Origin of the sequence: Dielma fastidiosa (genome assembly GCF_000313565.1) — a bacterium.
Taxonomy (GTDB): domain Bacteria; phylum Bacillota_I; class Bacilli_A; order Erysipelotrichales; family Erysipelotrichaceae; genus Dielma; species Dielma fastidiosa.
The window spans coordinates 104,243-161,913 of record NZ_HE578924.1 but is presented as its reverse complement, the minus strand read 5'-3'; the positions used below and the strand labels follow the sequence as shown (position 1 = coordinate 161,913).

Genomic DNA, 57,671 nt, shown 5'->3' with positions numbered 1-57,671 from the left:
AGAAGGTCTGATAGCTGGTTTTAAGGAATACAATGCGCAGGCTGATCGTGTTGATTACGCGGCAGTGCGAGCTTTTAAGGAACCGTATATCTATGAGGCATATCAGAACTTTGAGCCGGATGATGGATATCGTGAGTTTATTAAAAATGCGTGGGTGCATAATTACGCGGTATTCAAAGCATTGAAAAAACACAATGATGATAAGCTTTGGATTGATTGGCCAAGCAAGCAGAAAAATTGGATCAAAAATCATGAATTTGACTTAGAACCGTTTAAAGAGGATATCCGTCTGGAGATGTTTGCGCAATACAAGCTGTATCAGCAATGGATGAGCGTTAAGGCTTATGCCAACAAACAGGGGATTCAATGTATCGGTGATATTCCAATTTATGTGGGTCTTGACAGTGAGGATGTGTGGAGTCATCAAGACAGCTTTTTGCTTGATGATGACGGCCATCCATTGTTTATTGCCGGCGTACCGCCTGATTATTTTTCCAAGACGGGACAGCGGTGGGGAAATCCTATCTATGACTGGGACTATCTGAAAGCTCATGATTTTAAATTCTGGGAAAAGCGAATTGCTTATAATCTCAGCCTGTTTGATATTGTGCGTATCGATCATTTTAGGGCTTTTGATACGTATTGGAAAATCCCTGCGGACTGTCCGACCGCTGTTGTTGGCGAATGGATAGAAGCACCAGGCTATGAATTATTTGATCATTTACTGAAAACTCTGCCAAACTTTCATATTATTGCCGAGGATCTGGGCGATTTGCGTAAAGAAGTGCTGATTCTGCGTGACCACTACCATTTTCCTGGCATGAAGGTTATTGAGTTTACCTTTGATCCTTGGCATGAGGATCACAATGCACAAACAAATATGATTGTTTATCCAGGTACCCATGATAATCAGACACTGTGTTCATGGTATGAGGATCAAAACTGGCGCTTTAAGCTGCGCTGCCGCTGGTCACTAAGAAAATATCGGCATGCTTCTATGCTTGATCGGCTGCTTGAATATACATTCTGCGATGCTGCGGACACTGCCATCATTGCGATGCAGGATATTCTAAAGCTTGATGATGCGGCACGTATGAATACACCCGGTACCATTGGTTCACCAAACTGGGAATGGAAGATGATTGATTTCTCTGCTTTTGAACAGCGTATTCCCGAGCTGCGAGACATGCTTGAAAAAGGGAATCGCTTATGAAAATAATTGAGAAATACTTTAAAATTCTCTGTGTTTTCACCGCATTTCTAATTGTTTTAAGCGCTTTTAATCAGTATCCGATTAAGCTGCGTACTGATGTGAAACAGGGATTCAGACCTTTTGAAAGCGGCTGGACCTGTGAGATGAATAGCATTGAAAGCTTTCCATATATGATTGAAGGCAATGCAGATACCTTTTGGATATCCAATGAATTGCCTGACGTAACTGAAAATGATTCACTGATTATCCGTGATTCCTTTAAGGGGCTGCGTGTTTATGTTGATCAGCAGCTGATTTATGAATATATGCCGACCGTTACAACATTCAATAAAATCCGCGGTGATATATATCTTTATATCCCTTTGCAGACAGCTTACAGCCATCAGAAAGTCAGCTTTGAAATAATTGGTGACACACAAATACCAGGCGGTATTTCAATGATTGCCATAGGTGATGAAGCCGCTCATATGCTGGCACTGCTTCAGGAAAATGCCATTAATATCGTTATTTTATTGATGATGCTGCTGTTTGGCTTAGGCCTTATAGCTGTGGCAGCATATTTGGATTTCAGGAAAAAGACATATGATTACCGGGTCTTTTTGTACCTCGGTGTCTTTGCGCTGATTTCGGCGGTTTGGCTACGGATTCACCAGCCTACCATGTCAATGAAGCGGATGCCGCCGCGGTTTCACTGCTTTCTTTTATCAGCTTTATTGCAATTCCTTTGCCAATTGTCGCTTTTGTTAATGTGATCTGTGTCAAGCAAAAGCGCCTGCTTCAAGTGCTGATCAATATTCTTTATTTGAATTTACTGATTCAGCCAGTGCTGTATATTTTGAATCTGACTAATTTTATAACACTGCTGCCGCTGACTCACGCGCTGATTGTCGGCTCCGTAGTATGTATGGTCTATGCCTTGATTCAAGAAATTAAAACCAGCAATTCAATGATGGCCAAAGGTATATTAATTGCCTTATCGATTCTGATCGTCTTTTCACTGGTCTCCTTAGTTCAGTTTTATGTTAAACCGATCGTCACCGGCCGTACTTCATTCATGTTTGGTTTTATTGCCTTTATTATTTTACTGGTTTATTTTTGTATTAAACGAGTATGGCTGTTATATGAACAAAATACGAAGCTGGCACTTTATCATAAGCTGGCCTATAACGATATCATGACAAATGCGAAGAACCGCACCGCTTTTAATGAAAAGATGGCTCAGCTGATGAATCTGTCAACAGAATCAATGGCTTTAATGATTCTGGATATCAACAATCTAAAGCAGGTAAATGATCAGTATGGTCACCATGAAGGCGATGAAATGATAATTAATACTTGTCACTGTATTCTTAATGCCTTTAGTGAAATAGGTGAAGTATACCGTATCGGCGGTGATGAATTTGTGGTTTTAATGCTTAATAAGCCTGAAAACCTTGATATTTATCTCAGCCGTTTAGAAATGGTAATACAACGATTTAACGCTGATCATCAGCATCCAATTTCACTGGCATACGGATGTGCTGTGGGAAGTGATCAGACAGATATTGAAAATTTATTTAAGCAGGCTGATAAGAATATGTATCAGTGCAAATTTGATCAGAAAGCGCATAACGGTCAGTAAATAATCTAAAAGGGGAGTGTGTGTTCGCACTCCTTTTAATATAGAAAAAGCATCCCATAGGATGCTTAAAGTTTCCAGATATCTTGATTATACTGCGCAATAGTACGATCCGAAGAGAAGAATCCGGCTTTTGCGATATTAACAAGCATTTTCTTTGTCCATTCCTCATGCTTCTCATAATCAGCGAGGCAGCGGTCTTTTTCCGCAATATAGGCATTCAGATCAAGCAGTGTCATAAACCAGTCCTTATTGATTAATTCCTGCTGCAGCTGCCGTAAAATCTTTCTTGAACCGATGCTGCATAATTCTTTCGAAACGATAAAGTCTACGCACTGTTTAATATGCGGCTCCTGCTTGTAGATTTTCTTACTGATATAATCATGGTTCTGATAGTGAGCGATAACCTGTTCACTGCTTTCACCAAAGGTATAAATATTCTGTTCGCCAACCAGCTCAGCAATCTCTACATTCGCGCCATCCGCTGTACCTAAAGTAACCGCGCCGTTCAGCATGAATTTCATGTTGCCGGTACCGCTGGCTTCCTTGCTTGCCAGTGAGATCTGTTCAGAAATATCGCAGGCAGGAATCAGTTTTTCAGCCAGTGTCACATTGTAGTTTTCAACCATGACAACCTTGAGATATGGAGCAACATCAGGGTCTTTGGCAATGAATTCAGAAAGACAGAGAATCAGATGAATAATATCCTTGGCAATGATATAAGCAGGCGCTGCCTTAGCACCAAAGATCATCGTGATAGGCCGGGCTGGTAATTTACCTGCTTTAATTTCAAAATATTTATGAATGATATAAAGCGCGTTCATTTGCTGGCGTTTATATTCATGCAGACGCTTGATTTGAATACAGAAGACAGATTCTGGATCAAGATCAATATTTTGTGTGGCTTTAAGCATCTGTGCCAGTTGCTTCTTTTTTAACTGTTTGATAGCGGCCAGCTCATCGAGGCATTGTTTATTATCCTTGAATGCCAGCAATTGTTCCAGCTTAGCGGCATCTTTCTTATAATCACTGCCAATCCATTGATTCAGCCATTGATCCAATTCAGGGTTGCAGGCATAAAGCCAGCGTCTGAAGGTAATGCCGTTCGTCTTGTTATTGAACTTCTCAGGATAAATCTGATAGAAAGGCTTTAATTCAGTGTTCTTTAAGATTTCCGTATGAATGGCTGCTACCCCGTTGACTGAATACCCATAATGAATATCAATATGCGCCATATGCACTAAATCAGCATCATCAATAATAGCAACGCTTGGATTATCATAATGAGCCTTTACTCTTTGATCCAATGCTTCAATGATCGGCATGAGATGCGGTACCGCTTCTTCTAAAAAGCGGCGCGGCCATGTCTCTAAAGCTTCCGCAAGGATCGTATGATTTGTATAGGCGCATGTTTTAGAAGTAATCGCAATCGCTTCATCTAAGTCAATTCCCTCAAGCATCAGCAGGCGAATCAGTTCCGGAATAACCAGTGTCGGATGAGTATCATTAATCTGAATCGTCACAAATTCGTTGAGTTTATGAAGATCAAGACCTTCCTTCTTGGCATTCATTAAAATATATTGAGCGCCGTTGCTGACCATGAAATACTGCTGATAAATACGCAGCATCCGGCCTGCCTCATCAGAATCATCAGGATAGAGGAAAAGTGTCAGATTGCGTAAGAGATTCCCCTTATCAAAATCAATGCCGTCATGAACGATGCTTTCATCAACCTTTTGTATATCAAAAAGATGCAGCTGATTTTTGCCATTCTCATAACCGACAACATCAATGTCGTAAAGCTTGGAATCTAAAGAGAAGCCGCCAAAGGGTACAGTGAAAGTAACATCACGTTCACGCAGCCAACTGTCTTTTTCAATCCATGGATTAATTTCTTCTTTTTGCTGATGATTAACAAACTGTTGCTTAAATAAGCCAAAATGGTAACAGAGACCGATACCGTCACCCGCTAAGCCAAGGGTAGCGATAGAGTCTAAAAAACAAGCGGCAAGCCGTCCCAAACCGCCGTTGCCAAGCGATGGTTCTGGTTCAATTTCCTCGATTTCAGCTAATGAACGGCCATGGCTTTCTAACAATGTCTTTGCTTCATCATAGAGATTCAGATTAATTAAATTATTAGAGAGCAGCTTGCCGATCAAAAATTCAGCGGATATATAATAAAGCTTTTTCTTGCCTTGAATGATTGACGTGTCAGCTAATCGCTGTTTAAGCACACTCAGTAAGGCATAATAATATTGTTCATTACTGGCTTCTTCAAAGCTGGTAGAAGCCTTTTCAAATAGTTCATTTAATTGTTTTTCAAGTGTCATGTTCAACCCCTCTTACTGCAATCAGTATAACAAGAGCGGCTCTCTTTCGCAAGTAAATTAGCGGATAATCAGCCTTATCTCAATGCATGAGTACGCGTTTATCCCAGATGACACCAGCGGTAAGAATTAAAAGACCGCATAAGCGGAAAAAGGATAAGGATTGTAAAAGCAATAAATCCAGCAGGGCAGAACCAAAGAGCTGTCCGATCAGCAGCAGTGTTGTTGATTGAAACAGATTCATATGCTTGAGTGAGGTCACGTTGATGATCAGTGCCAGCAAACCGCAGACACCGCCCAGATAGAGCCAAAATGGGGCTGACAGAAAGCTTTCAGCATTCACATAAGCCGGATTTAAAAACAGAAAAAGCAGCAAGGAAAGCAGGGAGGCTGTGAGATAATTAATCAGCGACCCGCAGGCTGTCCCCAGATAGGTAGTTGCCTGATAATTGATTGTTTTCGATATGACATTGATACAGCCAAGCAGAAAAGCAAGTATGATATACATAAGGTACCTCCTAATTAATCAGCACAATTACCAGTCCGCAAAGAATCATCAGCAGGCATGGTATCCGTTTCTTATTGAAGCGCAGCTTCGGTAAATGAAAAGCACCGGTATGATCAATCACTATGGAACAGAAGATCTGCCCGGTAATTGACAGACAGGTTGTTAATGCGGCGCCGATGACACTCACACTGACACTGGTAAAAGCCACCAGAACCAAGCCGAAGATGCCGGCGCTGTACAGATACCAAGGCATTGGATAAAGACGAATCCTTTCCTTTTTAATAAGCAGATAAACAAGCAGCATAACAGCGCCGATACAGTGAACAATCAAGCTTGTTCCATAAGTTCCAATATAATTGCTTAACAAGCCGTTAAAGCTTTGCATACATGCCAGCATCAAGCCAGCGATAAATACTAAGAAATAAATCATGGCATAACCTCCCCTTTAATGAGTCTAATTTAACATAAGGGACTTGCAACTAACTATGACATATGACATAGTTAAAGAAAGAGGTGTTTTATGATAATTATAAATGATGAGAAATTGAAGCAGCAGCTGATTGAATCTGTGCATCTTGATCAAGCCTTGCCATTAGAAGTCTGTGCGCAAATGAAGCTTTGTAAGTTTGATGCCCATGAATATATCTGTGTTGAATTTGAACCCTTAGCAAATCTTTATTTTATGCTTAAGGGAAAATGCATGGTTACTAAGCTGCTCAGCAATGGCAAACGAAATTTAATCAGCTTTTATGAAGGCTTTACTTTGTTTGGGGAGATTGAATTAATTGAAAATACGAAGGCATCATGCAGTGTGGAAGTGCTTGAATCAGCGTTATGCCTGATGATACCCCATGAACCATGCCGTAAAATATTACTCGCGGATATTCAATTCATGAATCGTTTATGCAGCTTTTTTACACAGAAAATGCGGCATAACGATCATAATGCCTCGATTACTCAGCACTGTACCACCGAGGAAAAGCTGGCCAGTTATATCATTTCTACGCAAAGAAATCATCAATTCAGAGAAAATCATACTCAGCTGGCAGAATATCTTGGCTGCAGTCACCGTCAGCTTCTGCGTGCGCTGAAGCAATTTTGTTTGCGGGGCTGGCTGAAAAAAACAGAAACTGGTTATCAGCTGATCTGCTTAGATGAATTAAAAGCGGCGGCGAATGATATTTATATGCTGGATAATGAGATGGCTAGAATATTTATAGGACAATGAAGCAAAAACGGCGCTCAGTGATGAGCGTTTTATTATGTGCGATATTCATACTTTGATTAATGAATCATTATATTCAAAATATTCATCATAATTTGAATATTAATCGGCTTAAATCGGCATAAAAAGCATATTACAATTCAAATAATTCTATTTATTCAAAAATAAATAATAAAAAATGAATAAAATGGTTGACGTAACCATAAAACACGTTATAATGAAATTGTAAGTGATAACGCTTTCACAAAAGGAGGGCTGAGGACAAAGCGTTATGCCAGCAATCTATATTAAATAAAGAAAGGGGTTAATTTATGATAACTCATTATCGTGTTGACATGCGAGTGGTACATGGACAAACGACTACGATTTTAAAAAAATCTTTCCCATTGAATCGAATTATTGTAATCGATGATGAAATTGCGAAGGATAAATACATGGTCAGTCTTTATTCAAGTACCGTATCCAGTGATATTAAGGTGCATATTCTGGATCTTCAAAAGGGCTTTGACAATCTGAAGAAAGCTGAAGATTCACAGCTTAATTATTTCGTTATTTTTAAAACACCAATTACCGTTAAACGGCTGTTGGAAAAGGGGTATGTATTTAAGGGGCCAATTACGATTGGTCAGCAGTTTATCAGAGATAACGCACCAAAGTATTTGAATTCTGTAGGCAGTACGGAAGAAGAATGGGCAGCGATTCAATATGCTCATGATGCTGGTGCAGAAATAATTTTTGATCCTAGCTGTAAGTTTGAAAATATTTCATTTGATGAAGCCAAAAAGAAGTACGAAAGCGTACATCAGGGCTAGAAAGGGAGTTCAATCATGTTTGTCATTCAATGTATCCTTATCGGTATATTAACTACGTTTGCTTCATCCGGGTCGGCACCAATTGGCGGCTATCCGCTCAAATATTTATTCCAGCGTCCGTTTATCGGCGGTCTATTATGCGGTATTATTCTTGGTGATATTCAAAAGGGTGTTATTATCGGCTGTGCTATGCAGCTCGTTTATATCGGTTATTTCCAGGTCGGCGGTGTTGGTTCAATGGATATGGGTATTATCTCCTTCCCATGTGTAGCCATCGCTATTGCTTCAAATATTGATACGACAGCAGCTATCGCACTGGCAACTGGTCTGGCAACGGTTTTCACATCAATTGATTCAGTGGTACGGCTTGTCTGTGTACAGTTTGGTGAAATGATGAAAAATGCGGCTGCGGAAGGTAACTGGAAGAAGTTTACATGGGGTTATGTAGGTCTGCCGACTATTTTCTATCTGTTGGAACGCGGTGTGCCAAGCTTTCTGTTAGTTTACTTCGGTACGGCTGCTGTTGATGCTTTATTAGCATTCATGCCGGCATCGTTAATGACTGCCTTCGCGGCTGTCGCAACCGTCCTGCCTGCCATTGGTATGGCGGCTTTGATGGGCTATCTGGTAGAAGATATCTGGGGTATTGTTTTCTTCCTGTTTGGCTTTGCCTGCTACGTATATTTAGGTTTAAGCACAACGGCCATCATTTTCCCGGCCATTGTTGTGGCTTACTTATATTATCGAACGATGAATAAGGGCGCTAAGCCATCAGAAATCGATGAAAGCGAGGAAATCATATAATGGCAACAATCAGAAAAGAAGCGCTCAGTAAGAAAGAGCAGAATCAATTATATACACGTTATTTATTATATGGCTGCCCAGGTGTTGATGCGGTATACCTGCAAGGTAAGAGCTGGCCTTGGTGGCTGCTGCCGTTCTATAAAAAGTTTTATGATCAAGAGGGAATTACCGAGAATATCATGCGTCATTTCACATGGTACAACACTGAGCCAATTGCCGGATCACTGATCTTTGGTATCGTATTGGGGCTTGAAGAAGAAAAAGCAATCACCGGGGATGTTGATCCTGAAATGATTACCGCTATTAAATCTGGTTTGATGGGACCGGTTGCCGGTATTGGTGATTCATTGATTCAGGCGACGCTGATTCCGATTCTGATTACTTTGACGATTGCCATCAGCGGTGAAAGCGGCAGTCCATTGGGACCTATTTTCTATACCGTTGCGTTGCTGGCGATTATTCTGGTATTTGGTAAAGTGCTTTTCAATAATGGTTATCGATTAGGAAAAAAATCACTGGAATTCTTCGGCAATGCCGGTATCAGTGATATTACAAAGGCAGTCGGTGTATTTGGTTTAATTGTTGTTGGCTGTCTGTCAGCATCAAGAGTTAAATTCGCGCTGAAGCTGGCATTTGAAAATAATGGTGAACAAGTATTATTCTCTGATATGCTGAATCAGATATTCCCTAATTTGTTAAGTCTTTTGTTGATCCTGCTGTTCTATTATCTGCTTAAGATAAAGAAAGTTAAAATGCAGACACTTTTCTATGTGGTCATGGCAGCGGTGATTGCCCTTTCATTGCTGGGTATTGTCTAGGCTTAATTCGAGGGTGAGGAAATGAAAAAAATCTATCACGTCGAGCCTGTGCTGGAATCCTTTGTCTGGGCAGGTGATAAAATTACTGAATATTATGGCTATCAAACGACGATGACAAAGGTGGGGCAGGCATATCATGTCATTGCCCTGCCTGATCATCTTGACAATATAATCAGTGAAACTAAGGAGCATTTATCCGAGTTCTTTGAGCGTCACCCTGAACTGTTTGACTGCCAATACCCTATTTTCCCAATCCGTATGGCTACCTCATGCGGACAGGGACTGATGTCTTATCATCTGCATCCCAATGATGAATATGCGTGGCAGCATGAACATTGCCGCGGTAAGGTATCCGGCGGGGTTGCTATTTTAGATAAGCCAAATGAAACAGTCTATAAACGCATGGGGCATACTGCTAAAACAATTGAGGAATTTAAAGAGCTGTTTGAAAAGCGGGATTTTGATAATTTGCTTCAGCGTGTAGAAGTGAAACCAAATCAGTTTTTAAATACACCGGCTGGGGTAATTCACAGCGGCGGCGGCTCTGAAACGATGAGTGTGGTATTCTCAACCAATTCAGACATCACTTACCGCATGTATGATTATGAACGTGATGATCCCAAAAGACCCTTGCATCTGAAACAAGCTTTTGAATGCTTGAATATGCCGGAAACAGATTTAAAACCGCATGATATCATTGATGAAAAACAGCCGGGTATGATCATTCATCATTATTATTCCAAGCCCAATGAATATACTGCCAAAGGCTTTAGCATCAACGGTGAAGGGACTTATGAATGCGATCAATTCCTTTTTATCCTTTGTGTTAAAGGACAGGGGATGATTCATGATACAGCCATTCACAAAGGGGAAACCTTATTTATTCCTGCTCATTTTGGACCTTTTGTATTAAAAGGTGAAATGGAATGTATGAGTATTTCTTATATTGAGGAATAATATGGAACCAATCAATACCGTATTGGGATCACTTGCGTTAAAGGATTTAGGTTTTACTTTGATGCATGAGCATTTACTGCTGAGTGATTGGAATCTGAGAATGGCTGATCCACAATTTTTTGATCAAGAGCAGGCGATGCAGATGATTGAAGAAGTAATCGCTGATGCCAAGGCGCATGGTGTGGAAACGCTGGTTGATGTTACACCGATCAATTACGGCCGTGATGTCTTACTGATGCAGGCCATCGCTAAACGCACCGGCATGCAGATTATTGCGGCAACCGGTGTGCTGGGCTGTGAAGATGTCTGGCTTAGAGATATGCCTGAAGAACTTTTAGTAAAGCTGTTTGTTCGTGAATTGAGTGAGGGCTGTCAGGGCAGTGATATCAAGTGCGGTGTTATTAAATGCGGAACTACTGAACTAGGCTTTACTGCAAACACAATAAAGGTCTTGCGGGCTGCCGGCAAAGCGCAGCGGCTTACCGGTGCTCCCATCATTACTCACTGCCGGCCGGCCAATACGCGTCAGGGTCTATTTCAGCTGGATCTGTTTGAAGAACAGGGAGCGGATTTAAGTAAAGTAGTCATCGGTCATTTCCGCAAGGGTGATCCGCTTGATTACGCGTTTAATGTTATGCAGCGTGGCGCCTATATCGCTGTCGATCAGATGAATTTTAACGCTCATCAGTTGGCGCATAATTTAAAGGTGATTAAAACGATCTGCCAGCACGGCTGGGCTAAGCGGCTCATTCTCTCCCATGATGCCGTCATCTGTTTCAATTCAGCGCGCTTTGCGGATTATGATCATAAATCATACATTAATTATGCACCGGATTCTTTAAGCTATTTGATCAGAGAGGTGATTCCTCTCTTGCGTGAAGAGGGGCTTACGGAAACGGAGCTTCATCAGATTTTTATTGAGAATCCAAAACATATTTTTGAAGCATCAGGCATTTAAGCGCTCCCTAAATGCCTGTTTCCCTAACAGAAAAGAGGATGACTATGGATAAAAAAGGATGCGTGCTGATTATCGGCGCCGGCCGCAGCGGCCGTGGAATGCTTGGTGAATTGTTTGACCGCGATGGCTGGCAGCTGATTTTTGCGGATAATGACACACAGTTAGTTGAAGGATTGCGGAAACAGAACTATTACACGGTGCAGATGACTGACCTGTCAACCAATGAAAATCAGGAACGGCGAATCGAAAATTTTAAGGTGTTGGATACGGTCAACGATTATGATGAATATATCGATGCGATAATTAACGCTGATTATGTTGCGACCGCTTTAAAACCCGATGCCTTTAAACAAGTTGCCAAGGATCTGGCGGCAGCCGTGGCAAGGCTTGCGGATTTAAAACTGAATAAAAAGGTGTTAGTTACGCTGGGAGCCAATTATGTCGGTTTGTATCAAACCTTTGATACGCTGATCCGCAAGGCATTAGATACTGAATTAATTCCAGTTTATGAGGCATCCATGTGTTTGATTATGTCTATCGTAAACCGTAAGAATCTGCTGCCGGACACGGCTCATAAAACGGAAGATCAATATCGGATCATCGGCGATAATAAGCCGGTACTGCGTGTAGAGGATCTGCCTGTACTGCGTGAAAAAGCAGAACTGCCGGCGTTCTTCCGATTAGAAAAGAATCTCGATCTGGCGATGGTCTATAAGATTTGGACTGGTAATTTAGTACAATGTTCAATGGCCTTTGTAGCCTTAAAAGACGGCATTGAATATACCAATGAAGCGGCTCATCATCCCAAGGCATCACTTTATGCCTATTATGCCGCGGTAGAGGGATACAACGGTGTAGCTGCCGAGTACCATTTACCGCCGCGCAGTGATGAAGAAGCAAAGAAAACGGTCACGATTTTCAGAAATGAAGAATTTCAGGACAGCCTGCACCGCATCGCGCGTGAACCAATTCGTAAATTTGGCCGCAATGACCGCTTCTTAGGACCTGCCTTCTGCTGCATCAAGCATGGTATTGTGCCTTATTATATAACTAAATGTCTCGCTTATGGATTTTTCTATTATAATGAACATGATCCACAGAGTGTTGAATTACGCAGGCGGATTGAAAATGAGGGCATTGAACAGGTGATTCAGTCATGCTGCTCCCTGCATTTAGAGGCAGAATATGACGCAATTATTTATCAATTGATTCTCAATGCATATTATGAAATATTGGGTAAAAATCCCTTAGATGAATAGGAGCTATTATGGATAAGAAAAAAGTAATCTTAATTTCACATGGTAATCTGTCAGCGGGTATGATGAATTCAGTGGGTATGATTATCGGTGAAACAAAGGATTTAACCTGTTATGGCTTGCAGCCGGGTGAAATGCCTGAAACGATTGCCGAAGCTATTGAGGCTAAGATTGATGCACAACCTGATACACAGTTTATCATTTTGGCGGATTTATTAGGCGGCAGTGTGTCCAATGCGGTGAGCCGTCTGAGTCTACGTGAGAATGTGCATTTAGTAAATGGTATGAATATGGGACTGGTGATTGGTATTTTGCTGCATCAGGGCATTTTGTCACAGAGTGAATTGGATCAGTTGATTGACGAGGCTAAAAGCGGCATGATGGAGACCCATTTATGCTTTGATGAAAGTGATGATGAAATCATTTAGTTTACAATACTTTGCTTATTATGCTACACTAACCTTGATAAAAGCTTGATTTATAGGGAATGGAGGCAATTGCGATGTCCTCGTATACAAACAAATTAAAAATGGTTTTTGACGGTCTGACCTTCTCAGAGGAGAAGCTTTCAAACTACATTCAGGAACATAGGGAAGAAATCAGAAATCTTACCTCACAGGAGTTGGCTGATGCGGTAGGTGTCGGCCAGTCAACGGTGATTCGTTTTTCACAAAAGCTTGGCTATGGCAATTATAAAAAGATGATTGCCGATATCAGTATGGATAATCCAGATGCCTATGTAGATCTTGAAATTGATGATCAGGAAAGTACCGTTGAAACAATGGAAAAGCTGCGGGAACAGTATAATCTGATTCTCGACATGACCTTTGATATGAATAAGAGTGATGATGTTGATCTGGCGGTGGATTTCCTTTATAATGCGCGTAAGATTATCATCGCCGGTTTCTCTGTCCGTAATAATTGCTTTGCTGATTACTTTGCGCACCGGCTGAGTTATATTGGTTTGGATGCCTATCATCATGACCATACGACAATGATCTATTCAGCATTGAATCAGTGTAATGATCAGGATGTCATCATCGTATTGTCAGAATCCGGAGAAACCAGGGATATGGTAAACTTTGCGAAGCTGGCCAAAAAGCGGGGTATGAAGGTAATATCAATTACTAAAGTATCTGAAAATACAATTAAAGCACTCTCTGATATTAATTTCAAATTAGTAGAGTATGGCAATCGCACTTTCCTAAGAACTAATTTGATCCGTTCTTCCTTGCTGGCAGTTTTTGATATGATTTATCTGAATCTTTTGAAGAAGGATTTTGAGCGTTTTGAAATGCATTCTACAATGATGAAGATCCAGACAAAATTAAACTATAAGGCATAGGGTCGGTTAAAAGCTGACTGTATATTGCCAACATTTCTTAATGAATTTATTAAATGATTAGGAAGCTGAGTCACAATGATTCGGCTTCTTTTGTTTATGCATATTCAAAATATTAAATCTTCTAAAATATTATCGGCAGCAACGATCTTTATGTGGACATTCAATCAAATAAAAAATAAAATGATAGTAAAGGGGGCATCACAATGAGAAAAGCAAAATTAATCTTACTTGTGTTGATTTTATTTGGGTGTACCAAACAAAGTGAGCCAGAGCAGCCTGATGTAATCAAACCGGAAATATCCACCATGTTTATCAAAAATGGGTGTTCTAAACGTTTTGGTGATACGTATGCAATCCGCAATCGAATCGATAATCTGCGCGTTAATGAACTTGTCAGCCTGCGCTTTATTCTTAATGATGAACAAAATGAAACAGCGATGGAGTATTCGATTAGTGATGAATCCATCCTCAATGAGTTTAAACAGCTATTGGATACAATTAAGGTTGATGTGAATAAAGATCATATTGAAACCCTTCCTGATGGACAGCTTTTTGCCTTTGAGGTTACCGTGAAGGATAAAGAGCCTATTGTATTTAAAGGGAATGATTATGGCTTTTGTCTTACGAAGAACGCATGCGCACTCACCGAAGAAAAGATGGTTTTGCTTGATTTCTTTAAAAAGCATACCGATTCCGGGTTGCCGGTTTTACCCATCGATTTAGATGAAATTACGGTTGATATGGGCACATGGGCAGAAACACCAGCCGCTGAATTTGAAGATACTTATCAGGAAGAATACACTTTTGGAAATGAGGAATATCTTTCACCAACAGCTTACAATACATGGTACTTTGAGAATGATCCATGGCTGCAGGCACTAAAAATGGCATTCTACATTAATGATGAATTTACAGATTATCATGATATTCAAGATTGGAATAAGGTTGTGGCAGGCTTAGCGATGCAGCAGATTCAGAATGGTTATCGGCGAAATAATTATGGGTCTGATATGTATACTTATTATGGACCGCAGGGGGATAGTGTTACTATAAACATGGATGAAGATGTACTGCCTGTTCATTCCCTGCAGCCGGATCGCTTTGTGACTTATTCGATGATAGAAAAGGCAGGCAAAGTTTTATTCAGTCAGGATTTTACAATGCCGGTTATTACTGAAAAACATCTTGCTGATTATCCGATGTTTACCGTCAATCACAGTCCGCAATTAAAGCTCTGTGATATTCATACACCTTATGAGTATTTTTTCGCAACTTTGGAAACCGGCTGGATATTTGAAGAAGCGGTCAATGGTAATCAGCGTACTTATGATTTATTGATTTATACAGGCAGCATAGAGTCACCTGATGATGGTAAAAATTCTCATTCCTTTAATGAACTATTTTATGTTTATAAAAATGATTTAGGTGAAGCTTATGATAACGTTATAGGGAATGAAGAACATTTTAAACAAGTCAGAATTGTATTAGAGGAAACTGATGAGGGTATCCGCATCAATTCATTTAAATATTTAAACAAGTTGGCAGCGCCTGAAGAAGAGCCGGCAACGGATAGTGATGCTGCGAGTGAAGGGGATTCATCGCCAGCTGCGGATACGGATCTTGACTTAGAACCTGAATCATCGACAATGAGTGATGCTTCAACTAATACAGATGTCAGTACACCTGCGGATGCCAGTGAGGAGGGTGCAGAATGAAAAAGTTATGTCTTTGTATCCTATTAGTTATCGGCGGCTGTAAGGCAGAACCAAAGCTGGAAGAACCTGCGATTACCTATGATTATGATCATTCAACCCCTGATGAAATATTTGATTTCTATCAGACCTTAGCGTTGAGTGAAGTGGTTGCGGATGTGATGAATAGTGATGGTATTGTCGAATATAGACTCAACGATTCTGAGCATTTAAATATGGTTATGACAACTTTACAAGGGATGGATACTGGTTATTTTTATCAACGGCCGGAAGATAGTTTGTATATTATTTATCAGCTGACGGATAAGAATGGTGAAACATATATCATGGAAAGCTATATAGATGTTTCTGATGACGATGCTGTTTATTATAGTGTTAATGAGTACAACCTAGCCTTTAAGGTTGAGGAAGATACCCTTTATAATTATGTAATAGAAAATGCTGATGAAATTATTGATACAGGTTATAAGCTAACTAGCATGGAAGAATGGCATGGCAGAAGAGGTTTGATTGATGGCCCGATCGAAGAAGGATTAGTGAAATATGCGGATGCTGATCATTGGCTGAGCGAGGCTGAGTTATTAAAAAATACCCAGCAATATGATGAAACTTATACGGATGCTGAATTCCTTGAAAATGATTATTTCGCAGTTGCGGAAAAAAATGGCATTGTATGTTGTCTGCGGTTTAAATCAAATTCATTAGGCAATACCCAGCTGCTGCCGCAAATGTATAGAAAAAAAGATCGGCATCAATCTTTGCGGGGATTGGAAGTTTTATCCTTTATGCTTTATCATATGGATGAAGCCGAACTAGTTGAAGTAAATAAAAATGAAATGACGAGCAAGGTAATCAAAGAAGCTAATTCTAACTATGTAAAAACATCACCGATTACAGTGGATCAGTTTATTGAAGTACATGATGATCGGGCGTATCATTTGGCATTGGATGCAGAGCATGCTGCCGCTAAATTGTTTAATGAGGTTATGTTTTTTAAATTTAATTGGACAGATGTACACCGCGATTATCAGCTCAGAGAAAATAATCAATTGATTTCACTGGTGTTTCCATTTGTAGGCAGTAGACCAAAACAGTTTATCTTTGTCAAGGAAACGGGCCTTACCTTGTCTGATAATGATATTAATGCTGAGGCTTTTAGCGGCGATCCCAACCAAACCATCAGACAATATATGGCACAGAAAAATATTGGTGTTTGTTCTGGTGTCTATGAGGAAATGATGGATGAGGGTGACTGCTATGTGGAAATTGAATGGAGTATTGATTCATATATACAACCTGAATACAGGGTCACAACCACGCACTACACAATTAATGATCAAGGACAGCTGGTCTTGCCAATCCTGATTAAAAATCAAGGTGTGTTTGATCGCTATGATGAATTTGTTGTAGATTATTAAATTTCTTTTAAAATGAAAAGAGGCAGCTTATGGAAAAAAGTACAGAACGCAGACATGAGGAAATCAGAAAATATTTGCTGGCTTATGAGCGGGCAAGTGTGAATGAAATTGCCAGAGTATTAGATGTGACACCGGAAACGATTCGCAAAGATTTCAGCTTTTTGGAGAATAAAGGTTTTCTGTTTCGAACCCATGGCGGAGCCGTGCTCAGAAATTCTAATGTCGATATTCCGCTGAATATTAGAACTCAGGAGAAAATGGATATTAAACGATTGATCTGTTCCAAGGTAATCAATTATATTGATAACGATAATGTTGTCTTTATTGATCCAAGCTCCACCGCATTGCCATTAGGAAGGCTGATCTGCCTGAAGAAAAACCTGCTGCTGATTACAAATTGTTTCGATATGGTCAGTATTGCTGCTGAAAGCAAGCATGAAATCATCATGCTGGGCGGTTCCTATTCAAAAACAGGCAAACGAACTCAGGGTCATTTTGTAACGGATATGATCAGTAAATTCTCCTTTGATGTAGCTATTTTCGGCTTAGATGGCAGCGAGGGACTTGACGGGCCGGGAACCCAAACTGAGGATGCGGTGTTTACCAACATGGCGGTGATGAAGCGCAGCAAACGTAATATTTTGATAATGGATTCCAGTAAATTTACAAGGCCGGCTAGATTTCAGTATGCGCAATTTTCCGATTTTGATTTACTGGTTACGGATAAGGTGCCTGATCAGCTTAAAGGCAAGATCAATACTACGGTGATTGAAGTTGGCAGTGAGTAGATAAGAGTAGGATAGGATGTACAGCGAATGTACATTCTTTTTTTATGTTTTCGTTTTGGCAGCATCAGGCTGAAAGCTGGTTATCATTTATCAGTAATGGTGTTAATATTAACCATATTAATGTTCTGATAATATTTTTGAAACAAAACAAACAAAAGGATAAAACTGATTGAAATAGGATAAAAATGTTTTGAACTATCGATTTATAGGAGAAGTATTGCTTTAATAGTTTTGAAATGATATTACTAAGGCAGGAGGAAGTAAAGCGCTTACAGATGGGTGCTTAAAATAAGCTCATGAAACAAAAAATGCAAAGCCGTTTAACCAATATCGGACGTAATCTTTATAAGGATAATGCAGGTAAGGTTTATATCTATGATAAGCGTAAAAATCTGGCTTACACATTGGATAAAAATAATCAGCTTAAATTCCAGCTGGTTCGCTGCCGTTTCATTATTCCGATTACCGTTGGTTTTCTGATTTATTATTATTTGCCGAATTATCCATTGTCTGTCAGCATTGGGCTTATCTGCTTTGTGCTGCTGCAGTTTTATTATCATCAGCGTTTCCTGCCGGAACTGCCGATGACCAATCGGTTTGAATTGCCGGCAAAGGAATCAATGATGCACAAGCTCAGCAACAATGAGGCATCTGTATTGGTGAAGAGAATCATTGGCGCGATTCTTATTGGCTCTTTGTTCATTTGGAATTTATTTGAGATGCAAATCAGCATTGATGATTTCCGTATGATCACTGATTGGAACCGCACATTAATGCTTCTGCTTTCACTGGCAATGATTTTGGTTACCTTTACTTCATCAGTAATGGTTGGAACCATTTTGGTTCAAAAAAACAGAAAGGGAAATAACAAATGACACATTTAATACTGGCAACGCATGGAACACTCGCCGAAAGCTATAAGCAGACAATCGCAATGATCGCCGGACACAGCCCCGCGGAAAGTCTTGAAACATTATGCATGAGCGCGGAGAAGTCGATGGCAGAGTTTGTCGAGGAGGCCAAAGCGGTATTGGCAAAAGATCCTGACGGTGATTATCTGATTCTGGCGGATATGTACGGCGCGAGTCCATGCAATTCAAGCATTCTGGCATTCAGGGAAGCGCATTATCGGGTTGTGACAGGTTTGAATTTAGGGATGGTTTTAGAGTTATTGCTTACCATGGAGAACGCTTCGTTGGAAGAACTAAGCAAGAAAGCAGCGGAAATCGGGAAAAACGGGATACAGGAGGTATATATTCCAAACTGCTAGTTTAGTTAGTCAAATGAAGTTCTTATAGAATAGGTGTTATGAAAGGAGAGGAATAAAATGACACTAGTTCAAGCAATACTGATTGCGGCATTGTATTGGCTCGACGCAGGGGAAATATTTGTACCCTTTACGTACTGTTTCTGTGATCTGATGTTCGTATCAATGCTGACGGGTCTCATCTTGGGAGACATTACGACAGGCGTTATCGTCGGCGGTACGATTCAGCCATTATATCTGGCATTAACAGCAGTAGGCGGGGCATTACCGGTCGACAAGGTCGCGGCGGGGGTTGTGACGACCTCCATGGTTATTACACAGGGTATCAGTCTTGAAGAAGGTCTGGTTATCTCATCGGCTGCCGCTTTAATCTGTGCTCAGCTTCATACAGTAAAACGTGTTGCGATGCTGTGGACGGTTCACCATGCGGATAAATGTGCCGAACAAGGCGATATCAGCGGATTACAGCGCACATCATTAATTTACGGACCATTAATCAGAGCCGTTATCTTCTTAATTCCAATGACTTTAATTTTGAAATATGGAACGGTCAGCTTAGGTATTTTATTAAATGGTCTGCCGGCCTGGGCAGAAAATATGTTTACGGTTGCCGGCGGCATGATGCCGGCGCTGGGCTTTGCGATGACGATTATGGTTATCGGTAAGGGTAATTTGATTCCTTTCTTTATTGCCGGTTTCTTCTTCGCACAATATTCAGGATTGAGTTCAATTCCAGGCTGTCTGTTAGGTATTTTCCTGGCATGGCTGTATATGACATTCACGAAGGATGCCAATGATTCAGGCAATGTATTTGCGGATTTAATGAGTCTGAATAACACTGAATCACAGGGTGAACGGCTGTTAAGTAAGAAGACATTAAATAAGGTTTGGTTTAACTGGCGGATGCATATCTGTCATGTGGATAATGTTGAACGTCTTCAGGCATTAGGTATGTGCTTAACTATGGCACCGGCACTTGAGGAATTATATCCGAATGATAAGGACGCGCAGATTGATGGTTTAAAACGTCATATGCAGTTCTTTATTACTGAGAATATGATCGGCGGTATTATTCCAGGCGTAGTTGTATCAATGGAAGAAGAAAGAGCCCGTGCATTGCGTGAGGGTGATGATGAAACACAGGTAATCAGCGGTGAATTAATTAACTCAGTAAAAACCGGTATGATGGGGCCTTTTGCCGGTATCGGTGATACGCTGAATTACGCTACGATTAAACCGCTGATGGCAGCCTTCTTTATGGGCTTTGCGCAAAAGGGGTATATCTGGGCGCCGATCGTCTATGATTTACTGCTTTATATCATTTTAACTTCAGAAGGCAAGTTCATGTTTAATCTGGGCTATAAGCTGGGTACTAAATCAGCTACCAGCATCTTGCAGAACCGTGCCGTACAAAAGATTGTGACTTTCTTCAGTATTATTGGTTTATTTGTGATGGGTGTCATGGCTGCGGAGAACGTCAGTGTCGCGTTAGGCTTAAATGTTCCTTATGGCGGTGAATTCTTAAGTCTTCAGGAAACATTGATTGACGGCATCGCGCCGGGTCTGCTTTCATTATGCGCGGTATTTGGAATTTATAAATATCTGCAAAAAGGCGGCAATATCTTAAAGGCTACACTGATTCTGCTGGGACTTTCTATCGTATTAGGCGGTTTAGGTATTTTGGCATAGCAAATTGTTAAGGAGGTGTAAATGATGAAAAAGTTTATGAATAAGGCTGAGGATTTCATACCAGAAATGCTGGCGGGTTATTATGCGGCGCATCCTGATTATGTAAAACCGGTTGACAACAATCTGCGCTGTTTATGCGCGGTTCATAAAAAGCCGGGCAAGGTTGCATTAGCTACCGGCGGCGGCAGCGGTCATCTGCCATTGTTTCTCGGTTATGTGGGCAAGGGCATGCTTGACGGCTGTGCCATCGGCGGTGTTTTTCAATCACCAAGCGCTGATGAAATGCTGAATGTGACGAAGGCAATCGATCAAGGCAGCGGTGTGCTTTATATTTATGGAAATTATAACGGTGATATTTTTAATTTCACAATGGCTGCGGAAATGGCTGACATGGAAGCCGACATTGAGGTTCGATCAATCATTGCCGGTGAAGATGCAGCTTCCGGGCCTAGAGCGGCAGCGGGTGAAAAGAATGTGCGCCGCGGAGTAGCCGGTATCTTCTTTGTCTACAAAATCGCCGGGGCGGCAGCCGATCAGCTGCTGCCGTTGGATGAGGTTGAACGGCTGGCTAAAAAAGCCAGTGAGCGGGTATCTACTATGGGAGCGGCACTGACCCCCTGCACGGTACCGCGAATCGGTCATCCCAGCTTTACCATTGGTGATGATGAAATGGAAATCGGCATGGGTATCCATGGTGAAGCCGGTCTTCGCCGCGGACCTTTGCTGAGTGCGGATGCCATCGTTGAGGAAATTCTGCCGGCACTGATCGATGATTTAAAACTGAATGCTCAGGATGAGGCCGCGGTTTTGATCAACGGCTTGGGTGCTACACCTTTAGAAGAACAATATCTGATTAACCGCAAGGTAAATGAATTGTTAACGAAAGCAGGAATATCAGTATATAAAACATATGTCGGTGAATATGCCACATCATTGGAAATGGCGGGTATGTCGATCACACTGTTTAAACTGGATGATGAGCTCAAGCCGCTGCTTGATGCTCAGGCGGATACACCGCTGTTTAAACAATTTGGGCGGTGAGCTTATGCTGGATAAAACATTTATTGAAAAGCTGTTTACACAATGGGATGTGATTTTTCAGGCCAATATTGAAACGCTGACCGAGCTTGATTCGGTTGGCGGTGACGGTGATTTAGGGATTGTAATGGGTGACGGGTTTAAGGCTGCCGATCAATTTGTTCATGACAGCATGGAGACTGATTTAGGCAAGCTGTTTTATCAGGCAGGCAAATGCTTCAATAATGCGGCTTCTTCCTCGATGGGTACCTTGTTATCATCAGGATTTATGAATATAGGCAAAAAGCTTAAGGGCAAAACAGCTTTAGCTAATGAGGAACTGCTGCTATTGGTGCGTGAGATGGCGGCCGGAGTCAAACAGACAGGTAAAGCTGAAGAAGGTGAAAAAACCTTCCTCGACGCGATTTATCCGGCTGCTAGGAGTATCGAAGATAACTTAACATCAGCACCTATTGATTTTCTGACTGCCGGATACCAAGCAGCTTGTCAGGGAGTTGATGACGCGGCCAAGATGGAAGCGAAGCATGGCCGTCTGGCTTTTCGAAAAGCGGACAGCATCGGCATCATTGATCCGGGTACCGTCGTTGCCAAGCTCTATATTGAGGGGCTGTTGAAAACAATAGCCAGTGAACAGCAATGATCAGAAAGAAACAAATTATCTGGCTCATGAAGCTGGCAGGACTGACGCTAGCAATCTACTGGTTCATGACCCAAGGTTTAACCACAACGCTGGGACAGAGCGTCAGCTCATCTTCGCCGAATCAGAACGCATTTACGGAGAATGGCTTAATGCTTGGCAGTTTGCTGCTGTTCTTTGCCCTTCTGTTGATTCATGATATTAAAGAACACAGGGCTAAGCGGCCAAAAGCAAGCCGCTGATTCATAAGGAGGCAAGATCATGTTTAAAGAATATCGCTATCCAAGCGCTAATCAGACGGATACGGTTTATGGTCTTGTCTGCTATCCAGATTCATCGATCCGCGGCTATATACAGATTATTCATGATCGCTATGACCATATTTCTCGTTATTGTGATCTAATGAAACAGCTAGCCAATGATGGTTATCTATCATTTGGCTGCGATTTGCTCGGTCATGGGAAAACAGCAGCATCATTGGGTGTCATTGAGGTGAATCATTCATGGCAGCTTATTGAGGATATTCACCAACTCTTTCTCTATGTATTCAATGATTTCAAAAAAATACCGGCAACGATCGCGGTCAATCAGTCAGATAAAAAAGGCAGCCAGACGGTTACCCATGCCGTAGAACCGATTCTGCATGGCATGCTGGGCATTGGCTTTGGCTGTGTGCTGGCTAGGAATTACATGATGAAATACAAAGATGTCAATGCGCTGATTTTATGCAGTGATGAAGGTTTTCCCGCTCACCCGCGCAGATCAGCCATGGCATGTAGAAAAGCAATGAAGGAAAAGGGCAAGAACTCTTACGCATCAGAATTAAAAGCGCTGCTTGAAGAAAATAAGCAAATTTATCTTGAAGGTGAAAAGGACACACACGCCTACCGCAGCAGCAAACGTCAGGAATTAAGGAAAATCAATAACGACAGTGCTTGTAATTTTGAGTATACAGTACGGGCTTATACTGAACTGCTGAATCAGCAGATGCTGATTGATCTTGAAACATGGACGGCTGCTTTTCCTAAGTATCTGCCTTTGTATATCATGGCGGGTATGCTTGATCCTATTTCTAATTATACGAAGAATATTGATTCGATGCTGATCAAATTAAAAGCATCTTCGGCTCAGAATATTTTCTATAAATATTATGCCAACAGCCGTCATGATTTATTTTTTGACAAGGATTCATCGGCTGCTATTAAAGATCTGCTGCTGTTTTTGAATAACTGTGTCAGAGCGCAGCGGGAACCATTTGAACGATTAAAAAAGCTAAACAGCAATTAGGAGGAAATCAAAATGTTAGTATCAATGCTTGAGATTATGAAGAAAGCCAAAGAAGGCGGTTATGGGGTTCTAGCCCCGAATGTATTTAATGAAGATTCAGTCAGAGCCTGCCTTGAAGCAGCGGTAGAATTGGATTCACCGGTAATTATCGATGTACTGCCAGGCAATCACAAGGATCTGGTTTCATTCGGCCGAATCGTTACCCAGTTAGCCAATGAGGTTCGTATCCCGGTAGCCTTGAATCTTGATCATGGCGATACATTTGAGGCATGCGTAAAAGCTATATACGGCGGTTTTACCGGTATCATGGTGGATCGTTCAGCATTGCCGTTTGAGGAAAATGCGAAAGAGGTCGCTTATTTTAAACGAATCTGTGAACCATTGGGAATTACGGTTGAGGCAGAATTTGGACAGATTGCTGATGGCTGTGATTATGAAGAAAAACGTGAGGAATTTTTGACCGATCCTGAGAAGGCAAAAGCTTTTGTGGAAGCCTCTGGCTGTGACTGCTTAGCGGTATCAATTGGTGAAGCTCATGGTGAATATACGAATAAGGGACCAGAAATTGACTTTGAGCGGCTTGCGAAAATTAAAGAACTGGTTGATGTGCCATTAGTATTCCACGGTGGTTCGTTCTCCGGTTTTGATAATATCGCGAAATGCTGTCAGATTGGCACTCAAAAAGTAAATATGGGAACTGATGCTTATAATTATGGCTTACAGCTGCTGATGGAGGACGGCCGTTATCCAGAAGAAAATATCGGCGCTCGTATGGCGGGTGATATTATGTGGGCTGGTTATAAAGAAAGAGTGATGGACTATATGAAAGTAACTGGTTCGGTAGGGAAGAACTGGCTCAAAATCACTGACTAAAAAGGAGGCATTATGATGGCAAAGATCGGATTAGTTAGAATCGACAGCCGATTAATTCACGGGCAGGTATGTACACAATGGCTGTACCGTACAAAGAGTAAAAAAGTATATATTATTGATGATCAGTCTGCGAAAGATCCATTTCTCTCTCAGCTATTCTCAATGGCATGTCCGGTAGGTGTTGAACTAGAAACCATATCCTGTGAAGAAGCCGGCAGACGCTGGCAGGCGAATCAGCTTGGGGAGGTTGAACCGATTTTCATTCTTTTTAAAGATGTTCCCAATGCTTACCGCGCTTATATGGCAGGCTTTAATTATCCTGAGCTGCAGGTTGGCGGCATCGGCGGCGGTTTTGGCCGCAAGATTGTCATGGGCCCGATTTCCTTTGACGATGAGGATGCGCGAATGATGAACGAAATGGCCAAAGCAGGTTTAAAGGCATATTTTCAGCCGGTTCCTGATGATAAGGAAGTTTCGTGGCAGGATGTTAAGGCGAAGCATTATCCGAATTTATAAGGGAAGAAAGGAAACTATATGAAACCTGTATTTGTTAGAAAACCCACTGAGGAACAAAAGGCATTGCTGCTGGCACAGCCGACATGGGAACATGAGCCGGAAACATGGGAAGCCAGCTATGATGAGCGTGAAGAAACATGTTTAGTCATTGAAGGGGAAGCCTATGTGCAGACTCAAGATGGCATCCGCTATCACTTCGCAGCCGGGGATTTGGTTACTTTCCAGCCGAATATGGACTGCATCTGGTGTGTTGAAAAGAAAATTAAAAAGCATTATATCTTTGATATGAAATAAGCTAAAAGACAGTTCTATCGCGGATCAGCGCTAGGACTGTTTTTCTTTTCGGAGGCTGTCGCATATGATAAAATAATAAAAAAGCAGGAGGATCTTATATGCATAATGGAACGCTTTGGCTGGATCAGGACGGCAACCCAATTCAGGCGCATGGAGGCATGATCGCAAAGTTTAAAGACCGTTATTATTGGTATGGTGAGCATAAGGGAGCTGATAACTGCCCTCATCAAACACGCGTTGATGTCATTGGCATTGCCTGTTACTCATCGACTGATCTGCATACGTGGAAATATGAGGGATTGGCATTATCCGCTGATGAGCAGGCTGATAATTATCTTCATCCAAGCTGTGTTTGTGAGCGTCCCAAGGTCATCTATAATGAATTGAATGATGAATATCTGCTTTGGTTTCATGCGGATGATGCACAGTATTATTACGCGGGTGTAGGTGTTGCCCGTTCTAAGCATCCGCAGGGACCTTTTCATGATGTCAGATTTATGCAGCCCAATCGCCTTGACAGCCGGGATATGACATTGTTTAAAGATCAAAATGGCAAAGCGGTATTAATTCACAGCTCCAATTACAATAAAACGATGGTACTGGCGGAATTAAATGACGCTTATGATGATGTCACCGGTTTTTATACTTCGGCGCTCATCGATCAGGAACGCGAGGCGCCGATACTCTTTAAGAAAGCTGATACCTATTACATGATTACCTCAGGCTGTACTGGCTGGCATCCCAACGCAGCGCTTTATGCTAAATCAAACCATCTGTACAGCGGCTGGAAGCTGATTGACAATCCATGCTCAGGCAAGAATTACCGCAAAACATTTAATGCTCAGGCATCTTATGTGTTTGAAAGCGATGGGCAGTATATACTTATGCTTGATCATTGGCAGCCTGATGATTTGCAGCATTCAGGGTACAGCTTTTTGCCAATCACTTTTACTGAAGATGGCATTGAGGTAATCTGGCAGGATCAATTTTAAATAAATCATTTGCGCTTTTTCATTAAATATAGGGTATAATCAAGTTATAGAACGTAGGAGAGTAAGAATCATGAAAGTACTTGTATTTGGATCATTAAATATTGATACTATTTATAAGCTGGAGCATATCGTGCAGCCAAACGAGACAATCTGCGCTTCCGGCTGTGAAATCTCAGCAGGCGGTAAGGGGTTGAATCAGGCAATGGCATTTGCCAAAACCGGACTGCCAGTCTATATTGCCAGCAATCTAGGAAGAAATGGACAGGTATTAGCTGATACGCTGAAAAGCGGCAATGTTGATATATCACTGCTGAACCATGTCGATGAAGACAGCGGGCAGGCAATTATTCAGGTGGATAAGGCAGGCAATAATGCAATCATTGTCAGCGGCAACTGCAATGAGCATATCAGTGAAGCATATATTGATTCAGTGCTGCCGCATTTTGAAAAGGGAGATATTCTGGTTATTCAAAATGAAATTAACAACCTTCATTTAATTATTGAAAAAGCTAAGGCTGCCGGTTTGATCATTGTGTTTAATCCTTCGCCGTATAATCATGTGATTGAGACATTGCCGATGGATAAGATTGATTATTTGTTTATTAATGAGGTAGAAGGAAGACAGCTGAGCGGTTCTGATAATGAAAAAGAGATTCCACGGCTGATTTTGGAAAGATACCCGGCAATCAAGGTGATTCTGACATTGGGAGAACGCGGGGCTGTCTATGCTGATGAAAATCAATATGTCTATGAACCGGCGATTAAAACAGAGGTTGTGGATACTGTGGGTGCCGGCGATACATTTACCGGTTACTTTATCTATGGCATCATGAGCCGTAAGTCAGTAAAGGAATGCCTGAACATGGCATCGACTGCCAGCTCAATCGTTATCGGCAGACATGGCGCGGGTAATTCAATTCCAACCTTGGATGAGGTAGAAAAGGCGCTGTAATATAAACAAAAAGGTTTCAACCTGTTATATGGCTGAAACCTTCTTTTTGATTTATTCAATCATTTCACCTTTTGCGTTAAAGCTGTAAGCATTACCTTGAATAGTAACATTCTGTTGATTCTTAATCAATAAAAGCCTTACATTCATGAGGCCTAGGCTTTATTTACTTGTATATTCAATCAGCACAGTTTCCCCCATTTTAGCTTGGCCGCCGGTATGAAATGCTGTCAGTTCATAATCATTGTGATTCATGATAATCATCGGCGTCGTTAGTGAGATACCCTTTGACTTAACAAAATCAGTGTCAACCTTGATGATTGGATCACCAGCTTTTACTTCTGTATTTACATCCACAAGTGCGCTGAAGCCTTCACCGCCCAGATTTACTGTATCCAAACCAATATGCACAAGCAATTCCAAGCCGTCTGCCAGCTTCATACCAAACGCGTGTCTTGTTTCCGGTATTAATACGATTGTGCCATCCGCTGGTGCCGCAACGATATTGCCATCTGGAATGATCGCAATCCCTTCACCCATCATCTTCTGCGCAAAGACTGGATCATCAACCTCACTTAAATCAATCACCTTGCCATCTACCGGCGCTGTCAGTGTCTTAACCGTATTCTTTTCTTTTTTTAAAAAGTTGAACATATTTTCCTCCTAGGGTTAAAAAAGGCATGAGCGCTATCAAAGAAATAGAACTCATGCCTGATTTAACAGTAACATTGTTGCCACTATCTTAAATTTTTCAAACGTGTTTGTCAACCCCTAAAAGCTTAAAATCAAAAAAATAAATATTTTTCCTGAAAGCGTTGACAAACGAGATTGGATTGGCTATAATCAAACCGTAATCAAGGATTGTTACTGTTAAGCAGGCAAGACCGAACATGAAGGTATACTACTTTTTTGTTTGGTTTTTTTATTTATCGGAGGGAGATTTGTATGAAAGTACTTCGTGTATTCAATAACAACATAGTGGCCACTAGAACCGACGATAATAAAGATGCGATCGCTCAAGGTGCCGGCATTGGTTTTCAAAAGAAACCCGGTGATACGATTGATGCGGAAAAGATTGAACGGATGTATTATATCCTTGATGAACATATGAGTAAGTTTAATGAATTATTTGATCAGACACCGATTGAGTATTTCCAAATTGCTGAAATGATTATGGAAGAGGTTAAGAAACAGCTGCATGTGAATCTCAGCAATCAGATCGTAATCGCGCTCACTGATCATATCTACTTCGCTGTTCAGCGTCAGCAGGAGGGAGTACAGCTTCCCAATCTGATGATCAGTGAAATCAGAACGATGTATCGGGATGAATATAAGCTTGCGCTTTGGTCATTGAATATTATTGAACAGATTACCGGCATCCGCCTTGATGAAGATGAAGCGGGTTATATTACGATGCATATCGTCAATGCGACAATGCAGAGTACAACCGATAAAACTACAAGTATTCTGCTGTTTACTAAAGGTGTGCTTGATGTGATTCGTCAGGAATTTAATATTAAGCTTGATCCGGATCAGCTGGATGCGGCAAGATTAATGACGCATTTAAAGTTTTTGGCTCAGCGTATCTTTCAAGGTGAAAGCAGTGAACTGAATGAGGTTGAGGATATGTATGATCTGCTGATAAAAAAGGATGACCGATTAAAGAACTGTATCATTAATGTCACTACTTATATCGAACAGACATTTAATTATACATTATCAAGACAGGAGCAGGTGTATCTGATGATTCATTTGCTTAAAGTAGTAAAATAGAAGGATTGTTACTGATAAGCAGGCAAGACCTATAAGATGAACCTTTATAAAAGGGGATTTTATAGGTCTTTATTTTATTTATAACATTATTTAAAGGAGAAAAATGATGAAAGACAAAATTATGGGAGTAATGGAGAAATTCTCCAAAGCAATGGTTCAGCCGCTCAGCTATATCTCAGTAGCGGGTATGATTCTGGTTATCGGCGTATTGCTGACCAACACAACAATTACCGGCATGCTGACATTATTACAGGCAGCGCCGATTCAGTTAGCGGGTAATTTACTATATCAATGTATCATGGCAATTATCAATAACCTCGGTTTAATCTTTGCCGTAGGTATTGGGGCTGCTTTGGCTAAAAAGGAAAAGCATCAGGCGGCTATGGTTGGTCTGCTTGCATATATTATGTTCCTGACAGCTAATAATGTAACCTTGTCAACGAACGGCTTGTTGGCTGAACCAAGTGCGATGCTTGGCCTTTACGGTACTGGTCAATCAACGGTATTGGGGCTGCAGGTTACCGATATGGGTGTATTCAGCGGTATCATTCTTGGCTGTCTGACTGGTTATGTATTTAATAAAACATGTGAAGCCCGCTTCAAAGGCTATTGGGCGATGTATTCAGGAACTCGTTTCAGTTTTGCCTGCATGGTGGGTGTTTCAATTCTGTTTGGTTTTGGCTGTACTTATGTTTGGCCATTTGTACAAAGTGTGATCACAGCCTTAGCACAGGTTATCGCTAATTCAGGTGAATTTGGTTTATTCTTATATGGTATGCTTGAACGTCTGTTGATTCCAACCGGTCTTCATCATTTAGTCTACGCGCCATTCCAGTTTGGTGATCTTGGCGGTACGCTGGCATTAGGTGAAACAACAGTCGTTGGTGCTTATCCAATCGTTATGACTGAACTGCAGATGGGTGTGCCATTCTCTGATTCAATCTATTACATGGGTACGGGTCTTGCGAAGACATTTGGTTATATCGGTATCTGCGCAGCCTTCTACTTTACCGCTTATCCGGAGAATAAAAAGAATATTAAAAATATATTGATTCCATTAGTAATGACGGCTTCACTGGCTGGTATTACGGAACCGATCGACTTCATGTTTGCCTTCACCGCGCCGCTCTTATTCCTTGTGCATTCAGTAATTGCCGGTACATTCTTAGCCTTGCTGAAAGTATTTAATGTTCACGCGATGAGCACTGGTTTAATCAATGGCTTTGTCATGAATCTGGCTGCCGGTATGGAAAGAACAAACTGGCCGGTATTCTATCTCATCGCTGCGGCTGAAATTGTTGTCTATTTCTTAGTCTTTGTATTCCTGATTAAGAAATTTAAGCTGCATACACCGGGCCGTGAGGAAAAGGTGCTGGAGAATAATGAACAAGCATCGACATCAGCTGCCGGCAGTGCGATGGCTGAAGCACAGATCATGGCGATTATCGAAGGCTTAGGCGGCAAAGCGAATATCAAGGGTGTAGAAAACTGCTTCACACGTCTGCGTGTTGATGTGGCAGATATGGCATTAGTGAATGAAGCGAAAATTAATGAAACAAAAAACAGCGGCATTGTGAAACGCGGCAATAATGTACAGATTATCTATGGTTTGGAAGTACCGCAGATCCGCAAGGCTGTTGATGAAAAGCTTGCGTCATTATAAAAAAGAAAGGTGGAAATTAAAATGATTATTACTATTGTAGGCGGCGGCAGCACATTTACGCCGGGTATTGTTACTTCGATTGCATTAAGACAAAAAGAATTAGGTGTTACAGAAGTTCGTTTATATGATATTGACGGAGAACGTCAAAGCAAGGTGGGTGTTGTTGTTGACTGGATTTTAAAGGATATGAAATCTCCGATCAAATTAACGGTTACCACAGACAAAAAAGAAGCTTATACAGACGCGAAATTTATCTTTGCGCAAATGCGTGTCGGCAAATATGCAATGCGTGAACAGGATGAAAAAATTTCCTTGCGTCATGGTGTTGTAGGACAGGAAACATGCGGCTGCGGCGGTATGGCTTATGGTCTGCGTACTATTTTCCCAATGATTGAAATGATTGATGATGTAGAGAAATATGCCGCAAAGGATCATTGGATTTTAAACTATTCCAACCCGGCAGCTATTGTGGCAATCGCTTGTCAGAAGCTGAGACCTAATGCACGGATTATCAATATCTGTGATATGCCGATCGCAATTATTGAAATGATCGGTAAATGCGTTGGTATTAAGGATTACACAAACATTGATGTTGATTACTTTGGTTTAAATCACTTTGGCTGGTTTACCCGCATGGAATATGAAGGCCGTGATGTAGCGGCAGAAATCCGTGCTTATGCGAAGGAACATGGTATCCTGCTGCCTAAGGAGCATATTGAGGCGCTTAAGAAGCATGAAGCAACAGGGGATCGTCATGCCAATCAGTCTTGGATCAAGGTATGGACAAACGCAGCCCGTTTGATGGAATTATGTCCGGAATATATTCCTAATACTTATTTGACTTACTATTTATTCCCGAAGGAAAATGTTGAACATTCAGATCCGAATCACACACGCGCTAACGAAGTAATGGAAACTCGTGAAAAGGCATTGTTTGAAGGAGTTGACCGTTATCTGGCAACGGGTGAAATAGATAAAAAGGTATTCTATGCCGGTGCGCACGGAAACTTCATCGCTGATTTAGCTGTAGCACTCTTAGGTGATGAGAAGAAGAAATTCATCATCATTGAACCAAATAACGGCAAGGTGCCAAATCTGCCGGATGATACAATGATTGAATTACCAGCATGGATCACTAAGAACGGTCCTGAATTGATTGGTATTGAACCAATTTCCACTTTCTATAAAGGTATGATTGAACAGCAGAACGCTTGTGAGCATCTGCTTGTGGAAGGGGCAATCGAAGGTTCTTATACAAAAGTGCTTCAGGCGTTTGCACTAAATAAAACAGTGCCGTCAATTGAAGTGGCTAAAGAAGTGCTTGATGAGATGATCGAAGCAAACAAGGCTTACTGGCCTGAATTAAAATAAGCGAAAAGGTTGGTTTTAGGAGATACACTCTTAAAATCAACCTTTTGTTTTAATATGAAAATAGTTAACTCAGAAGTTTGCTGTTGGTTGGCGCTGAGTCTTCATCCGCCTTTTCTTTATCAATTAAGGAAATCGTTTGGGCATCTCTGCGGAAAACGTGGAAGTTTGCCCATGAAATTGGGCTGGCTTCAAATTCTGCCTGCGCAGCATCAAGGACAGCAGGCAGATCCCAAGCGATAAAATCAAGATAACCGCAGTATATGCCGGTCGCACCGCCGGTAAAGGTAACCGCATGTTCACCAGCACTTTTTAAAATAGCGGCTTCAATCATATCTCTGAAATCAAGTACAGCATTCTTTGGCGCATCATTAAAGGCATCCAGTGAGTAACAGAAGAAGCCAGGTACCGCACCATCCTTATGGAAAGCATCCATTGTCTGATGTTCATGATTCAGATATTCATTGATCAAATTCGGACAGCGGGTGGACCCAACATAGACATCCATACGCCAATCTGCCTTCATGTCATTATCCGGATCAAGCTGATAACCGATATAGCTTCTTTCTAAATAGGCTTCAACATCAAACTGTAAATCAAAACCCTTTTCAGTCAGTAAATCCGGCAGCTTGGCAAGGGGATGAGCCGCTTCTGCTTTTGGTTTGCCGATTACTTCAAACTCATCAATCAGCATCATAGCATTAATTTCACCCAGCGTCTGATCAGTGAGTACGGATAAAAACCACCAAGCTCGGCCTTCATCCTCTTCAAGCAATTTTACTAAAGCTTCACAATATAAAGTCAGGTCAATTTTTCTTTTATCTGTGACATTAACCCATACCTGTACATCATCGGCGCTGATCTGAATATCTTCATAACGCAGGGCAAAGCCATTGGCAGCCTGTCTGCCTACCCAGATATTCCATTGCGGCAATGATGGTGCTTGACGCTTAAAATAGACTAGCTTGAATAAGGTACTGAAATTACCTTCCGGTGAGAGAATTAATTCATATTGCTTTCCATTAAAACCTAGTTCAAATGCGATATCCTCAAATGCTAATGAGAGAATGGCATGACATTTTTCCATTAATTGTTCACTGACCTCATCTCGATTACGCACATCCATCAGGCTGCGCAGTTCAGCCTCACCTTCAATAAATGCCTGCCAGCATTCAGCCGTACGCTGACTGAAATTCTTGCGGAAGCGGGGCATTGTCAAACATTTGCGGCAGCTTCGGATAAAGGCCAGTGTATCCTCATCATTTGGACGGGCTGCCAGCGCCTGTTCAAAATAAGGCAGTGCATTATATTCCTGATCTAAGTAATAATAGGCATAACCTATGCGAAAATTCCAAAAGTGATCACCTTTAAAATATTCTTCATGCTGTTTCAGCAGCGCAATCGCTTTCTTAAAAAGTGAACGGTCTTCAGTGGACGCTAAATTATTGTAGGCTCGGGCTAATTCACTGTCTAATTCGGGTGTGCGTTCATTTGAAGGCAAGGCTTCAATCGCTTCAATGATTTTATTATATTCATCGTTTTCATGCCAAATCTGGCACTGTTCTAAGATGTTCATAGTTTTTTCTCCCAGCTGTGTGCTTGATAAACATAGTCGATTGATTTCATTCTAATATTCATATCACGGATTGTCAAGGGTTGCGCGAAGGCTGTCGACAGTACCTGAATACCTCCAAAATTGCTGCTGATTCATGACAAAATACAAAATAATGGCTGATTATTTGAAGGTTAACGCAAGATTAAAAGCTAATGAATAAAAAATTGACAAAACTATCACAAAAGGTCTTGTTTTTTTATTAACAACTGCTATAATAATATTACAGTGAACGTGTTCACTTAAATTCAGGAGGGACATATGAAGAAAGGTATATTAGTTGGTATCTCAGCATTGATGGCCTTAAGTTTAGGCGCTTGTTCAACACCGGCAGAGAAGCCGGAAGAACCGAAAGCAGGTTATACGGCAGGTACTTTTACAGGTACATCCAGAGGTATGAAGGGCGACATGAATGTTGATGTAACCTTCAGCGATTCCGAAATTACGAAGATTGAAATTACGACTACCAATGATACATATGGTGTTGGTTATGGATTAGACATGACACCTTATGAAACATTGCCAGGCAAGATTCTTGAAACACAATCCTTAAATATTGATGCAATTACTGGTGCGACGATTACGAGTAATGCAATTTTGAGTGCTGTCGGTGATGCGGTAAAACAAGCTGGCGGTGATGTTGACGCGTTAAAGGCAGTGGAAGTTGAAAAGGCAGCGGCAAAGGATGAAACATTAGATGCTGATGTTGTTATCGTAGGTGCCGGCGCAGCGGGTATGAGTGCGGCTTTAGAAGCATCCAATGCCGGTGCGAAGGTTATTATTCTTGAAAAACAAGGAATCCCAGGCGGTGCGACTACACTGAGCGGCGGTAAATTACTGGCAGCAGGTACTGAATTCCAGGAAGCTGCTGGTTTTGAAGGTGATACACCGGAAGCATTATATGATTATCTAAAGGGTGTCGGCGGTGATCTGATCGATGATGAAAAGCTTCATGAATTTACAGATAATGCGCTGGGTGATTTTAATTGGCTGATTGATAACGGCGTAGTTGTTAAGGATGTGGAACCAATTCATTCATCAATTACTCCTTGGCGTGTACACAATACGCTTGAAAAAGCGGGTATGACAAACGGCAACGGCGGTTTGATTACTGTACCATTAGTAAAGGCCGTTCAGGCTACTGATGCTGAAATTAAATATAATGTATCAGCAAATGAGTTATTAACAAATGAAAATGGTGATGTTGTAGGTGTTGTTGGGGTTAAGCCTGACGGATCAAAGGTAACGGTTAACGCGAAGTCAGTAATTATCGCAACTGGCGGTTATGCGCAGAATAAAGAAATGATTTCTCGTTATCCATCAGCTGAAGGCTATGTAACTTCAGTTCCTAGAGGTAATGTCGGTGATGGTCTTACTATGAGTGAAGCTGTCGGCGCGCAGATTTTCAATGCACCAAGCACACAAATCGTATTTACAAGCTTTACAAGCGGTGTCGGCATCAATGAAGAAGCAGGCTTAATCGTAAATGAAAAAGGCGAACGTGTTGTTGATGAATTCACTTATCAATATCATGTAGCTGAAGCGTTAGTTAACTCTGGCAGCAAGATTGGCTGGTATATCGCAAGTGCTAATGATCCAGCGCCAACTGTACAATATGCAATGACTTTAGATTCAACATTAAAAGCTGAATCAGCGGAAGAATTAGCGGCACTGATGGGTGTTGATCCTACAACATTCGCATCAGCAGTAGCACGTTACAATGAATTATGCGCGGCTGGCAATGATGAAGATTTCGGCAAACCAGCTGATAAAATGAATGCTCTTGAAGGTACAATTTATGCTATCGAAATGAAACCGGTTGTTACGGTAACTTACGGCGGTCTGGTAACTGATGTGGAAGCTCAGGTACTTGATACAAATAATACGCCGATCAAGGGTCTGTATGCGGCAGGTGAGGTTGCCTTTACTGGCTTATTCGGTACTGAATATCCTTGCTGCGGTATGGCTATCGGATCAGCTGTACGTTTTGGACGGATTGCGGGTATCAATGCTGCAAAATAGTTAAAAATAAGGTATAATAAATCTGCTAAAGAAAAGCTGTCGGCATCGGCAGCTTTTACTTCTAAGGATAGGAGTGATTTTATGGGTATCCGAGATGAACAGAAAAAAGAAACTTACCGAAAAATTCATCAGGCAATTACTGAATTGGTAAAAGAAAAGAATTATGATTCAATCACAATCAGAGAGATTTGTCAGAAGGCGGATATTTCGATTGGTTCTTATTATAAGCATTTTAATTCCAAGGATGATATCATTGTCCAGCAGTCAATGAAAAGCTCACTGCATACCCGTGAAGAAATTGCGCCGAGGCTGAATCGTGAAACTGGCTTGGCTAACCTTGAGGTCTATCTTGAGATGCAGAATGAATTGCTGAATGGCAATGATGTCGAATGGCTGCGTGAAATTTTCCGAATCTATCTCTATCACCGCGCGGATACAATGCCGGATAAAAACAGCATTAACTATCAGGTATTGAAAAAGGTTGTCAGCGCCGGTCAAAAAGACGGCAGCATCCGCAAGGATATACCCGCTGATGAATTGGCGTGGATCGTATTAAAAATGATTATCGCTAACTATTTCTGTTACTGCATGCAGGAAGGGGATTTCAATTTGGGTGAGGTTATGATTAAGGAGATACTTACATTATGCAGAAGAAGCAATAATTAGATTGGGTTTTCACTCCATTAAAATGTGCATATGCACATAAAATTTAAGTGAACATTGGAATTCAGAGCAGCAAGCTGTTTAATACTTCCACAAATCGCAGCATGAACTGTACTTCATCAAGAAGCAGATAATTAATAAACTTGAAGCACACCTTGGAATCTCTTAATTCCTCATTCTCAATGCCGTTTATGGCAATCTCGATGATATGACTGGCATCAACATCATTCTCCAATATCTCTTAAATATAGTAAACAGCAAAAAGAATTTACCGCATCTGCAAATACCGGTAAATTCTTTAATCATTCCGTTATCTTATCTATCAATCAGCTGCTGCAAGTAAGATGCTGAAGGTTACTGATAGCGGCCTTTTTTCTATATAAAAGCCCATTAATGAATGGGCTAAATTACACACTTTATATGAGTTGACTGCATTTTGCGGCTAATGCCACAATTTTCTCATAGATTGTATCAATCACTTTATTAAATTCTTCATCATTTTTATCTGTTGGATCATCAAGTCCCCAATCTTCCTGATATTTGCATGGAATAGCAGGACATTCAACATTGCATCCCATAGTAATAACAATATCGATAGGCGGCAGTTCTTCGATGAGCTTTGAATATTGAGTTGCCTCCATATCAATCTGATATCTTTCTTTCATCAGACGTACTGCATCCTGATTGATCTGCGGCTTGGTTTCTGTACCGGCAGAGTAACTTTCAAAAGCATCAGCAGCCAGCTGTTTGCCAAGTGCTTCAGCGATTTGACTGCGGCAGGAATTATGCACACAAATAAATGCTGCCTTTGGTAAATGTTCCATTCCTAAATACCTTTTAAAATATCTTTTACTTCTGTTACGGATAATACTTTGCCATAGGCTACGACTTTGCCATCAACTACTATAGCTGGTGTGGACATAACCCCATAGCTGGCAATTTGCGCAAAATCAGTAATGTGATCAATCGAATAATCCAACGCTAATTCTTCAACCGCTGTACGGACAGCTTTCTCTAAGGCTTGGCATTTTGCGCAGCCAGAGCCTAAGATTTTAATACCCTTATCCGATTTCAGCTTCTCCGCCTCCGCAATAGCATCAACATTACAATTACAGCAAGTTTTTTCTTCTTCTTTCTTTTTAAATAATTTCATTTTAACTACCTCCGATTTATTAAATTAAGAACCCATGAAACAGATTAAATAGATAACCAACAGCAATAATGCCTAACGTGCAAATCACGATAAATAAAGTTAATAGTTTAGGCTTTACGGCTTTCTTGAGCATAATTATTGATGGCAGGCTTAATGTTGTTACCGCCATCATAAATGCCAAAATTGTACCTAACTGCGCGCCTTTGGCAAGCAATGCCTCCGCCACTGGTATCGTACCGAAAATATCGGCATACATCGGGATACCCACCAGTGCAGCTAATACAACACCCAAGGGGTTATTGCTTCCCAAAACGGTTTCAATCCAGCTCTCTGGTATCCAGTTATGGATAATAGCGCCAATACCTACACCTACTAATATATAAGGAAATACCTTTTTAAATGTTTCCGCAACCTGTTCTTTGGCATATTGCACCCGCTCCTTTTTGGTAAGCGCCGGTGAACTAATGTCTACATTACTAGCATGGTATACAAAATCCTCGACGTACTTTTCCATGCGCATCTTTTCAATCAAGGTACCGCCAACTACCGCAATGACCAAGCCGATAAGGACGTAGGCAATCGCAATCTTTACGCCAAAAATGCTCATCAGTAAGACAAGACTTCCTAAATCAACCATTGGCGAAGATATAAGAAATGAAAAGGTAACGCCTAATGGCAATCCTGCGCTTGTAAAGCCAATAAACAAGGGAATTGATGAACATGAACAAAAGGGTGTAACGGTACCTAGCAGGGCAGATAGGATATTTGCCTTAATGCCATGAAATTTACCGAGTATTTTCTTACTTCTTTCCGGTGGAAAATAACTCTGGATATAAGAGATAAAGAAGATTAACAGGCATAATAAGACGGTAATCTTAATCACATCATAGATAAAGAACTGCACACTGCCGCCTATTTGACTGTTGATATCCAATCCCATTGCTGATAAAACATCACCGAGCAAGTTGTTTAACCATTTCATGCCTAATAGCTGATCTTGAAAAAACAGCCAGATAGTTTTGATTGTTTCCAAAATAATCACTTCCTTCCTTCATATCAAAATATTTTGATATATATTAGTTTTATAAAAGCCATCCGAAGATGACCTCTATTCACCGCATTTTAAATATGTTTTTGATTCAGGCATTGTCAGCTCCATAAGACGCTTTGCGGCATACTCACTGCCAGCTTGACTAAGACTGTAATGAGTCCATTTGCCGTCTTGTCTGCTGGTTACAATACCAGAGTCACAAAGTATTTTCATATGATAGGATAAAGCCGATTGTCCAATGTTCATGGCCTGAATTAAAACACATGCGCACTTTTCACCGCTTTTTAAATGATTTATAATAGCCAGCCGTTTTTCATCACAGAGTGCTTTAAATATTTTGGCGTCACTTGAATAATCAGTCATTTTATCACTCCTCATATCAAATAATTTTGATATAAGAATCATAACTGATATTAAAAGCTTTGTCAATGACATATCAAAAATAATTGATGTGAAAAGGCATATAGATCGAATTATATACAAAAATAAACGTAGTTCTTGAAAGCTTCATAAAGCACTGGTCAATGTGAATGATCATTCTAAGAATAAAAAAGGATTCATTTTAACATTCCTTGAATCCTTTCTGTGTAATCTAAATTTTATAAATAACAGCAGATTAACTGCTTTTACATTCTGATTATTATATTCTTATTTTGATGTGAAAAAAGCGTCATTTTTGGTAAGCAGATACAAACAATATTGATTCATACTTATGCCTTCTTTCTTAGAATGTTCTGCAAGTGATTTATGCAAACTGCGCGGTATACGCAATTTAAACTATCCTGAATAATCTTCAAGTGAATCTGGTTCATAAATTTCTATTCCTTCTTCCAACGCAGCTTCAAGCCATGCTTTCTTAGCATCTTGAGCATTGATTATAGCATCTTGCACAGTATCACCACAGGTAATACATCCAGGTAAATCAGCGTCGATAATTATTTGACTATAGGGAAAAATTAAATTTCAATCAGCTGATTTAAGTCATTCTATCAGCTATTGATTTATTAGCTGGTTCAATGAATACCATCATCAGCCACCATAGATTTTCCTTTTATCGCTATTTATGTTAAAATAATTAATACATAATAAAAGGGGGAGTTAAATGCGAAAGGTTTGTCGTTATGGCTTATCAATCAGCCTGCTGGTACTGATTGATCAATGCATTAAATTATTTATTGACCGCTACTGGTTTAACTCTACGTTTACCATCATCAACAACTTGCTGCGTTTTCGTCCGATTATCAATGTGAATTTATCGTGGGGCGGCAATTATTTCACCTTTCTCAGCAATCCATGGGTCGCGAATATCCTCAATATCATCGTCATCATAATCGTACTGGTAAGTTTTTATCATTATAAACAGACATTGAATAAATACGAGCCGTGGGCAACAATTGTATTTGTACTTTTAATGGCTGGCAGTATTTGTTCATTAATTGACAAATTATTTTGGGGCGGCAGTCTTGATTTTATCCAGATTCCTTTATTTTTCACCTTTGATTTAAAGGATTGCTACTTAAGCTTGGCGGTGTTGATTTTTGTATTTTTAAGTATGTATCACGAACGCTGCAAACGTTAAGAAAACGCTTTCAATTTTGGTTGACCGCATATCTTCATCATGGTAAGATTATACTAGAAAAGAAGCTAACCAACATATCGGATGAAGGATATGGGAGAGACCGTAGGGCGCCGAAGGGGCAGTTGCAAATAAACTCTCAGGCAAAAGGACCATATCCAGACGAAACTCTGGAAAGATAAAAACACCGACGAAGCAACTTCTAAGGAAGGAAATCTTTCAGGTAAAAAGACAGAGATGCATAGTTTTTCTATGTGTCTTTTTTTGTTGGAGCGGAAAGGTGAGCTATGGAATTAAAAACTCCGTTATATGAAACACATTTAAGCATTAAAGGTAAGATGGTTCCTTTTGCCGGTTATTTGATGCCGGTGCAGTATGAGCATGGCATTCTGGCAGAGCATAAAGCGGTCAGAGAACAATGCGGTTTATTTGATGTATCCCATATGGGAGAAATAGTTTGCAGCGGTAAAGATGCTTTGCTTAATATCAATTATCTGCTGAGCAATGATTTCACAGAAATGGAAGCCGGCAGCTGCCGATATTCACCGATGTGTAATGAACAGGGCGGTGTCGTTGATGATTTGATTGTTTATAAGCTGAATGATGAAGCTTATTTTATCGTTGTTAATGCATCGAATAAGGATAAGGATTATGCATGGATGAAGGCCCATCAGCATGGTAATGTGGAATTTAAGGATTTATCAGGAGATATTGCTCAGCTGGCATTACAGGGGCCAAAGGCGGAGGCCATTTTGAGCCGGTTATGCACAGAGTTGCCGGATAAGTATTATAGCTTTAAAGCTAATGTGGATGTCGGCGGGCTGAAGGCGCTGGTATCACGGACAGGATATACGGGTGAAGATGGTTTTGAGATTTATCTGGCGAATAAGGATGCGGCAGCTTTATGGGAAATGCTGATGCAAGAAGGGCAAGCAGATGGTTTGCTGCCATGTGGCTTGGGAGCTCGTGATACACTGCGGCTGGAAGCGGCGATGCCATTATATGGGCATGAGATGAATGATGAGATTACCCCATTAGAAACTAATTTAAAGTTTGCGGTTAAATTAAATAAAGCAGCTTTCATCGGCAAAGAGGCTTTGCTGACACAGACGGTTAAACGGACAAGAGTGGGCTTAAAGGTTATTGGCCGCGGTATTGTACGGGAAGCCATGCCGGTGTATAAAGAAGATCAAAAGATTGGGGTTACAACATCTGGAACCATGTCGCCGACCTTAAATGCCGCAATTGCTATGGCATTGATTGATAAGGAATATAAAGAAATGGGTACAAAAGTGGAAGTTGAGGTAAGGGGACGCCGTGTAGAAGCGGAAATTGTCCGTCTGCCTTTTTATAAAAAATAACAAGTCCAAGGAGGAACTAACAATGAAGGTTATTGAAAATTATTTTTACACAAAATCACATGAATGGATTCAATTGCTTGAGGATGGCACTGCTTTAATCGGATTAAGTGATTATGCCCAAAATGAATTAGGCGATCTGGTTTTTGTAAATCTGCCGGAAGTCGGCGATGATTTAATTGTCGGTGAAATGTTTGCGGATGTAGAATCAGTAAAAGCCGTTTCTGATGTATTTGCACCTATTAACGGTAAGGTTTTAGAAATTAATGAGGAGCTTTTAGACGCACCGCAGAAAATTAATGAAGATCCATACGGCGCTTGGTTTGTTAAAGTGGAGGGTGATGTTAAGCCTGAAACATTATTGGATGCAACCGCTTATCAGGAATATCTAACTGAGTTGGAGGCATAGGCGTTTTATGGGTAATTATGTACCTAATACAGCACAGCAGCAAAAGGCGATGCTTGAAGCAATCGGCATGGCAAGCTATGATGAATTGTTTTCAGTTATTCCTGATTCTGTCAAGCTGGATCACCTCGATCTGCCTGAAGGTCTCAGTGAATTAGAGGTTCAGCGCTTGATTACTGCGTTAGCTGCTAAAAATACGGTATATCCAACAATTTTTAGAGGTGCTGGTGCTTATCGTCATTATATTCCGGCAATTGTTAAGAATGTAATCAGCAAAGAGGAGTTCATTACTGCTTATACGCCTTATCAGGCTGAAATCAGTCAAGGGATTCTGCAGTCAATCTTTGAGTATCAGACAATGATCTGTGAACTGACCGGTATGGATGTCAGCAATGCTTCTGTTTATGATGGCGCCAGCGCGGCAGCTGAGGCAGTGGGTATGTGCTGTGAGCGTAAACGTCAGAAAGTAGTTGTTTCCGCAGCGATTCATCCGCAGACACTGGCAGCGGTTAAAACTTATTGCTGGGGCAAAGATCGTGAGGTTGTGGTAATTCCAGAACGTGACGGCATTACTGATTTAGCGGCATTGTCAAACTTGCTAGATGAAGCATGTGCCTGTGTTTTGATTCAGCAGCCCAATTATTATGGTCATTTAGAACCTTGTGAAGAGATATCAGCGCTTGCTCATCAGGCGGGTGCTAAGAGTATTATGAGCTGTAATCCAATCATGCTTTCCATCTTGCCGACACCAAGAGAATGCGGTGCTGATATTGCAGTTGGTGAAGGACAGCCTTTGGGTATGTCTTTGGCTTTTGGCGGGCCATATCTTGGATTTATGAGTACGGTTGAAGCCATGGGCCGCAAGCTGCCGGGACGAATTGTCGGTGAAACGGTGGATGTCGAGGGTAAACGGGCTTATGTGTTAACACTGCAGGCTCGTGAACAGCATATCCGGCGTGAAAAAGCATCCAGTAATATTTGTTCCAATCAAGCATATTGCGCGTTGAACGCGGCTGTTTATATGGCAGCGATGGGTGCTTCTGGTATGCAGGAAGCTGCCGGTCAGTGTATTTCTAAAGCTCATTATCTGATGAAACAGTTGGTGAATAGTGGTCTTGAACGTGTTTATCCGCAGGAATTCTGTCATGAATTTGTACTGCGTTCACCAATTCCATGTACGATACTTTTAAAGGCATTAAAGGAAAAAGGCATTTTGGGCGGTTTACCGCTGAATGAATTTGATCTGCTATGGTGCGCTACGGAAATGAATACCAAGGAAGAAATGGATCAATGCGCAGAGACGGTGAAGGAGGTGCTGAATCATGCGTTTACTCTTTGATTATGAAAATCAGCAGAAACAAAGCACTTATCTTCCTAAATGCGATGTTGAGAGGACGGAGTTATCACTTAAACGCAAGCAGAAGCTGCATCTTCCGGTTTTGTGTGAAAACGAAATCAGCCGTCATTATACCGAATTAGCAAAGCAGACACATGGCGTCAATGATGGCTTCTATCCGCTTGGCTCGTGTACGATGAAGTATAATCCTAAAATTAATGATGCCCTGGCAAGTCTTGGCGGTTTTACTGAAATTCATCCGCTGCAGGATCTTGAAAGTGTGCAGGGCTGTCTGGAATTGATGAAGCAGACGGAAAAAGCACTTTGTACGATTACTGGTATGGACGCGATGACATTTCAACCCGCGGCCGGTGCGCATGGCGAATTCTGCGGCTTGCTGCTGATTAAGAAATATCATGAAATGCGCAATGACTTAAAACGTAATAAAATTATTATTCCTGATTCGGCTCACGGCACTAATCCGGCAAGTGCAAGTATGGCGGGCTTTAAGGTTGTCACGATTGCTTCTAAAGAAGACGGCTGTGTAGATCTTGATGCATTGCGTCAGGCAGTCGGTGAGGATACCGCTGGTTTAATGCTGACTAATCCGAATACGGTGGGTTTATTTGATAAGCATATTCTTGAAATTACGCAGATTATTCATGATGCCGGCGGTTTAAATTACTATGACGGCGCCAATCTGAATGCAATCATGGGTATAGCACGGCCAGGCGATATGGGCTTTGATGTTATCCATCTGAATCTGCATAAGACATTCTCAACCCCTCATGGCGGCGGCGGACCGGGCAGCGGCCCATGCGGATGCAAGCAATTTCTCGCGGACTATCTGCCGGGTGTACTGCCATGTCTTACTGAAGAGGGGTATGCATGGCATCAGCCAAAACAGAGTGTTGGGGCTATCAAAGCGTTTTATGGCAATTTCCTAGTTGTTGTGAAAACATGGGCCTATTTGCTGACACTGGGCAGTGAAGGAATTCGTGAAACAGCACAAAATGCGGTATTAAATGCTAATTATATGATGCATCAGCTTAAGGATACTTATGACCTTGCTTATGATCAGACTTGTATGCATGAGTTTGTCATCAGTTTAAATAAGGAAAAGCATGACTGCAATGTATCAGCGATGGATATTGCGAAGGCATTGCTGGATTATGGCATTCATCCGCCTACGATGTATTTTCCGCTGATTGTTCATGAAGCATTGATGATTGAGCCGACAGAAACTGAAACCTTAGAAACGCTGGATCGCGCCGTCGATGTATTTAAGAAAATCATGGCAGACGCGATGGCTAATCCGGAAAATGTTCATCAGGCACCGCTTTTGACACCAGTCAGACGGCTTGATGAAGTGAAAGCAGCCCGTGAGCCGCATCTGCGCTATATTTGGCCTGATGATGAATAAATGTTCACTCTGTTTCAGCGATAGCTTCGATCCTTATTATAATTTAGGCTTAGAAGCCTTGCTGTTGGAAACCGTTAAAGAGAATGAGTGTATTTTATATCTTTGGCAGAATCAGCGCACTGTGGTTATCGGCCGAAATCAAAATGCTTGGCAGGAACTGAAGGTAGAGCAGCTGAATAAGGAAGAGGGACATGTGGCACGGCGTTATTCAGGCGGTGGTGCAGTCTTTCAGGATTTAGGCAATTTAAACTTTACTTTTCTTGTTCATGAGTCGGTGTATGATGTAGATAAACAGCTTTCTGTGATTTTAAAGGCATTGGCGAAGCTGGGAATTCATGGTGAAAAAAATGGCCGCAATGATTTAACCGTGGAAAATCGTAAATTCAGTGGCAACGCATATTACAAGAAGCATCAGCAATGCTACCATCACGGAACTCTGTTGGTGAATGCTAATATGGATGATCTGTCACGCTATCTGAATGTATCTGAAGAAAAACTGCAGTCAAAAGGAGTTGCTTCGGTGCGTTCAAGAGTCGTGAATTTATGTGAGTTTCAGCCATCCTTAACGGTTGAAAAGCTGAAAGAAAAACTGGTAGAAGCCTATATGGATGTATATGGCGGATATTCGTTAATCGAACCTAAGCAGTTGGATCAGCAGCGGCTTGATGAATTGAAAGCACAATTCGCGTCTTGGGATTGGCTGTATGGCCGCAGCATTCAGTTTGATCATCAGCTTAAAAGACGTTTTAGCTGGGGCTCTGTTGATTTGCAGCTGCATGTTGATAAAGGCTTGATACAAAGCTTAAACTGTTATTCAGACGCGATGGATCAGGATTTTATACTGGCATTAAAGAAGCAGCTGCTTGGCTGCCGTTATACAGAGGCGGATATGTGCTCGGCGGTGCCGATTCATGCAGCTGCGGATGAGGTGAAGGAATTGATTCATGATTCTTTCTGGAGGGATTAAAATGAATGATGTGATTATCATCGGCGCTGGGCCGGGTGGTTATGAAACGGCGATCCTGGCTGCTGAGAAGGGATTAAAAACTAAATTGATAGAAAAGCGTGAGTTAGGCGGGACATGCCTGAATCGGGGCTGTATTCCAACCAAAACCCTGCTGCACGCTTCCGAATTTTTGAATACAGAGGAATATGCAAAGCTGGGCCTTTCAGGCAATCGGCCGCAGCTTGATTTGAAACAGCTTCAGGCTTATAAAAATGAAGTGATTGAAAAGCTTAGATCAGGCATTGAACTTCAGCTGAAAAAAGCCAAAGTTGAGCTGATTCATGGCAATGCGCAGATTGTCGGTGCTCATCAGGTAGCGGTCAATGGTGAAATTTTAGAGGCAGAGCATATTATTTTAGCTTCTGGTTCACGGCCATCGATGCCTTCCTTCATTCCGCGGCTGAAAAATGTTATGACCAGCGATGAATTGCTTGAATATGATCAGCCGATCAGACACTTAGTGATTATTGGCGGCGGCGTTATCGGTATGGAATTTGCCTCTATCTATCATGCGATGGGTTCAAAGGTCAGTGTTATTGAAGCACAGGATCAGCTGCTGCCAGCCATGGATAAGGAAATCGCGTTGAAACTGAAAATGCTGATGAATAAACGGGGCATTGATATTCATACGGCAGCGAAGGTAGCCGGTATTGAACCGGGGCTTAAAATCACTTATTTTGAAAAAGAATGTGAGCATACTATTGAATGTGATGCTATTTTGGCTGCGGTTGGCAGACAGGCAAATGTTGATTCACTATGGACCAATGTCGATCTTGAGGTCATGAATGGCCGGCTGACAGTCAATGAGTATTATCAAACCTCAGTGCCGTCGATCTATGCGATTGGCGATGTAAACAAGGAAATGATGCTGGCTCATGCGGCAGTAGCTCAGGGTAAAAAAGTGCTTGAACATATTCTGCATGAATCACCAAAGGTTGATCTGACATTGGTACCGTCATGTGTCTATACCAAACCGGAAATTGCCAGTGTTGGACTAACCTTAGAGATGGCAAAGAGCAAAGGTATTTCGGCCATTGCGATGAAAGCGCTGATGTCCGCAAATGGCAAATCTGTCTTGTCACAGCAGGAAAGCGGTTTTGTGAAGCTGATTGTTGATGAAGAAAGCGGCAGACTCTTAGGCGCTCATTTATTCTGCGAGCGGGCCAGTGATATGATTAGTGAGCTGACATTAGCTATCAGTGCAGGACTTACTGTTGATCAGCTGGCATCAGTCATTCACCCGCATCCTACATTTAGTGAGGCGATTGCCTCAGCGGCGATGCAGAAGAAAAGATAGAATAGTTTGTGTATTGCAATTATAAAGGAAGGCTTAATTTCATTGATTAGAAAATTCAATGATTTTAAAACTTCCTTATTTTAATTTGTAAGACAGTTATTTCTTATCACAACATTTTATTCAATTGAAGTTTTGCTGCATAGCCACACTTCTTCAGAAGTAGTTATAAGAAATTGGTTATCATTCAAAGCATAACCCTTACCAATATGTGGCATCTTCATATCCCATTTAAACTCTACTTCAGTGGCTTCTACGTTTCCATTTTCACTTTGTGAAATAACCCAATACTCAGATGATTCATTGTAACAAAGAAGCTCATTATCGTTAAGAAAAGAAACATATTGATAGTTATCCCAGCCGACCTCTCTGATTCTATCCGTATTAATATCATATAAAGAATAGGGCAGTGCTGTGGAAGGGTAACTCATGCCGTCAAACACTTTCGAAAATAATAAATCGTTGTTTAAAAAGCCCATAAAGTCTTGCATACCTAGAATTTCAATGACCTTAAAATCCTTTTTGATATCATCATATAAATATGCATAAGATTTATCATCATCCCATGCTAATGCGGCAACTTGATTATTACTAAAAATCAAGTAACGATACCTTTCAAAATGGTTGTTATCATATTCATAGTAAGAAAATGAAAAATCTTTTAAAATTAACGTTTCAGCGGTTCCGTTATTTATTTTCACAAATTTAAAGCCTACTTTTCCAATTCCATCTTCATCAATATCGTGAAGCATGGTGCCGTAATAAAGGTGTTTGCCGACCTTGGTTAGTATAGGGCTGCTGTTGAGGTAGTAGGTAAGCAATTTTCCGTTGTCAATTTCTTTTACTTCATCGCCTTCTTTAATAAATATTATGTATTCCGCTAATAAATCATCATAAGAATTTATCGTACAGTATACAAGAGTATCATTGATATATGCAAATGATGAAATATAAAGATTACCAATTGACCATTGTTCTAATATCTCAACTTGTTTTTGTTCAATATCATATGCGCATAATAAAACTTGCCGGTTATCGCTAATAGGGTCATGCACGATATAATAGACTTTGCCATTTTCTGCATATTGAATGGATAAATAATCATCAAAAGGCAATCCCTTACACAATTCTTCTTTATCAGCTACTTTGGTAGGTAAATATTTATATTCCTCAGATATTTGCATTAATTTCTGATGTTGATACGGATTGGTTTCTTCTTGTACAGGAACTAAAGGCTGCACAGGAACTGAAGGTTCGTCAACTTTTTCATATGCACACCCAGACATAAGCAAAAGGCAAAGCAACACTGGTTCAGTTTTTCTCATTGATAATTTCCCCTTTTGATTTTAACTGCATATAGAGACTGAATTAACTTGCTTTAATACTTTACAAACTAATACTATTCTTTATAAATTCAATAAATATATCGAAGAACCAGCAAGTTTTAACGAAAAGCGTAATGAAAATGAAAATAAATAGGTAAAATTTTAATGTTCCGCTATCAACCTCAATCTCTTTCTTAACAAACTTATGATGAAGAAAAAAGGTTAATACTAAGATTAATACGCTAACACTTAGCGGTATGATGCCATGATAGCTTACAATATTGTTTAGTGTTAGAAATGAAAATAGCAAAGCATAGTCCAGTCCTAGCTGTTGGTAATTTTTGATGAGAATTTTTTTATTCATTGACATTTTTACACTCCATTCCACAAGTCAATTTGTTGTACAACTAAAGTGTAGACTATTTATCATCATTTCTATACAATTCAACTTCAAAGATAATAAATGATACTCAAAGTATCAACTGCATCCGCTTTTATGAACCAATACTATTTATTAAAAATTTAATGAAAACATCGACAAACCAACATGTATTTAGAAACAATATAAAAATCACACAAATTATTAACTTATATTTAAATCTTATCTTACTAGCATCATCAGCATAGTCTTTCTTAACCAACTTATGATGAAAATAAAGGGTTAAGATTAGGATCAACAAGCTGATACTTAATGGCAAGATGGCATAGTAGCTTAATATATTGTTTATTATTAGGAATGAGTAAAGCAAAACATAATCTAGTGTCAATTGTCGGTAATTTTTGATAATGATTTTCTTATTCATTGACATTTTCACACTCCATTCTACAAGTCAGTTTGGTGTACAACTAAAGTGTAGATTATTTATCATGATTTCTATACAATTTAACTTCAAAGATAACAAATCATACTTAAAGTATCATTTGCATCAAATTATTTTATATTATCATTATTAATGAATAGATTCACCTATACAAATACACTAAGCGTTTATATGTAGACATTGTGTTACTTTGTTGAACCGACAAGACGTATCATTTATAATGAAGCAAAAGGGGGGAGTGATTTATATGGATAAATTTAATATTGCTATTGTTGATGATGATCCAATGCAAGTAAAGGAAATTTCTAAATTATGTAAGCTCTATCTTCAAAATCATTCTTACAGTGCTAAGATTGAAGAATACACAAATACAATGCTGTTTTTAGAATCCAATTATCTTGAATTGAATCTTATCCTTCTAGATATTGATATGCCTGTTTACAATGGTATCGAAATTGCTAGAAAAATCAAGAATGTCAATCAGGCTTGTTTTATCTGTTTTATCACTGATTATTCTGATTATATTTTTGAATCATATGAGGTACATGCTTTTGACTACATATGCAAGCCAATTTCGAAATTAAAATTATTTAAATTACTTGATGATGTTTATAAGTACACATATTTTGAACCGGTAAAAGTTCATAAATCTACTTTTCAAACTACAACAGGAAGAGTAATATTAACACATAATGAGATTATTTATTTAGAGTATTTTGATAAATTGAAAGATTTATTTAATCGTGTAGTTAAAATTTATACCAATAATGCAACCTATATCGTAAAAGAAAAAATAAGTCATATTTACAACGAGCTTTCTAATGATATATTTATTATTCCACATAAATCATTTATTGTTAATATGAATTATATAAAAATTTTCAGACATAATGAAATCATAATGACTAATAATGTTGTAATACCTTTATCTCAAAAAAGAGCATCTGGCGTTAGAAAACAATTTAATGAATTTATCAGAGAAAACTTTTAGTAATCATGGAATTATCAATTAAATTCATTGTATTATTGATTTCTTGCTCGACGACCTGCTTTATTTTTGAGAATTTTATGAGTTTAAATTTTGAAAAAAAACACAATGGTAACTATTTGGCTTATTTTGGTATATGTGTTTTAATCAATGTTGGAATTAATTTTTTTGCGAATACTTATTTGAATTATTTATGGTCTTTTATTTTCTATCTTATTTTAACAACACTGCTCTATAAAGGGGTGGGTATCTATAAATTAACGTTACTACTATTTATTTTATTATTAATTTTGGAAACATGTATTGGCTTTTTTTTACAAATAGTTTTTGTTACTTTGGATATAGATATACAACATCTATATTACATATCCGTTTTATGTAGCACGATATTGATGATAATTGCTTATAACCCTCTGCAGATGCTGCTTTCAAAAAGTAAAAAGGGGTCGCAAATAAAGCATGTTTTTGAATACATTATATTAATTGTTAGCTTTTTGGAAATCCTTAATATTTCACGTTTCATCAGAAAGGATTTACCTTCTTCATTTTTATATGAAATGATTTTTATTTGTATAGTTATCTCTTTATTTAGTATATATTGTGTTTTTGCTATTGAAAGAAAAAATCAAAATGTACAGCTAAAGCATAATTTAGAACTCTTGAAATTGCAGCAGCAATTAAGCAATGAGTATAATGCTGAGAAAATTAAGCAATATGAACAACAAATGAAAATAAATCATGATATTAAAAAACATATTCATATTTTAGAACAACTATATCAAAACAATGAAATTGATAGTGCTAAGAATTACTCGAAACAATTATTTCAATCATTAGATTTTGACACTGTTTCAGTTGGCAATAAAGCTTTAAAAATACTAATTACACATTTTATTGGTGAGTGTAAAGAAGTTAATGTTAATTTCAGTTATTCAATTGACACACGAATAACTTTTGGAAAGATACCGGATACAGAATTAATTACCATCTTTTCTAATTTATTTTCAAATGCACTCGATGCTGCCAAGCTTTGTGACGAACCAAAAATTGAACTTGCAATCTTTTCCAAGAATTGTATGATAGTCATTCGTTTATCCAACACTTATTGTCATCAACTAAAAACAAGCAACGACAGCTTTTTATCTACGAAACCACATCATGTCGGTTATGGTATACAAAATATTCAAGAAGTTGTTGATAGGTATGAAGGGTTATATGATAATCATATCGAAAACAACATATTCACTGCACAAATATGTTTACCAAAAGAGGAATAAACATGAAGTAGTTATCAAATTATGTCTTAATTCTTCTTATACAAAACCATATTATTGTAGAAAGCTAAAAAGAAATTTATAAATTAGGGTATTAAAAATCTCACTAAGTGGTGAACTTATTTTCAGTAATATAGTTAAAAAAAGTAAATTTTGATCTATAAATCATTGATTGAAAAAAACATAAAAAATAGAATAGAAAATACAACTTTAAATTATGAAGATAAAATTAACAACACTTAAAATAGCATATAAAATCTAATTTGATATAAACATTTGTGTGTTATACTTTTTATAAAGAAACGAGGTAAAAACATGGATAATGAAATTTTAGTGGAAATATCCGCGAGACATGTGCATGTAACTGAAGAGACGTTTAGAATATTATTTGGTGATGATGCGGTATTAGGATTTAAAAAGGCATTGTCTCAGCCGGGTCAATTTGTAAGTGATAAGAAAGTTAACTTGATCGGCAAAAAGAAGAATATTATGAATGTCAGTATATTAGGGCCTTGCCGTAATCTAAATCAGGTTGAAGTTTCAAAAACAGATGCAAGAACATTAGGTGCTGATGCTCCAATCAGATTATCAGGGGATATTGAAGGTACAGAATCTATCATTATTGAGGGGCCATGCGGCAGTGTTACTTTAGAACAAGGATTAATGGTAGCAAAAAGGCATGTGCATTTAGATCCTGAAACGGCAAAGAAATTAAATAAGTCAGATGGTGAAATTGTTAATGTAAAGCTTACAAGTGAGGAGCGTTCTTTAGTGTTTGGTGATGTTGTTGTGCGGGTAAGTGAGAAATATCGGCCGGCTGTTCATTTAGATACCGATGAAGGTAATGCTGCTAATATAAATGGTGATACAACAGGTTTAATTTTAGAATAGTTATCAACAGCTGCCCTGACAGCTGTTTTTATGTCTAATTTCGACTTTATAATGGCCTTTGTCAGACTATACAATATAAATTAGCATGCTATAATATTGTCAAAGGGATTGATGAAGCATATTACGCTTTATCTTGTGAAAAGGAGAAGTATATGATCATTAAAATGAAAAGAATTGTTATCATGATGATGACACTGTTTTTATGTCTGAGCATCAGCGGCTGTGCATTGGTTCCCCAAAAAGAAGAATTATCCGATGAAGAAGTAGTGAATACTTTTCTTCAGGCTTATCAAAATGGCGATTATGAAGCAATCAAGCCATTCATTTCTGATGATAATAAGCTGCATACATTCTTTAGTGTATTGACGGAGGGCAACGGCAATGGCATGGAAGAAGTTTTTAAACGGGTTCATGAACTGACAAAAGATTTCACGTTTACAGCCAAGGCAGTAGAGGGAAAAGAACGTTGGGGCGAAGTCAGTGTTAAAATTCAAACGAAAGACATTTCCGGCAATATCTTAACTGCGATGAGTGAAGCAATTGCTTCTGAGGTAGCAAATAACGATGACAGTTTTAAAAATATGCCGGCATGGATGCTGAAGGCAATAGAGACTGCTGAACCTGTCGAAAAGGAAATGACGGTTTATGTCGGCAACCGCGACGGTGAGAATGTTATGGATACGAATACCAACCGTGAATTCTTTGATTTGCTGAATGGCGGCTTTTATTACTATATTTATAGTACAATGACAACCTGCTCAAATAAATATGATGCCTTTGAAATATTTGCTAAAGGGGATGAAATATTAGGCATGGTTGAAACTGCTCAATTAATTGATATGAGCGATGATGAACTTCAGGCTTATTTAGCACCTTTCCAGTTCCCGGGCGTTAATGTGCAGGCAACGCGTGATGATGAGGGCATCACCATGAAACTAGGTGTTGATTTTGAAACAGCAAGCAGTAAACGGCTGGCTGATTTGAATATTATCAGTAATCGTATCACGGCCAGCGGCGGTTATTTAAGTCTTAGAACAACGGTTAAAGATTTCTATGACAGCGCGATGGATTGTGAAACCAATTATGGTTTATCCCAAGCAAATAAGAGTGAATAATGATGAAGGAAGTATTCTTAGGAATGCTTCTTTTCATATAAATGGGGCGGAAGGTTTAATATAATAATTACTTAGGAAAGAAGGGGTTTTATGCGCAATGAACAGGACATGCTGACGCTTATCACGCAAACCGCTATTGAAGATCCGCGGATACGCGCCGCATATCTGGAAGGGTCTAGGGTGAATCCCAAGGTACCTGCCGATATGTTTCAGGATTATGATGTGGTCTATATAGTAAATGAAACAAAATCGTTTCGTGAAGATAAAACATGGATCGACCGCTTTGGCGAACGATTGTTTATGCAGCTTCCGGAAGAAAATGTTTATTACCCATCCGATGTAGATCAAAGCTATGGCTGGCTGATCCAGTTTGCTGACGGCAGCAGGCTGGATCTTCATGTCTCACTGATAGCAAGTGTTCAAAATCGAATGGATTTATATCGTGTATTGGTTGATAAGGATGGATACTTCCCTCAGACAGAACAGTTAAGTGATGAAATGTACTGGATTCAAAAACCCACTGAAGAAGAATTTTTATGTACTTGCAATGAATTCTGGTGGTGCTTCGATAATGCCGCAAAAGGGCTGTGGCGCGATGAAATGCCATATGTCATGGATATGCTTGATTTTAATATTCGGCCTATGCTGAAACGATTGTTGATTTGGGAAATCGGCATTGATTATGATTTTTCAATCAGCGCAGGCAAAGCGGGTAAATATATGAAAAAATATCTGCCTGACGATATTTATCAGCGTTTCTTAGATACTTATGCGCGGCCTGAAAAAACAGCTGTCTGGGCAGCTATATTTAAGATGTGTGAGCTTGGTGATGCTGTCGCAAAAGAAGTGAGCGATGCTTTATGCTTTAATTATAATGAAGCTGAAGCCATAAACTGCATGAGCTATTTGAAAAAGGTTCAAAAATTTGCGGCTGATGCCCAAACCTTCGATTGAAGCATTTGCATGAGTCAATCGTTCAGTGTTATACTAATTTCATTGAGTAGAAAGAAGGATGAAAATGACTAAAGTTGATTTATTTTCTGGATTTCTCGGTGCCGGTAAGACAACGGTGATCCGCAAGCTTTTAAAAGAAGCGATGCAAGGTGAAAAATGTGTGCTGATTGAAAACGAGTTTGGTGAAATCGGCATTGATGGCGGTTTTTTAAAGGAAGCAGGTGTGGAAATCACTGAAATGAATTCGGGATGTATCTGCTGCTCCTTAGTAGGTGATTTTGAAGAAGCTTTAAAGAAGGTTCTGGAACAGTTTGAGCCTGACCGGATTTTAATTGAGCCATCGGGTGTCGGCAAGCTGTCAGATGTTTTGCGGGCTGTGGAAAATGTAAAGGATGAACGTTTAGTAATTAACGGTGTAGTTACGGTAGTAGACGGAACTAAGGTTAAAATGTATAAAAAGAATTTTGGTGAGTTTTATAATGATCAGCTGCATTATGCGAAAACAATTTTGATCAGCCGTGCTCAGAAGCTGAGTCATGAAAAATTAGATGAGGTGATCAAGCTGATTCAGGAAGAAAACAGTGAAGCATCATTAGTCAGCACACCGTGGGATGAATTGAGCGGTGCCCAGATTCTTAATGTCATGGAAAACGGCAATCAAATGCTTAAAGAATTAATCGCGGAAACAGCTTGTCCGCAATGCGGACATATTCATGATCATGAGCATGAATGTGAAGATCATCACCATGAGCATCATCATGAAGAGCATGAGCATCATCATGAACATGAGGAACATCATCACGACCATGAATGCAGCTGCGGTCATGATCACCATGATCATCACGAACATGGACACCATCACGCGGATGATGTATTTGAAAGCTGGGGTATTGAAACAGCTCATGTATATACGGAAGCAGAGCTTAAAGCAATTCTTGATGAGTTATGTGAAAATGAAAATATCTTACGGGCTAAGGGAATGGTTGCCGGTGAAGAGGATTGGTATTATTTTGACTTAGTTCCTCATGAGGCAGAAATCCGCAAGGGCAGTAAGGATGTTATCGGCAAGCTGTGTGTTATTGGTACACATATTGATAAAGAGGCGGTTAAGCAGCTCTTTAGGCTGGTATAAGCATGGCAGTACCTGTTTATCTATTTACTGGCTTTTTAGAAAGCGGCAAAACTACGCTGATCAGCAATACCTTGCTGGATGAAGGCTTTAACGATGGTGAAAAAACCTTGTTGATTCGCTGTGAGGAAGGGATTGAGGAATATGAAGAGCGAATGCTTAAACAAACACGTACTACCTTAGTCACCGTGGAGAATGAGCAGGACTTATGTTCCGATTTGTTAGTAGAATTTGACCGCCGTTATGAACCGGACCGGGTTATGATTGAATTCAACGGTATGTGGTCTGTCAATCAATTCTTAGAAATGGATATGCCGCTGGATTGGTTGTTGGTACAAATTCTGACTACCATTGACGCGCAGACGTTTACTTCTTATATGAGCAATATGCGCTCTTTGATGTATGATCAGATCTTTGCCAGTGAGGTTGTGATTTTTAACCGCTGTGAGCCGGAAATGAAAAAGTCATTTCTGCGCAGTAATATCAAGGCCATCAATAAGTCAGCCCAGCTGATCTATGAAATGAGTGACGGCTCAATCAATGATCTGAAGGATGATGAATTGCCTTTTGATGTAAAGGCTGATTTTATTGATTTAGAGGATGATGATTATGGTTTGTGGTATATGGATGCTTTAGAGAATCCAGGCAAGTATAAAGGGAAAACCATACGCTTTAAGGGTAAGGTAATGCGCCGGCCTGAGGATGATGAGGATATTTATGTCATTGGCCGTTTAGCTATGGTTTGCTGTGCTGAGGATATGCAGCTGATTGGCTTGATGGTAAAGAGTGATCATGCTGAACAGATGGTTGACGGTGACTGGCTAACGCTGAGCGCGAAAATTGAAGTAATCTTTGATGAGGAATATGGTGCTAATGTACCGTTCTTGATTGAAGAGAGCTATGAACGCTGCCGCCCGATGAAAGATGAAATAGTTAGTTTCTCATAAGTGGAGGGAATATGGAAAATGAAAAGGGATTGATGACAAAGGGCGTTATCTGGAAACAGATACTATGGTTTTCGCTCCCTTTGCTGCTGGGCAATTTGTTCCAGCAATTATATAATACCGTTGACTCCATCGTGGTAGGGCAGACGATTGGCAGCAACGCATTGGCGGCAGTAGGTTCCAGCAATCCGATTATTAATCTGCTGGTCAGCTTTTTTATGGGCTTATCCGTAGGTGCCAGTGTTATTATTTCACAGTCATTCGGCGCTCAGGATAAGGATCGTTTGCATAAGGCTGTGCATACTTCAATTGCTTTAGCGATTGTCGGCGGTCTGATCTTAATGGTTGTCGGAATTTTATTAACACCGCTGATCTTAACATGGGTAGGTACACCGCCAGAGGTCATGGATGGCTCAAAATTATATCTGAGAATTTATTTCGCAGGTATTTTAGGTGTTGTTATCTATAATATCGGCAGCGGAATTTTGAGAGCCATCGGTGATTCTAAAACACCGCTCTATTTTTTGATTGCCAGTGCATTAACGAATATTATTTTAGACTTGGTTTTTGTTATTGCTTTGCAGATGGGTGTTGCGGGGGTTGCCTGGGCTACTACGATTTCACAGGCATTAAGCGGTATACTGATCTTAATTGTACTTTCGAGGACTGATGAGGCGTATCGGTTGGTGTTTAGAGAGATTCGTTTTGATTCAAGCAGTCTGAAGCAGATTATTAAAATTGGTCTGCCAAGCGGTTTACAAAACGCGGTAATCTCTTTTTCTAATGTTATTGTCCAAAGCAATATCAACAGTTTCGGCCCATCGGCTATGGCAGGCTGCGGCTCGTATACGAAGATCGACGGCTTTGCGATTCTGCCGATCATGAGCTTCTCCATGGCGATGACAACGTTTATTGGTCAGAATATGGGGGCTAATGAATATGAACGAGTCAATAAAGGCGCGAAGATCGGGCTTTTGATGTGCTGCGGTACAGCGGTTGTTATTTCTGGCATTCTGCTCTTATTTGCGCCAAATTTCTTAAGAGTATTCTCCAATGAGGAGGATGTCATTTATTATGGCACGTATATGCTGCGCTCTGTTGCGCCGGGATATATCTTCCTGGCTGTTTCTCATGCGTTAAGCGGTACTTTGCGCGGTGCCGGTAAGACCATGGTGCCGATGGTGATCATGATTGCGACTTGGTGTATCATGCGGATGACTTGGAT

At 40.1% G+C, this 57,671-nt stretch carries 60 protein-coding genes and 1 riboswitch (2 of these 61 running past the window's edge); of the genes, 47 read left to right on the top strand and 13 right to left on the bottom strand.

The genetic code is table 11. The features are described from left to right. The 3 genes in view from malQ to DAHG_RS04150 are tightly spaced (each overlapping or abutting the next) and all read left to right on the top strand, a layout consistent with a single transcriptional unit that may run on beyond the window. Nucleotides 1–1,213, top strand: the 3' portion of a protein-coding gene (gene malQ / locus DAHG_RS04160; RefSeq protein WP_022937069.1) for a 4-alpha-glucanotransferase. It extends 227 nt beyond the left edge of the window; only the last 1,213 of its 1,440 coding nucleotides appear in the window; the start codon falls outside the window, past its left edge; the stop codon is at nt 1,211–1,213. Next, entirely contained in the window at nt 1,210–1,965 is a 756-nt protein-coding gene (locus tag DAHG_RS04155; RefSeq protein ID WP_022937068.1) for a hypothetical protein, read from the top strand. The genes malQ and DAHG_RS04155 overlap by 4 nt, the downstream gene beginning before the upstream one ends. Further along, nucleotides 1,848–2,834 (top strand): GGDEF domain-containing protein, encoded by a 987-nt coding sequence (locus DAHG_RS04150; protein ID WP_147576391.1) that lies wholly within the window; start codon nt 1,848–1,850, stop codon nt 2,832–2,834. Before DAHG_RS04155 ends, DAHG_RS04150 begins: the two co-directional genes overlap by 118 nt. A gap of 65 nt (nt 2,835–2,899) precedes the next feature. Here DAHG_RS04150 and DAHG_RS04145 read toward each other — a convergent pair whose 3' ends face one another. The 3 genes from DAHG_RS04145 to DAHG_RS04135 form a co-directional block, all read right to left on the bottom strand. Next, a complete protein-coding gene (locus DAHG_RS04145) occupies nt 2,900–5,161 on the bottom strand; it encodes a glycogen/starch/alpha-glucan phosphorylase (RefSeq protein ID WP_022937066.1) in 2,262 nt (753 codons plus the stop codon). A gap of 79 nt (nt 5,162–5,240) precedes the next feature. Then, complete coding sequence (locus tag DAHG_RS04140) at nt 5,241–5,666, bottom strand: DMT family transporter (protein WP_022937065.1); 426 nt, start codon at nt 5,664–5,666, stop codon at nt 5,241–5,243. Between the two features lie 10 nt (nt 5,667–5,676). After that, nucleotides 5,677–6,096, bottom strand: a complete 420-nt coding sequence (locus DAHG_RS04135) for a DMT family transporter (protein ID WP_022937064.1) — start codon at nt 6,094–6,096, stop codon at nt 5,677–5,679. A 90-nt stretch (nt 6,097–6,186) separates the two neighbouring features. Between DAHG_RS04135 and DAHG_RS18740 the strand changes: the two genes are divergently transcribed. From DAHG_RS18740 to DAHG_RS04005, 24 genes are all read left to right on the top strand, one after another. Beyond that, nucleotides 6,187–6,894 (top strand): cyclic nucleotide-binding domain-containing protein, encoded by a 708-nt coding sequence (locus DAHG_RS18740; RefSeq protein WP_022937063.1) that lies wholly within the window; start codon nt 6,187–6,189, stop codon nt 6,892–6,894. Between the two features lie 308 nt (nt 6,895–7,202). Continuing rightward, a complete protein-coding gene (locus DAHG_RS04125; protein ID WP_022937062.1) occupies nt 7,203–7,703 on the top strand; it encodes a PTS sugar transporter subunit IIB in 501 nt (166 codons plus the stop codon). Nucleotides 7,704–7,718: 15 nt separating this feature from the next. Next, nucleotides 7,719–8,507, top strand: coding sequence for a PTS sugar transporter subunit IIC (locus DAHG_RS20430; RefSeq protein WP_022937061.1), 789 nt, complete (start codon nt 7,719–7,721; stop codon nt 8,505–8,507). Then, complete coding sequence (locus tag DAHG_RS04115; protein ID WP_022937060.1) at nt 8,507–9,325, top strand: PTS system mannose/fructose/sorbose family transporter subunit IID; 819 nt, start codon at nt 8,507–8,509, stop codon at nt 9,323–9,325. Before DAHG_RS20430 ends, DAHG_RS04115 begins: the two co-directional genes overlap by 1 nt. Before the next feature lie 21 nt (nt 9,326–9,346). After that, nucleotides 9,347–10,282 carry a class I mannose-6-phosphate isomerase gene (locus DAHG_RS04110; RefSeq protein ID WP_022937059.1) on the top strand — a complete coding sequence of 312 codons (936 nt, stop codon included), beginning with the start codon at nt 9,347–9,349 and terminating at the stop codon, nt 10,280–10,282. A 1-nt stretch (nt 10,283) separates the two neighbouring features. After that, a complete protein-coding gene (locus DAHG_RS04105; protein WP_022937058.1) occupies nt 10,284–11,240 on the top strand; it encodes a phosphotriesterase family protein in 957 nt (318 codons plus the stop codon). A 44-nt stretch (nt 11,241–11,284) separates the two neighbouring features. Further along, nucleotides 11,285–12,499 carry a mannitol dehydrogenase family protein gene (locus DAHG_RS18730; RefSeq protein WP_022937057.1) on the top strand — a complete coding sequence of 405 codons (1,215 nt, stop codon included), beginning with the start codon at nt 11,285–11,287 and terminating at the stop codon, nt 12,497–12,499. A gap of 8 nt (nt 12,500–12,507) precedes the next feature. Continuing rightward, nucleotides 12,508–12,924 carry a PTS sugar transporter subunit IIA gene (locus tag DAHG_RS04095; RefSeq protein WP_022937056.1) on the top strand — a complete coding sequence of 139 codons (417 nt, stop codon included), beginning with the start codon at nt 12,508–12,510 and terminating at the stop codon, nt 12,922–12,924. 74 nt (nt 12,925–12,998) lie between these two features. Beyond that, entirely contained in the window at nt 12,999–13,841 is an 843-nt protein-coding gene (locus DAHG_RS04090; protein ID WP_022937055.1) for a MurR/RpiR family transcriptional regulator, read from the top strand. Nucleotides 13,842–14,044: 203 nt separating this feature from the next. Beyond that, nucleotides 14,045–15,556: a hypothetical protein gene (locus DAHG_RS04080; protein ID WP_022937053.1), complete on the top strand. Its 1,512-nt coding sequence runs from the start codon at nt 14,045–14,047 to the stop codon at nt 15,554–15,556. Then, nucleotides 15,553–16,971 (top strand): hypothetical protein, encoded by a 1,419-nt coding sequence (locus DAHG_RS04075; protein ID WP_022937052.1) that lies wholly within the window; start codon nt 15,553–15,555, stop codon nt 16,969–16,971. Before DAHG_RS04080 ends, DAHG_RS04075 begins: the two co-directional genes overlap by 4 nt. A gap of 29 nt (nt 16,972–17,000) precedes the next feature. Continuing rightward, on the top strand, nt 17,001–17,759 hold the full coding sequence (locus DAHG_RS04070; protein ID WP_022937051.1) for a DeoR/GlpR family DNA-binding transcription regulator: 759 nt from the start codon (nt 17,001–17,003) through the stop codon (nt 17,757–17,759). 296 nt (nt 17,760–18,055) lie between these two features. Continuing rightward, nucleotides 18,056–18,634 carry a hypothetical protein gene (locus DAHG_RS04060; RefSeq protein ID WP_022937049.1) on the top strand — a complete coding sequence of 193 codons (579 nt, stop codon included), beginning with the start codon at nt 18,056–18,058 and terminating at the stop codon, nt 18,632–18,634. Then, entirely contained in the window at nt 18,631–19,029 is a 399-nt protein-coding gene (locus DAHG_RS04055; protein ID WP_022937048.1) for a PTS sugar transporter subunit IIA, read from the top strand. The genes DAHG_RS04060 and DAHG_RS04055 overlap by 4 nt, the downstream gene beginning before the upstream one ends. A 57-nt stretch (nt 19,030–19,086) precedes the next feature. After that, nucleotides 19,087–20,715, top strand: coding sequence for a PTS system mannose/fructose/sorbose family transporter subunit IID (locus tag DAHG_RS04050; protein WP_022937047.1), 1,629 nt, complete (start codon nt 19,087–19,089; stop codon nt 20,713–20,715). Nucleotides 20,716–20,736: 21 nt separating this feature from the next. Continuing rightward, nucleotides 20,737–21,756, top strand: coding sequence for a dihydroxyacetone kinase subunit DhaK (locus DAHG_RS04045; RefSeq protein ID WP_022937046.1), 1,020 nt, complete (start codon nt 20,737–20,739; stop codon nt 21,754–21,756). A gap of 4 nt (nt 21,757–21,760) precedes the next feature. Further along, on the top strand, nt 21,761–22,393 hold the full coding sequence (locus DAHG_RS04040; RefSeq protein WP_022937045.1) for a dihydroxyacetone kinase subunit L: 633 nt from the start codon (nt 21,761–21,763) through the stop codon (nt 22,391–22,393). After that, the gene (locus DAHG_RS04035; protein WP_022937044.1) at nt 22,390–22,632 is read left to right on the top strand and encodes a hypothetical protein; all 243 of its coding nucleotides are present in this window, start codon (nt 22,390–22,392) and stop codon (nt 22,630–22,632) included. Before DAHG_RS04040 ends, DAHG_RS04035 begins: the two co-directional genes overlap by 4 nt. Nucleotides 22,633–22,651: 19 nt before the next feature. Next, entirely contained in the window at nt 22,652–23,677 is a 1,026-nt protein-coding gene (locus DAHG_RS04030) for a serine aminopeptidase domain-containing protein (protein ID WP_022937043.1), read from the top strand. Nucleotides 23,678–23,689: 12 nt separating this feature from the next. Beyond that, nucleotides 23,690–24,550, top strand: a complete 861-nt coding sequence (locus DAHG_RS04025; RefSeq protein ID WP_022937042.1) for a class II fructose-bisphosphate aldolase — start codon at nt 23,690–23,692, stop codon at nt 24,548–24,550. Nucleotides 24,551–24,562: 12 nt separating this feature from the next. Continuing rightward, nucleotides 24,563–25,066: a PTS sugar transporter subunit IIB gene (locus DAHG_RS04020; RefSeq protein ID WP_235696024.1), complete on the top strand. Its 504-nt coding sequence runs from the start codon at nt 24,563–24,565 to the stop codon at nt 25,064–25,066. 18 nt (nt 25,067–25,084) lie between these two features. Beyond that, nucleotides 25,085–25,360 (top strand): cupin domain-containing protein, encoded by a 276-nt coding sequence (locus tag DAHG_RS04015; RefSeq protein ID WP_022937040.1) that lies wholly within the window; start codon nt 25,085–25,087, stop codon nt 25,358–25,360. A gap of 98 nt (nt 25,361–25,458) precedes the next feature. Continuing rightward, nucleotides 25,459–26,352, top strand: a complete 894-nt coding sequence (locus DAHG_RS04010) for a glycoside hydrolase family 43 protein (protein WP_022937039.1) — start codon at nt 25,459–25,461, stop codon at nt 26,350–26,352. Nucleotides 26,353–26,422: 70 nt separating this feature from the next. Then, nucleotides 26,423–27,304, top strand: coding sequence for a ribokinase (locus tag DAHG_RS04005; RefSeq protein ID WP_022937038.1), 882 nt, complete (start codon nt 26,423–26,425; stop codon nt 27,302–27,304). Nucleotides 27,305–27,463: 159 nt separating this feature from the next. Here the strand turns inward: DAHG_RS04005 and DAHG_RS04000 are convergent, their stop codons facing one another. Further along, entirely contained in the window at nt 27,464–27,955 is a 492-nt protein-coding gene (locus DAHG_RS04000) for a PTS sugar transporter subunit IIA (RefSeq protein ID WP_022937037.1), read from the bottom strand. A 291-nt stretch (nt 27,956–28,246) separates the two neighbouring features. Here DAHG_RS04000 and DAHG_RS03995 point away from each other — a divergent pair, with 291 nt between their 5' ends. From DAHG_RS03995 to DAHG_RS03985, 3 genes are all read left to right on the top strand, one after another. Next, entirely contained in the window at nt 28,247–29,074 is an 828-nt protein-coding gene (locus DAHG_RS03995; RefSeq protein ID WP_022937036.1) for a PRD domain-containing protein, read from the top strand. 103 nt (nt 29,075–29,177) lie between these two features. Then, nucleotides 29,178–30,737, top strand: coding sequence for a PTS transporter subunit EIIC (locus DAHG_RS03990; protein ID WP_205408097.1), 1,560 nt, complete (start codon nt 29,178–29,180; stop codon nt 30,735–30,737). 21 nt (nt 30,738–30,758) lie between these two features. Continuing rightward, entirely contained in the window at nt 30,759–32,108 is a 1,350-nt protein-coding gene (locus DAHG_RS03985) for a family 4 glycosyl hydrolase (protein WP_022937034.1), read from the top strand. 64 nt (nt 32,109–32,172) lie between these two features. On the opposite strand, the gene DAHG_RS03980 is transcribed toward DAHG_RS03985, so the two are convergent. Next, on the bottom strand, nt 32,173–33,681 hold the full coding sequence (locus DAHG_RS03980; RefSeq protein WP_022937033.1) for a hypothetical protein: 1,509 nt from the start codon (nt 33,679–33,681) through the stop codon (nt 32,173–32,175). A 297-nt stretch (nt 33,682–33,978) separates the two neighbouring features. Between DAHG_RS03980 and DAHG_RS03975 the strand changes: the two genes are divergently transcribed. Both DAHG_RS03975 and DAHG_RS03970 read left to right on the top strand, forming a co-directional pair. Then, nucleotides 33,979–35,739, top strand: coding sequence for an FAD-dependent oxidoreductase (locus DAHG_RS03975; RefSeq protein WP_022937032.1), 1,761 nt, complete (start codon nt 33,979–33,981; stop codon nt 35,737–35,739). Between the two features lie 81 nt (nt 35,740–35,820). Next, nucleotides 35,821–36,405, top strand: coding sequence for a TetR/AcrR family transcriptional regulator (locus DAHG_RS03970; protein ID WP_022937031.1), 585 nt, complete (start codon nt 35,821–35,823; stop codon nt 36,403–36,405). Between the two features lie 61 nt (nt 36,406–36,466). On the opposite strand, the gene DAHG_RS18725 is transcribed toward DAHG_RS03970, so the two are convergent. From DAHG_RS18725 to DAHG_RS22215, 7 genes are all read right to left on the bottom strand, one after another. Next, nucleotides 36,467–36,637 carry a hypothetical protein gene (locus DAHG_RS18725; RefSeq protein WP_022937030.1) on the bottom strand — a complete coding sequence of 57 codons (171 nt, stop codon included), beginning with the start codon at nt 36,635–36,637 and terminating at the stop codon, nt 36,467–36,469. A 181-nt stretch (nt 36,638–36,818) separates the two neighbouring features. After that, entirely contained in the window at nt 36,819–37,226 is a 408-nt protein-coding gene (locus DAHG_RS03960; RefSeq protein WP_022937029.1) for an arsenate reductase ArsC, read from the bottom strand. 2 nt (nt 37,227–37,228) lie between these two features. Further along, complete coding sequence (locus DAHG_RS03955) at nt 37,229–37,555, bottom strand: thioredoxin family protein (protein WP_022937028.1); 327 nt, start codon at nt 37,553–37,555, stop codon at nt 37,229–37,231. 19 nt (nt 37,556–37,574) lie between these two features. Beyond that, the gene (locus tag DAHG_RS03950; RefSeq protein ID WP_022937027.1) at nt 37,575–38,588 is read right to left on the bottom strand and encodes a permease; all 1,014 of its coding nucleotides are present in this window, start codon (nt 38,586–38,588) and stop codon (nt 37,575–37,577) included. A 75-nt stretch (nt 38,589–38,663) separates the two neighbouring features. Then, nucleotides 38,664–38,969 (bottom strand): ArsR/SmtB family transcription factor, encoded by a 306-nt coding sequence (locus DAHG_RS03945; protein WP_022937026.1) that lies wholly within the window; start codon nt 38,967–38,969, stop codon nt 38,664–38,666. Between the two features lie 285 nt (nt 38,970–39,254). Beyond that, complete coding sequence (locus DAHG_RS22220; RefSeq protein WP_261797457.1) at nt 39,255–39,377, bottom strand: type II toxin-antitoxin system HicB family antitoxin; 123 nt, start codon at nt 39,375–39,377, stop codon at nt 39,255–39,257. A gap of 6 nt (nt 39,378–39,383) precedes the next feature. Then, complete coding sequence (locus DAHG_RS22215) at nt 39,384–39,539, bottom strand: type II toxin-antitoxin system HicB family antitoxin (RefSeq protein ID WP_261797461.1); 156 nt, start codon at nt 39,537–39,539, stop codon at nt 39,384–39,386. 169 nt (nt 39,540–39,708) lie between these two features. Between DAHG_RS22215 and DAHG_RS18715 the strand changes: the two genes are divergently transcribed. From DAHG_RS18715 to lpdA, 7 genes are all read left to right on the top strand, one after another. Next, nucleotides 39,709–40,185 (top strand): signal peptidase II, encoded by a 477-nt coding sequence (locus DAHG_RS18715; protein WP_022937024.1) that lies wholly within the window; start codon nt 39,709–39,711, stop codon nt 40,183–40,185. An 81-nt stretch (nt 40,186–40,266) separates the two neighbouring features. Further along, nucleotides 40,267–40,347: riboswitch (glycine riboswitch) on the top strand. A gap of 122 nt (nt 40,348–40,469) precedes the next feature. Next, nucleotides 40,470–41,543, top strand: coding sequence for a glycine cleavage system aminomethyltransferase GcvT (gene gcvT / locus DAHG_RS03930; protein ID WP_022937023.1), 1,074 nt, complete (start codon nt 40,470–40,472; stop codon nt 41,541–41,543). Nucleotides 41,544–41,565: 22 nt separating this feature from the next. Continuing rightward, nucleotides 41,566–41,949, top strand: coding sequence for a glycine cleavage system protein GcvH (gcvH, locus tag DAHG_RS03925; protein ID WP_022937022.1), 384 nt, complete (start codon nt 41,566–41,568; stop codon nt 41,947–41,949). 7 nt (nt 41,950–41,956) lie between these two features. After that, a complete protein-coding gene (gene gcvPA / locus DAHG_RS03920) occupies nt 41,957–43,285 on the top strand; it encodes an aminomethyl-transferring glycine dehydrogenase subunit GcvPA (RefSeq protein WP_022937021.1) in 1,329 nt (442 codons plus the stop codon). Then, the gene (gene gcvPB / locus DAHG_RS03915) at nt 43,269–44,705 is read left to right on the top strand and encodes an aminomethyl-transferring glycine dehydrogenase subunit GcvPB (RefSeq protein WP_022937020.1); all 1,437 of its coding nucleotides are present in this window, start codon (nt 43,269–43,271) and stop codon (nt 44,703–44,705) included. The genes gcvPA and gcvPB overlap by 17 nt, the downstream gene beginning before the upstream one ends. Beyond that, nucleotides 44,695–45,672 carry a lipoate--protein ligase gene (locus DAHG_RS03910; RefSeq protein WP_022937019.1) on the top strand — a complete coding sequence of 326 codons (978 nt, stop codon included), beginning with the start codon at nt 44,695–44,697 and terminating at the stop codon, nt 45,670–45,672. The genes gcvPB and DAHG_RS03910 overlap by 11 nt, the downstream gene beginning before the upstream one ends. A 1-nt stretch (nt 45,673) precedes the next feature. Next, a complete protein-coding gene (gene lpdA / locus DAHG_RS03905; protein ID WP_022937018.1) occupies nt 45,674–47,008 on the top strand; it encodes a dihydrolipoyl dehydrogenase in 1,335 nt (444 codons plus the stop codon). A gap of 116 nt (nt 47,009–47,124) precedes the next feature. On the opposite strand, the gene DAHG_RS03900 is transcribed toward lpdA, so the two are convergent. Then, on the bottom strand, nt 47,125–48,330 hold the full coding sequence (locus DAHG_RS03900; protein ID WP_022937017.1) for a hypothetical protein: 1,206 nt from the start codon (nt 48,328–48,330) through the stop codon (nt 47,125–47,127). A gap of 1,068 nt (nt 48,331–49,398) precedes the next feature. On the opposite strand from DAHG_RS03900, the gene DAHG_RS03885 reads away from it, so the two are divergent. The 8 genes from DAHG_RS03885 to DAHG_RS03850 all read left to right on the top strand — a co-directional run. Next, nucleotides 49,399–50,142 (top strand): LytR/AlgR family response regulator transcription factor, encoded by a 744-nt coding sequence (locus DAHG_RS03885; protein WP_022937014.1) that lies wholly within the window; start codon nt 49,399–49,401, stop codon nt 50,140–50,142. Nucleotides 50,143–50,219: 77 nt separating this feature from the next. Next, a complete protein-coding gene (locus DAHG_RS03880) occupies nt 50,220–51,416 on the top strand; it encodes a sensor histidine kinase (protein WP_022937013.1) in 1,197 nt (398 codons plus the stop codon). A 312-nt stretch (nt 51,417–51,728) separates the two neighbouring features. Beyond that, a complete protein-coding gene (locus DAHG_RS03875; RefSeq protein ID WP_022937012.1) occupies nt 51,729–52,304 on the top strand; it encodes a PduL/EutD family phosphate acyltransferase in 576 nt (191 codons plus the stop codon). A 152-nt stretch (nt 52,305–52,456) separates the two neighbouring features. After that, entirely contained in the window at nt 52,457–53,419 is a 963-nt protein-coding gene (locus DAHG_RS03870; RefSeq protein ID WP_022937011.1) for an outer membrane protein assembly factor BamD, read from the top strand. A 90-nt stretch (nt 53,420–53,509) separates the two neighbouring features. After that, a complete protein-coding gene (locus DAHG_RS03865; protein WP_022937010.1) occupies nt 53,510–54,373 on the top strand; it encodes an aminoglycoside 6-adenylyltransferase in 864 nt (287 codons plus the stop codon). 64 nt (nt 54,374–54,437) lie between these two features. Then, entirely contained in the window at nt 54,438–55,505 is a 1,068-nt protein-coding gene (locus DAHG_RS03860; protein ID WP_022937009.1) for a CobW family GTP-binding protein, read from the top strand. Nucleotides 55,506–55,507: 2 nt separating this feature from the next. After that, complete coding sequence (locus tag DAHG_RS03855; protein WP_022937008.1) at nt 55,508–56,449, top strand: TIGR03943 family putative permease subunit; 942 nt, start codon at nt 55,508–55,510, stop codon at nt 56,447–56,449. A gap of 11 nt (nt 56,450–56,460) precedes the next feature. Further along, on the top strand, nt 56,461–57,671 hold the 5' portion of the coding sequence (locus DAHG_RS03850) for an MATE family efflux transporter (RefSeq protein ID WP_022937007.1). 127 nt of this gene lie beyond the right edge of the window; 1,211 of the gene's 1,338 nt are visible here — the first part of the coding sequence; its start codon is at nt 56,461–56,463; its stop codon lies beyond the right edge, outside the window.

Coding starts and splice junctions, on each gene's coding strand:
- DAHG_RS04155 (WP_022937068.1), top strand. CDS start 1,210: ATGAAAATAATTGAGAAATACTTTAAAATTCTCTGTGTTTTCACCGCA.
- DAHG_RS04145 (WP_022937066.1), bottom strand. CDS start 5,161: ATGACACTTGAAAAACAATTAAATGAACTATTTGAAAAGGCTTCTACC.
- DAHG_RS04140 (WP_022937065.1), bottom strand. CDS start 5,666: ATGTATATCATACTTGCTTTTCTGCTTGGCTGTATCAATGTCATATCG.
- DAHG_RS04135 (WP_022937064.1), bottom strand. CDS start 6,096: ATGATTTATTTCTTAGTATTTATCGCTGGCTTGATGCTGGCATGTATG.
- DAHG_RS18740 (WP_022937063.1), top strand. CDS start 6,187: ATGATAATTATAAATGATGAGAAATTGAAGCAGCAGCTGATTGAATCT.
- DAHG_RS04125 (WP_022937062.1), top strand. CDS start 7,203: ATGATAACTCATTATCGTGTTGACATGCGAGTGGTACATGGACAAACG.
- DAHG_RS20430 (WP_022937061.1), top strand. CDS start 7,719: ATGTTTGTCATTCAATGTATCCTTATCGGTATATTAACTACGTTTGCT.
- DAHG_RS04115 (WP_022937060.1), top strand. CDS start 8,507: ATGGCAACAATCAGAAAAGAAGCGCTCAGTAAGAAAGAGCAGAATCAA.
- DAHG_RS04110 (WP_022937059.1), top strand. CDS start 9,347: ATGAAAAAAATCTATCACGTCGAGCCTGTGCTGGAATCCTTTGTCTGG.
- DAHG_RS04105 (WP_022937058.1), top strand. CDS start 10,284: ATGGAACCAATCAATACCGTATTGGGATCACTTGCGTTAAAGGATTTA.
- DAHG_RS18730 (WP_022937057.1), top strand. CDS start 11,285: ATGGATAAAAAAGGATGCGTGCTGATTATCGGCGCCGGCCGCAGCGGC.
- DAHG_RS04095 (WP_022937056.1), top strand. CDS start 12,508: ATGGATAAGAAAAAAGTAATCTTAATTTCACATGGTAATCTGTCAGCG.
- DAHG_RS04090 (WP_022937055.1), top strand. CDS start 12,999: ATGTCCTCGTATACAAACAAATTAAAAATGGTTTTTGACGGTCTGACC.
- DAHG_RS04080 (WP_022937053.1), top strand. CDS start 14,045: ATGAGAAAAGCAAAATTAATCTTACTTGTGTTGATTTTATTTGGGTGT.
- DAHG_RS04075 (WP_022937052.1), top strand. CDS start 15,553: ATGAAAAAGTTATGTCTTTGTATCCTATTAGTTATCGGCGGCTGTAAG.
- DAHG_RS04070 (WP_022937051.1), top strand. CDS start 17,001: ATGGAAAAAAGTACAGAACGCAGACATGAGGAAATCAGAAAATATTTG.
- DAHG_RS04060 (WP_022937049.1), top strand. CDS start 18,056: ATGAAACAAAAAATGCAAAGCCGTTTAACCAATATCGGACGTAATCTT.
- DAHG_RS04055 (WP_022937048.1), top strand. CDS start 18,631: ATGACACATTTAATACTGGCAACGCATGGAACACTCGCCGAAAGCTAT.
- DAHG_RS04050 (WP_022937047.1), top strand. CDS start 19,087: ATGACACTAGTTCAAGCAATACTGATTGCGGCATTGTATTGGCTCGAC.
- DAHG_RS04045 (WP_022937046.1), top strand. CDS start 20,737: ATGATGAAAAAGTTTATGAATAAGGCTGAGGATTTCATACCAGAAATG.
- DAHG_RS04040 (WP_022937045.1), top strand. CDS start 21,761: ATGCTGGATAAAACATTTATTGAAAAGCTGTTTACACAATGGGATGTG.
- DAHG_RS04035 (WP_022937044.1), top strand. CDS start 22,390: ATGATCAGAAAGAAACAAATTATCTGGCTCATGAAGCTGGCAGGACTG.
- DAHG_RS04030 (WP_022937043.1), top strand. CDS start 22,652: ATGTTTAAAGAATATCGCTATCCAAGCGCTAATCAGACGGATACGGTT.
- DAHG_RS04025 (WP_022937042.1), top strand. CDS start 23,690: ATGTTAGTATCAATGCTTGAGATTATGAAGAAAGCCAAAGAAGGCGGT.
- DAHG_RS04020 (WP_235696024.1), top strand. CDS start 24,563: ATGATGGCAAAGATCGGATTAGTTAGAATCGACAGCCGATTAATTCAC.
- DAHG_RS04015 (WP_022937040.1), top strand. CDS start 25,085: ATGAAACCTGTATTTGTTAGAAAACCCACTGAGGAACAAAAGGCATTG.
- DAHG_RS04010 (WP_022937039.1), top strand. CDS start 25,459: ATGCATAATGGAACGCTTTGGCTGGATCAGGACGGCAACCCAATTCAG.
- DAHG_RS04005 (WP_022937038.1), top strand. CDS start 26,423: ATGAAAGTACTTGTATTTGGATCATTAAATATTGATACTATTTATAAG.
- DAHG_RS04000 (WP_022937037.1), bottom strand. CDS start 27,955: ATGTTCAACTTTTTAAAAAAAGAAAAGAATACGGTTAAGACACTGACA.
- DAHG_RS03995 (WP_022937036.1), top strand. CDS start 28,247: ATGAAAGTACTTCGTGTATTCAATAACAACATAGTGGCCACTAGAACC.
- DAHG_RS03990 (WP_205408097.1), top strand. CDS start 29,178: ATGATGAAAGACAAAATTATGGGAGTAATGGAGAAATTCTCCAAAGCA.
- DAHG_RS03985 (WP_022937034.1), top strand. CDS start 30,759: ATGATTATTACTATTGTAGGCGGCGGCAGCACATTTACGCCGGGTATT.
- DAHG_RS03980 (WP_022937033.1), bottom strand. CDS start 33,681: ATGAACATCTTAGAACAGTGCCAGATTTGGCATGAAAACGATGAATAT.
- DAHG_RS03975 (WP_022937032.1), top strand. CDS start 33,979: ATGAAGAAAGGTATATTAGTTGGTATCTCAGCATTGATGGCCTTAAGT.
- DAHG_RS03970 (WP_022937031.1), top strand. CDS start 35,821: ATGGGTATCCGAGATGAACAGAAAAAAGAAACTTACCGAAAAATTCAT.
- DAHG_RS03960 (WP_022937029.1), bottom strand. CDS start 37,226: ATGGAACATTTACCAAAGGCAGCATTTATTTGTGTGCATAATTCCTGC.
- DAHG_RS03955 (WP_022937028.1), bottom strand. CDS start 37,555: ATGAAATTATTTAAAAAGAAAGAAGAAGAAAAAACTTGCTGTAATTGT.
- DAHG_RS03945 (WP_022937026.1), bottom strand. CDS start 38,969: ATGACTGATTATTCAAGTGACGCCAAAATATTTAAAGCACTCTGTGAT.
- DAHG_RS18715 (WP_022937024.1), top strand. CDS start 39,709: ATGCGAAAGGTTTGTCGTTATGGCTTATCAATCAGCCTGCTGGTACTG.
- gcvT (WP_022937023.1), top strand. CDS start 40,470: ATGGAATTAAAAACTCCGTTATATGAAACACATTTAAGCATTAAAGGT.
- gcvH (WP_022937022.1), top strand. CDS start 41,566: ATGAAGGTTATTGAAAATTATTTTTACACAAAATCACATGAATGGATT.
- gcvPA (WP_022937021.1), top strand. CDS start 41,957: ATGGGTAATTATGTACCTAATACAGCACAGCAGCAAAAGGCGATGCTT.
- gcvPB (WP_022937020.1), top strand. CDS start 43,269: ATGCGTTTACTCTTTGATTATGAAAATCAGCAGAAACAAAGCACTTAT.
- DAHG_RS03910 (WP_022937019.1), top strand. CDS start 44,695: ATGATGAATAAATGTTCACTCTGTTTCAGCGATAGCTTCGATCCTTAT.
- lpdA (WP_022937018.1), top strand. CDS start 45,674: ATGAATGATGTGATTATCATCGGCGCTGGGCCGGGTGGTTATGAAACG.
- DAHG_RS03900 (WP_022937017.1), bottom strand. CDS start 48,330: ATGAGAAAAACTGAACCAGTGTTGCTTTGCCTTTTGCTTATGTCTGGG.
- DAHG_RS03885 (WP_022937014.1), top strand. CDS start 49,399: ATGGATAAATTTAATATTGCTATTGTTGATGATGATCCAATGCAAGTA.
- DAHG_RS03880 (WP_022937013.1), top strand. CDS start 50,220: ATGAGTTTAAATTTTGAAAAAAAACACAATGGTAACTATTTGGCTTAT.
- DAHG_RS03875 (WP_022937012.1), top strand. CDS start 51,729: ATGGATAATGAAATTTTAGTGGAAATATCCGCGAGACATGTGCATGTA.
- DAHG_RS03870 (WP_022937011.1), top strand. CDS start 52,457: ATGATCATTAAAATGAAAAGAATTGTTATCATGATGATGACACTGTTT.
- DAHG_RS03865 (WP_022937010.1), top strand. CDS start 53,510: ATGCGCAATGAACAGGACATGCTGACGCTTATCACGCAAACCGCTATT.
- DAHG_RS03860 (WP_022937009.1), top strand. CDS start 54,438: ATGACTAAAGTTGATTTATTTTCTGGATTTCTCGGTGCCGGTAAGACA.
- DAHG_RS03855 (WP_022937008.1), top strand. CDS start 55,508: ATGGCAGTACCTGTTTATCTATTTACTGGCTTTTTAGAAAGCGGCAAA.